This window comes from Bacteroides clarus YIT 12056, assembly GCF_900129655.1.
GTDB classification, from domain to species: domain Bacteria; phylum Bacteroidota; class Bacteroidia; order Bacteroidales; family Bacteroidaceae; genus Bacteroides; species Bacteroides clarus.
The window spans coordinates 403,699-459,531 of sequence record NZ_FQWK01000005.1 but is presented as its reverse complement, the minus strand read 5'-3'; the positions used below and the strand labels follow the sequence as shown (position 1 = coordinate 459,531).

Annotated in this window: 68 protein-coding genes and 4 tRNA genes (2 of these 72 cut by a window edge); 8 read left to right on the top strand and 64 right to left on the bottom strand. The window is 45.2% G+C overall.

Going from position 1 to position 55,833, the window contains the following annotated elements:
* The 5 genes from hutI to BUB52_RS11455 form a co-directional block, all read right to left on the bottom strand.
* Window positions 1-1,054: the 5' portion of an imidazolonepropionase gene (gene hutI, locus BUB52_RS11480; RefSeq protein ID WP_009122278.1), read on the bottom strand. The gene continues 200 nt to the left of window position 1, outside the view; the window shows 1,054 of its 1,254 coding nt (coding positions 1-1,054); it begins with the start codon at window positions 1,052-1,054; its stop codon lies beyond the left edge, outside the window.
* A gap of 29 nt (window positions 1,055-1,083) precedes the next feature.
* Window positions 1,084-1,980, bottom strand: a complete 897-nt coding sequence (gene ftcD, locus BUB52_RS11475; protein WP_009122277.1) for a glutamate formimidoyltransferase — start codon at window positions 1,978-1,980, stop codon at window positions 1,084-1,086.
* 85 nt (window positions 1,981-2,065) lie between these two features.
* Window positions 2,066-4,048: a urocanate hydratase gene (locus BUB52_RS11470; RefSeq protein WP_009122276.1), complete on the bottom strand. Its 1,983-nt coding sequence runs from the start codon at window positions 4,046-4,048 to the stop codon at window positions 2,066-2,068.
* Between the two features lie 201 nt (window positions 4,049-4,249).
* A complete protein-coding gene (locus BUB52_RS11465; RefSeq protein ID WP_009122274.1) occupies window positions 4,250-4,534 on the bottom strand; it encodes a hypothetical protein in 285 nt (94 codons plus the stop codon).
* 283 nt (window positions 4,535-4,817) lie between these two features.
* Window positions 4,818-5,465: a DUF6563 family protein gene (locus BUB52_RS11455; RefSeq protein ID WP_009122271.1), complete on the bottom strand. Its 648-nt coding sequence runs from the start codon at window positions 5,463-5,465 to the stop codon at window positions 4,818-4,820.
* A 339-nt stretch (window positions 5,466-5,804) separates the two neighbouring features.
* Between BUB52_RS11455 and BUB52_RS11450 the strand changes: the two genes are divergently transcribed.
* A complete protein-coding gene (locus tag BUB52_RS11450) occupies window positions 5,805-7,694 on the top strand; it encodes a MutS family DNA mismatch repair protein (protein WP_009122269.1) in 1,890 nt (629 codons plus the stop codon).
* Window positions 7,695-7,749: 55 nt separating this feature from the next.
* Here BUB52_RS11450 and BUB52_RS11445 read toward each other — a convergent pair whose 3' ends face one another.
* The 39 genes from BUB52_RS11445 to BUB52_RS11255 form a co-directional block, all read right to left on the bottom strand.
* Window positions 7,750-8,289 carry a hypothetical protein gene (locus BUB52_RS11445; protein ID WP_022217905.1) on the bottom strand — a complete coding sequence of 180 codons (540 nt, stop codon included), beginning with the start codon at window positions 8,287-8,289 and terminating at the stop codon, window positions 7,750-7,752.
* 110 nt (window positions 8,290-8,399) lie between these two features.
* Complete coding sequence (locus BUB52_RS11440; RefSeq protein ID WP_009122267.1) at window positions 8,400-8,819, bottom strand: hypothetical protein; 420 nt, start codon at window positions 8,817-8,819, stop codon at window positions 8,400-8,402.
* Window positions 8,820-8,963: 144 nt separating this feature from the next.
* Window positions 8,964-9,461, bottom strand: coding sequence for a 50S ribosomal protein L17 (rplQ, locus tag BUB52_RS11435; protein WP_009122266.1), 498 nt, complete (start codon window positions 9,459-9,461; stop codon window positions 8,964-8,966).
* Window positions 9,462-9,464: 3 nt separating this feature from the next.
* On the bottom strand, window positions 9,465-10,457 hold the full coding sequence (locus BUB52_RS11430; RefSeq protein WP_009122265.1) for a DNA-directed RNA polymerase subunit alpha: 993 nt from the start codon (window positions 10,455-10,457) through the stop codon (window positions 9,465-9,467).
* An 11-nt stretch (window positions 10,458-10,468) separates the two neighbouring features.
* Complete coding sequence (gene rpsD, locus BUB52_RS11425) at window positions 10,469-11,074, bottom strand: 30S ribosomal protein S4 (RefSeq protein ID WP_009122264.1); 606 nt, start codon at window positions 11,072-11,074, stop codon at window positions 10,469-10,471.
* A 115-nt stretch (window positions 11,075-11,189) separates the two neighbouring features.
* On the bottom strand, window positions 11,190-11,579 hold the full coding sequence (gene rpsK, locus BUB52_RS11420; protein ID WP_002558049.1) for a 30S ribosomal protein S11: 390 nt from the start codon (window positions 11,577-11,579) through the stop codon (window positions 11,190-11,192).
* 11 nt (window positions 11,580-11,590) lie between these two features.
* Window positions 11,591-11,971, bottom strand: coding sequence for a 30S ribosomal protein S13 (gene rpsM, locus BUB52_RS11415; RefSeq protein WP_009122263.1), 381 nt, complete (start codon window positions 11,969-11,971; stop codon window positions 11,591-11,593).
* Between the two features lie 34 nt (window positions 11,972-12,005).
* The gene (ykgO, locus tag BUB52_RS11410; RefSeq protein WP_002558051.1) at window positions 12,006-12,122 is read right to left on the bottom strand and encodes a type B 50S ribosomal protein L36; all 117 of its coding nucleotides are present in this window, start codon (window positions 12,120-12,122) and stop codon (window positions 12,006-12,008) included.
* 9 nt (window positions 12,123-12,131) lie between these two features.
* Window positions 12,132-12,350: a translation initiation factor IF-1 gene (gene infA, locus BUB52_RS11405; RefSeq protein ID WP_002558052.1), complete on the bottom strand. Its 219-nt coding sequence runs from the start codon at window positions 12,348-12,350 to the stop codon at window positions 12,132-12,134.
* A gap of 9 nt (window positions 12,351-12,359) precedes the next feature.
* Window positions 12,360-13,160, bottom strand: a complete 801-nt coding sequence (gene map, locus BUB52_RS11400) for a type I methionyl aminopeptidase (RefSeq protein ID WP_009122262.1) — start codon at window positions 13,158-13,160, stop codon at window positions 12,360-12,362.
* Window positions 13,161-13,173: 13 nt separating this feature from the next.
* Window positions 13,174-14,517, bottom strand: a complete 1,344-nt coding sequence (gene secY / locus BUB52_RS11395; protein ID WP_005656513.1) for a preprotein translocase subunit SecY — start codon at window positions 14,515-14,517, stop codon at window positions 13,174-13,176.
* A 4-nt stretch (window positions 14,518-14,521) separates the two neighbouring features.
* Window positions 14,522-14,968: a 50S ribosomal protein L15 gene (rplO, locus tag BUB52_RS11390; RefSeq protein WP_009122261.1), complete on the bottom strand. Its 447-nt coding sequence runs from the start codon at window positions 14,966-14,968 to the stop codon at window positions 14,522-14,524.
* 30 nt (window positions 14,969-14,998) lie between these two features.
* Window positions 14,999-15,175 carry a 50S ribosomal protein L30 gene (rpmD, locus tag BUB52_RS11385; protein ID WP_004291222.1) on the bottom strand — a complete coding sequence of 59 codons (177 nt, stop codon included), beginning with the start codon at window positions 15,173-15,175 and terminating at the stop codon, window positions 14,999-15,001.
* Between the two features lie 11 nt (window positions 15,176-15,186).
* The gene (rpsE, locus tag BUB52_RS11380) at window positions 15,187-15,705 is read right to left on the bottom strand and encodes a 30S ribosomal protein S5 (protein ID WP_005656517.1); all 519 of its coding nucleotides are present in this window, start codon (window positions 15,703-15,705) and stop codon (window positions 15,187-15,189) included.
* A 5-nt stretch (window positions 15,706-15,710) separates the two neighbouring features.
* Window positions 15,711-16,055, bottom strand: a complete 345-nt coding sequence (gene rplR / locus BUB52_RS11375; RefSeq protein ID WP_005656518.1) for a 50S ribosomal protein L18 — start codon at window positions 16,053-16,055, stop codon at window positions 15,711-15,713.
* A gap of 20 nt (window positions 16,056-16,075) precedes the next feature.
* Window positions 16,076-16,645: a 50S ribosomal protein L6 gene (rplF, locus tag BUB52_RS11370; protein WP_009122260.1), complete on the bottom strand. Its 570-nt coding sequence runs from the start codon at window positions 16,643-16,645 to the stop codon at window positions 16,076-16,078.
* Window positions 16,646-16,660: 15 nt separating this feature from the next.
* Window positions 16,661-17,056 (bottom strand): 30S ribosomal protein S8, encoded by a 396-nt coding sequence (gene rpsH, locus BUB52_RS11365; RefSeq protein WP_004291226.1) that lies wholly within the window; start codon window positions 17,054-17,056, stop codon window positions 16,661-16,663.
* Window positions 17,057-17,111: 55 nt separating this feature from the next.
* Entirely contained in the window at window positions 17,112-17,411 is a 300-nt protein-coding gene (gene rpsN, locus BUB52_RS11360; RefSeq protein ID WP_005656523.1) for a 30S ribosomal protein S14, read from the bottom strand.
* A 4-nt stretch (window positions 17,412-17,415) separates the two neighbouring features.
* A complete protein-coding gene (gene rplE / locus BUB52_RS11355; RefSeq protein WP_004294559.1) occupies window positions 17,416-17,973 on the bottom strand; it encodes a 50S ribosomal protein L5 in 558 nt (185 codons plus the stop codon).
* On the bottom strand, window positions 17,973-18,293 hold the full coding sequence (rplX, locus tag BUB52_RS11350) for a 50S ribosomal protein L24 (RefSeq protein ID WP_005656526.1): 321 nt from the start codon (window positions 18,291-18,293) through the stop codon (window positions 17,973-17,975). The genes rplE and rplX overlap by 1 nt, the downstream gene beginning before the upstream one ends.
* A 20-nt stretch (window positions 18,294-18,313) precedes the next feature.
* On the bottom strand, window positions 18,314-18,679 hold the full coding sequence (gene rplN, locus BUB52_RS11345) for a 50S ribosomal protein L14 (RefSeq protein ID WP_005825700.1): 366 nt from the start codon (window positions 18,677-18,679) through the stop codon (window positions 18,314-18,316).
* Window positions 18,680-18,681: 2 nt separating this feature from the next.
* Complete coding sequence (gene rpsQ / locus BUB52_RS11340; protein ID WP_005656533.1) at window positions 18,682-18,951, bottom strand: 30S ribosomal protein S17; 270 nt, start codon at window positions 18,949-18,951, stop codon at window positions 18,682-18,684.
* On the bottom strand, window positions 18,948-19,145 hold the full coding sequence (gene rpmC, locus BUB52_RS11335) for a 50S ribosomal protein L29 (RefSeq protein ID WP_005656537.1): 198 nt from the start codon (window positions 19,143-19,145) through the stop codon (window positions 18,948-18,950). The genes rpsQ and rpmC overlap by 4 nt, the downstream gene beginning before the upstream one ends.
* A 5-nt stretch (window positions 19,146-19,150) precedes the next feature.
* Window positions 19,151-19,585 (bottom strand): 50S ribosomal protein L16, encoded by a 435-nt coding sequence (gene rplP, locus BUB52_RS11330; protein ID WP_005656538.1) that lies wholly within the window; start codon window positions 19,583-19,585, stop codon window positions 19,151-19,153.
* Window positions 19,586-19,606: 21 nt separating this feature from the next.
* Window positions 19,607-20,338: a 30S ribosomal protein S3 gene (rpsC, locus tag BUB52_RS11325; protein WP_004291235.1), complete on the bottom strand. Its 732-nt coding sequence runs from the start codon at window positions 20,336-20,338 to the stop codon at window positions 19,607-19,609.
* A 5-nt stretch (window positions 20,339-20,343) separates the two neighbouring features.
* Window positions 20,344-20,754, bottom strand: coding sequence for a 50S ribosomal protein L22 (rplV, locus tag BUB52_RS11320; RefSeq protein ID WP_004291236.1), 411 nt, complete (start codon window positions 20,752-20,754; stop codon window positions 20,344-20,346).
* A gap of 36 nt (window positions 20,755-20,790) precedes the next feature.
* Window positions 20,791-21,060 (bottom strand): 30S ribosomal protein S19, encoded by a 270-nt coding sequence (gene rpsS, locus BUB52_RS11315; RefSeq protein ID WP_002558070.1) that lies wholly within the window; start codon window positions 21,058-21,060, stop codon window positions 20,791-20,793.
* A 20-nt stretch (window positions 21,061-21,080) separates the two neighbouring features.
* A complete protein-coding gene (rplB, locus tag BUB52_RS11310) occupies window positions 21,081-21,905 on the bottom strand; it encodes a 50S ribosomal protein L2 (protein WP_009122259.1) in 825 nt (274 codons plus the stop codon).
* A 5-nt stretch (window positions 21,906-21,910) separates the two neighbouring features.
* Window positions 21,911-22,204 (bottom strand): 50S ribosomal protein L23, encoded by a 294-nt coding sequence (rplW, locus tag BUB52_RS11305; RefSeq protein ID WP_009122258.1) that lies wholly within the window; start codon window positions 22,202-22,204, stop codon window positions 21,911-21,913.
* A gap of 16 nt (window positions 22,205-22,220) precedes the next feature.
* The gene (rplD, locus tag BUB52_RS11300) at window positions 22,221-22,847 is read right to left on the bottom strand and encodes a 50S ribosomal protein L4 (RefSeq protein WP_009122257.1); all 627 of its coding nucleotides are present in this window, start codon (window positions 22,845-22,847) and stop codon (window positions 22,221-22,223) included.
* Window positions 22,847-23,464, bottom strand: coding sequence for a 50S ribosomal protein L3 (rplC, locus tag BUB52_RS11295; protein WP_009122256.1), 618 nt, complete (start codon window positions 23,462-23,464; stop codon window positions 22,847-22,849). Before rplC ends, rplD begins: the two co-directional genes overlap by 1 nt.
* Window positions 23,465-23,483: 19 nt before the next feature.
* Window positions 23,484-23,789: a 30S ribosomal protein S10 gene (gene rpsJ / locus BUB52_RS11290; RefSeq protein ID WP_004291244.1), complete on the bottom strand. Its 306-nt coding sequence runs from the start codon at window positions 23,787-23,789 to the stop codon at window positions 23,484-23,486.
* Between the two features lie 91 nt (window positions 23,790-23,880).
* Window positions 23,881-25,998 carry an elongation factor G gene (gene fusA, locus BUB52_RS11285; protein WP_009122255.1) on the bottom strand — a complete coding sequence of 706 codons (2,118 nt, stop codon included), beginning with the start codon at window positions 25,996-25,998 and terminating at the stop codon, window positions 23,881-23,883.
* Window positions 25,999-26,055: 57 nt separating this feature from the next.
* Window positions 26,056-26,532, bottom strand: a complete 477-nt coding sequence (gene rpsG, locus BUB52_RS11280) for a 30S ribosomal protein S7 (protein ID WP_005656559.1) — start codon at window positions 26,530-26,532, stop codon at window positions 26,056-26,058.
* Between the two features lie 155 nt (window positions 26,533-26,687).
* Window positions 26,688-27,089, bottom strand: a complete 402-nt coding sequence (gene rpsL, locus BUB52_RS11275; RefSeq protein ID WP_004291249.1) for a 30S ribosomal protein S12 — start codon at window positions 27,087-27,089, stop codon at window positions 26,688-26,690.
* A 117-nt stretch (window positions 27,090-27,206) separates the two neighbouring features.
* Window positions 27,207-27,518 carry a DUF3467 domain-containing protein gene (locus tag BUB52_RS11270; protein ID WP_039950870.1) on the bottom strand — a complete coding sequence of 104 codons (312 nt, stop codon included), beginning with the start codon at window positions 27,516-27,518 and terminating at the stop codon, window positions 27,207-27,209.
* Window positions 27,519-27,664: 146 nt separating this feature from the next.
* On the bottom strand, window positions 27,665-27,970 hold the full coding sequence (locus BUB52_RS11265) for a hypothetical protein (protein ID WP_009122253.1): 306 nt from the start codon (window positions 27,968-27,970) through the stop codon (window positions 27,665-27,667).
* Between the two features lie 41 nt (window positions 27,971-28,011).
* The gene (locus BUB52_RS11260; protein WP_009122252.1) at window positions 28,012-28,497 is read right to left on the bottom strand and encodes an HU family DNA-binding protein; all 486 of its coding nucleotides are present in this window, start codon (window positions 28,495-28,497) and stop codon (window positions 28,012-28,014) included.
* Between the two features lie 165 nt (window positions 28,498-28,662).
* Window positions 28,663-28,932, bottom strand: a complete 270-nt coding sequence (locus BUB52_RS11255) for a hypothetical protein (protein ID WP_039950807.1) — start codon at window positions 28,930-28,932, stop codon at window positions 28,663-28,665.
* A gap of 67 nt (window positions 28,933-28,999) precedes the next feature.
* Between BUB52_RS11255 and BUB52_RS15620 the strand changes: the two genes are divergently transcribed.
* The 3 genes from BUB52_RS15620 to BUB52_RS15990 all read left to right on the top strand — a co-directional run bounded on the left by BUB52_RS15620 (window position 29,000) and on the right by BUB52_RS15990 (window position 30,030).
* On the top strand, window positions 29,000-29,179 hold the full coding sequence (locus BUB52_RS15620) for a hypothetical protein (protein ID WP_139259710.1): 180 nt from the start codon (window positions 29,000-29,002) through the stop codon (window positions 29,177-29,179).
* Window positions 29,180-29,256: 77 nt separating this feature from the next.
* A complete protein-coding gene (locus tag BUB52_RS15995; protein ID WP_009122250.1) occupies window positions 29,257-29,562 on the top strand; it encodes a DnaB-like helicase N-terminal domain-containing protein in 306 nt (101 codons plus the stop codon).
* Between the two features lie 165 nt (window positions 29,563-29,727).
* Window positions 29,728-30,030: a DnaB-like helicase C-terminal domain-containing protein gene (locus tag BUB52_RS15990; protein WP_009122249.1), complete on the top strand. Its 303-nt coding sequence runs from the start codon at window positions 29,728-29,730 to the stop codon at window positions 30,028-30,030.
* A 225-nt stretch (window positions 30,031-30,255) separates the two neighbouring features.
* Here the strand turns inward: BUB52_RS15990 and rpoC are convergent, their stop codons facing one another.
* The 16 genes from rpoC to rpsU all read right to left on the bottom strand — a co-directional run bounded on the left by rpoC (window position 30,256) and on the right by rpsU (window position 44,779).
* Window positions 30,256-34,551 (bottom strand): DNA-directed RNA polymerase subunit beta', encoded by a 4,296-nt coding sequence (gene rpoC, locus BUB52_RS11240; protein WP_009122247.1) that lies wholly within the window; start codon window positions 34,549-34,551, stop codon window positions 30,256-30,258.
* Window positions 34,552-34,665: 114 nt separating this feature from the next.
* A complete protein-coding gene (rpoB, locus tag BUB52_RS11235; protein ID WP_009122246.1) occupies window positions 34,666-38,478 on the bottom strand; it encodes a DNA-directed RNA polymerase subunit beta in 3,813 nt (1,270 codons plus the stop codon).
* A gap of 105 nt (window positions 38,479-38,583) precedes the next feature.
* Entirely contained in the window at window positions 38,584-38,961 is a 378-nt protein-coding gene (rplL, locus tag BUB52_RS11230; protein WP_009122245.1) for a 50S ribosomal protein L7/L12, read from the bottom strand.
* A 60-nt stretch (window positions 38,962-39,021) separates the two neighbouring features.
* On the bottom strand, window positions 39,022-39,543 hold the full coding sequence (rplJ, locus tag BUB52_RS11225) for a 50S ribosomal protein L10 (RefSeq protein ID WP_009122244.1): 522 nt from the start codon (window positions 39,541-39,543) through the stop codon (window positions 39,022-39,024).
* A 15-nt stretch (window positions 39,544-39,558) separates the two neighbouring features.
* A complete protein-coding gene (gene rplA / locus BUB52_RS11220; protein ID WP_009122243.1) occupies window positions 39,559-40,257 on the bottom strand; it encodes a 50S ribosomal protein L1 in 699 nt (232 codons plus the stop codon).
* A 15-nt stretch (window positions 40,258-40,272) separates the two neighbouring features.
* Complete coding sequence (rplK, locus tag BUB52_RS11215; RefSeq protein WP_004291286.1) at window positions 40,273-40,716, bottom strand: 50S ribosomal protein L11; 444 nt, start codon at window positions 40,714-40,716, stop codon at window positions 40,273-40,275.
* A gap of 57 nt (window positions 40,717-40,773) precedes the next feature.
* Window positions 40,774-41,316 (bottom strand): transcription termination/antitermination protein NusG, encoded by a 543-nt coding sequence (gene nusG, locus BUB52_RS11210; RefSeq protein ID WP_004291287.1) that lies wholly within the window; start codon window positions 41,314-41,316, stop codon window positions 40,774-40,776.
* A gap of 12 nt (window positions 41,317-41,328) precedes the next feature.
* Complete coding sequence (gene secE, locus BUB52_RS15985; protein ID WP_004291288.1) at window positions 41,329-41,517, bottom strand: preprotein translocase subunit SecE; 189 nt, start codon at window positions 41,515-41,517, stop codon at window positions 41,329-41,331.
* A 14-nt stretch (window positions 41,518-41,531) separates the two neighbouring features.
* Window positions 41,532-41,604, bottom strand: a tRNA-Trp gene (locus BUB52_RS11200).
* A gap of 55 nt (window positions 41,605-41,659) precedes the next feature.
* Complete coding sequence (gene tuf, locus BUB52_RS11195; protein WP_009122242.1) at window positions 41,660-42,844, bottom strand: elongation factor Tu; 1,185 nt, start codon at window positions 42,842-42,844, stop codon at window positions 41,660-41,662.
* A gap of 50 nt (window positions 42,845-42,894) precedes the next feature.
* Window positions 42,895-42,966 (bottom strand) — tRNA-Thr (locus BUB52_RS11190).
* Window positions 42,967-42,982: 16 nt separating this feature from the next.
* Window positions 42,983-43,065: transfer RNA gene (locus BUB52_RS11185), tRNA-Tyr, on the bottom strand.
* Between the two features lie 83 nt (window positions 43,066-43,148).
* Window positions 43,149-43,222, bottom strand: a tRNA-Thr gene (locus tag BUB52_RS11180).
* A 93-nt stretch (window positions 43,223-43,315) separates the two neighbouring features.
* Window positions 43,316-43,615, bottom strand: a complete 300-nt coding sequence (gene hpf / locus BUB52_RS11175) for a ribosome hibernation-promoting factor, HPF/YfiA family (protein WP_009122241.1) — start codon at window positions 43,613-43,615, stop codon at window positions 43,316-43,318.
* Window positions 43,616-43,632: 17 nt separating this feature from the next.
* Entirely contained in the window at window positions 43,633-44,517 is an 885-nt protein-coding gene (gene xerA, locus BUB52_RS11170) for a site-specific tyrosine recombinase/integron integrase (protein WP_009122240.1), read from the bottom strand.
* Between the two features lie 70 nt (window positions 44,518-44,587).
* Window positions 44,588-44,779 carry a 30S ribosomal protein S21 gene (gene rpsU / locus BUB52_RS11165; protein ID WP_002558090.1) on the bottom strand — a complete coding sequence of 64 codons (192 nt, stop codon included), beginning with the start codon at window positions 44,777-44,779 and terminating at the stop codon, window positions 44,588-44,590.
* 266 nt (window positions 44,780-45,045) lie between these two features.
* Between rpsU and BUB52_RS11160 the strand changes: the two genes are divergently transcribed.
* Both BUB52_RS11160 and BUB52_RS11155 read left to right on the top strand, forming a co-directional pair.
* Window positions 45,046-46,836: an aminopeptidase P family protein gene (locus BUB52_RS11160; RefSeq protein WP_009122238.1), complete on the top strand. Its 1,791-nt coding sequence runs from the start codon at window positions 45,046-45,048 to the stop codon at window positions 46,834-46,836.
* Window position 46,837: 1 nt separating this feature from the next.
* Window positions 46,838-47,350 (top strand): gamma carbonic anhydrase family protein, encoded by a 513-nt coding sequence (locus BUB52_RS11155; RefSeq protein ID WP_009122237.1) that lies wholly within the window; start codon window positions 46,838-46,840, stop codon window positions 47,348-47,350.
* A 123-nt stretch (window positions 47,351-47,473) separates the two neighbouring features.
* Here BUB52_RS11155 and BUB52_RS11150 read toward each other — a convergent pair whose 3' ends face one another.
* Window positions 47,474-48,694 carry a 3-deoxy-D-manno-octulosonic acid transferase gene (locus tag BUB52_RS11150; protein ID WP_009122236.1) on the bottom strand — a complete coding sequence of 407 codons (1,221 nt, stop codon included), beginning with the start codon at window positions 48,692-48,694 and terminating at the stop codon, window positions 47,474-47,476.
* A gap of 70 nt (window positions 48,695-48,764) precedes the next feature.
* Window positions 48,765-50,291 carry a glutamate--tRNA ligase gene (gene gltX / locus BUB52_RS11145; protein ID WP_009122235.1) on the bottom strand — a complete coding sequence of 509 codons (1,527 nt, stop codon included), beginning with the start codon at window positions 50,289-50,291 and terminating at the stop codon, window positions 48,765-48,767.
* Between the two features lie 97 nt (window positions 50,292-50,388).
* Here gltX and BUB52_RS11140 point away from each other — a divergent pair, with 97 nt between their 5' ends.
* Both BUB52_RS11140 and BUB52_RS11135 read left to right on the top strand, forming a co-directional pair.
* Entirely contained in the window at window positions 50,389-52,452 is a 2,064-nt protein-coding gene (locus BUB52_RS11140) for an HD family phosphohydrolase (RefSeq protein ID WP_009122234.1), read from the top strand.
* A gap of 5 nt (window positions 52,453-52,457) precedes the next feature.
* Window positions 52,458-53,225, top strand: coding sequence for a hypothetical protein (locus tag BUB52_RS11135; RefSeq protein ID WP_009122233.1), 768 nt, complete (start codon window positions 52,458-52,460; stop codon window positions 53,223-53,225).
* A 36-nt stretch (window positions 53,226-53,261) separates the two neighbouring features.
* Here the strand turns inward: BUB52_RS11135 and BUB52_RS11130 are convergent, their stop codons facing one another.
* Window positions 53,262-53,753: a low molecular weight protein-tyrosine-phosphatase gene (locus tag BUB52_RS11130; RefSeq protein ID WP_039950868.1), complete on the bottom strand. Its 492-nt coding sequence runs from the start codon at window positions 53,751-53,753 to the stop codon at window positions 53,262-53,264.
* A 24-nt stretch (window positions 53,754-53,777) separates the two neighbouring features.
* On the bottom strand, window positions 53,778-55,833 hold the 3' portion of the coding sequence (gene priA, locus BUB52_RS11125) for a replication restart helicase PriA (protein ID WP_009122231.1). The gene runs 407 nt beyond the window's last position; only the last 2,056 of its 2,463 coding nucleotides appear in the window; its start codon lies beyond the right edge, outside the window — the gene reads right to left on this strand; the stop codon is at window positions 53,778-53,780.

Below are 55,833 nucleotides of genomic sequence, written 5' to 3'. Positions count from 1 at the left end.
TACTCATCTTCATATAGATGCACGCCAGCGCAAAGGTCAGCGGGATGGAACCGGAGAAACAGCTGCCGGGATTAAGGTCGGTGGCAAGCGCAACGGCGCACCCCGCATCAATCATTTCACGTCCGCGGGCATACGGTTCTTTCAAGGCAAAGGCGGTAAGAGGCAGCAATGTGGCAACCGTGCCTTTGTCTGCCATGGCACGGATATCGGCATCGGAAGCGTGCAGCAAGTGGTCGGCGGAGACAGCGGAGAGTTCCGCAGCCAGCCCCGCACCGCCCAACGGCACGATTTCGTCGGCATGGAGTTTCAAGGCCAGCCCCATTTCACGGGCAGCGGTCAGCAAGCGGCGGGACTGCTCGATGGAGAACACGCCTTGCTCGCAAAAGACATCGCAAAACTCCGCCAGCCCGTTATGGACGACGGCGGGCATGACTTCACGGATAATGAAATCCACATAATCGTCCGTACGTCCGCCATACTCCTGAGGCACCGCATGCGCACCGAGAAAAGTGGAAACGATGTCCACCCGCTTGTGTTCGTCATTATTCAGGCTGCGCATCACACGAAGCTGCAGCAGCTCGGTTTCTTTGTCCAGCCCGTATCCGCTTTTGCCCTCGACGGTGGTCACTCCCATAGCGCTCATTTGTTTCAAAAATCCTTCCGCCTTACCGCGCAACTGGATAAAATTGCACTCACGGGTAGCTTTCACCGTACTGACAATACCGCCGCCACGCTCCATAATGGACATATAGCTTTCACCCTTCAACCGCCAGGAAAACTCTTCGGCACGCTCCCCGCCAAAGACGAAATGCGTATGCGAATCGACAAACCCTGGCAAAAGACACTTGCCGCGGGCATTGTAATGCCAGTAACGCTGATAATAGCCGTCGCGCTCCTCGCCACGATTGGGGCCTACGTAGGTAATGACGCCGCCGGTGACTTCCACCGTAGCGTTATCCATGATACAAAGTTCTTCCATTTCCCTGCCGCGGCGGGCGGAAAAGCCAACCGGAGTCACGACACGGGCATTGAAGATGATAAGGTTCTCCGTCATATTTTCAGGTTTAAAAAAGAATCGGGAAGTTACTCCATTATTCTGGCTTCCAGCACTTGCCGCATCGAGAAGTTCTCCAGTCCGAGGTAGTAGGAAGCCGTATCAATCAGCGCTTCCATAGGCACAAGGCCGATAATCTCACTGCCCACGATGCAGACGCCGTAGCGGCGCGCTTCGATGCGTACCAACTCGAAAGCACGATAAAGCGCCGTACGAGTATAGTCGGTCATGTTGATGGACACCTGGGTAATCCCCCGGTCTTTCAGTTCCACTCCCATAGCCTTGCAGTAGCGCAGGCCGCCGCCGATGAAGCGTATCTTCTTGGCGATGTCGTGCGCAATTTCCAGACTGGGAGTGCTGAGATTGATGTTATACGCCACCAACGGCATACGTGCGCCGATGGCTACCGTTCCCGCAGTAGGATGGCGTTCCGCCGGACCGAAATCGGGCTGCCATTCGGGAAGCTTTATTTTCTCCGCCATTCCCTCGAATTCTCCTTTACGGACGGCCGCCAGATTTTCCCTGTGAGGCGCCGATGCGGATTTCTCGTAAAGGAAGACAGGCAGATTATAACGTTTTGCCACTTCCGCGCCCACTTCTTTGGAAAGCGCAACGGCTTCTTCCATGGTTACATTCCTGATAGGAATAAAGGGAACCACGTCCACAGCTCCCATACGGGGATGCTGGCCTTGATGCCTGTTCAGGTCGATAAGCTGCACAGCCACGCCGATGGCCTCGAGCACGGCGTCGCGAAGCGGTTCGGGTTCACCCACCACGGTAACAACCAGCCGGTTATGATCTTCGTCATTACTGTAATCCAGCAACTTCACGCCTTGTCTGCCGCGAAACGGAGCCACTATCCGGTCTATCTTCTGCAAATCACGTCCCTCACTGAAATTGGGGACACATTCTACGATTTTATTCATAACCCTTTTAAGTTAAGAATGAAGAATTAGGCTGCGCAATGCAAATGCGCCGCAAGGTAATTCTTCATTCTTCATTCTTAATTCATCATTTATTTATGTATTTGTTTATCAGTTCTTCATCCGCCACGTAAGGTATCGTGATGTGATAACCTTCCGAATGAGTGCGGTTAAATTCTTCACTTGTCTCCATGGCATGCGCATTGCGTGCCCACGAACGGCGTGCCACACCGCCCATAACATCCCAAAGCATGGCGGAACGCAGGATTTCATCCACCCGCTCGGAACCGTCGCACACCATGCCGAAGCCGCCGTTGACGGCTTTGCCGATACCTACCCCGCCGCCGTTGTGCAACGCCACCAGGCTCATGCCCCGTGCGCAGTTACCGGCAAAGCATTGCACCGCCATATCCGCCATTACGTTGCTGCCGTCTTTTATGTTGGACGTCTCGCGGAAAGGAGAGTCCGTGCCGCTGACATCGTGGTGGTCACGTCCCAGCATAATGGGGCCTACCTCGCCACGGCGCACCATCTCATTGAAACGCAGCGCAATTTTCATACGCCCCTCGGCATCCTGATAGAGGATGCGCGCCTGCGTACCTACCACCAGATTGTTTTTCTCGGCATCGCGTATCCAGTTATAATTATCCAAATCCTGTCCGCGGCGGGTAGGGTCGATACACTCCATGGCGGCACGGTCTGTCTTTACCAAATCTTCATGCCTGCCACTGAGGCAAACCCAGCGGAACGGCCCGTAGCCGTAATCAAAAAGTTCCGGTCCCATAATGTCTTCCACGTAGCTGGGGAAGATGAAGCCGTTTTTGTCACTGCCGTCGCGCGCTATCTCGGGAACACCGGCATCGAAGACGGCTTTCATAAAGGAATTGCCATAATCGAAGAAGTATGTGCCCCTGCCCACGAGTTCCTTGATGGCAAGGAAATGACGTTTTAACGTGACATCCACTTTACGGCGGAACTCCGCCGGATTCTCATGCAACATCCGGGTACGCTCCTCAAAGGTCAGTCCCACGGGGCAGTAGCCGCCGTCGTACGCCGCATGACAGGATGTCTGGTCGGAAAGCAAATCGATATGTATCCGTTCTTTTACGGCATATTCCAAAAGGTCTACCACATTGCCGTGATAGGCCACAGAAATCGGAGCATGGTTGTCCATGGCCTCTTTTGCCAATGCGAAAGCCTGCGGCAGCGAATCCGTCACATGCCCCACCCAACCCTGCCGATGACGGGTTTCGATACGTGAGGCGTCCACCTCGGCTATGATAGCGGCAGCTCCCGACATCTCGGCGGCTTTGGGTTGGGCGCCGCTCATGCCGCCCAGACCGGAAGAAACGAAAAGCCGCCCGCGCAGGTCGCCGTCCTGGGGGATACCGAGTTTCAGCCGTCCGGCATTCAAGAGGGTATTGAAAGTGCCGTGCACGATACCCTGCGGGCCGATATACATCCATCCGCCGGCAGTCATCTGACCGTAATTGGCAACGCCCATCTGCATGGCGGTGTGCCAGTCCCGCTGATTATCGTACAGCCCCACCATCATCGCATTCGTAATGATGACGCGCGGCGCTTCGGGCTTCGACTTGAACAGTCCCAGCGGGTGTCCGCTTTCGATAACGAGCGTCTGGTCATCGGTAAGGACTTCGAGATATTGCTTTATCAAGCGGTATTGCATCCAGTTCTGGCATACCTGCCCGGTTTCGCCATAGGTGACAAGCTCGTAGGGATAGAGGGCGATGTCGAAACAGAGGTTGTTGTCTATCATCACCTGAAAGGCTTTGCCCTCGATGCAGCGCCCTTTGTACTCGTCAATGGGTTTCGCCTTGAGGTCGCCTTGCGGACGATAACGGTAACCGTAGATGCGTCCTCGCGTGCGGAGCTCCTCCATAAATTCCGGAGCAAGCGTTTCGTGCAGTTCTTCAGGGATGTAGCGCAGGGCATTCTTCAATGCCGTAGCCGTTTGCGTGGGGTCGAGGGTGTAACCGCGGTCGGGCGCCCGCCGGATACCTTCTACGAAGGTGGGATAAGGGGGCAGTGTTTTGCTTAAAGTAATCTCCATAGTATATTAAGGTGAATAGTTACAAATTGTCAACAGATACGGGCGCGTATCTGCCGCAATATAAAAATAATTCCCGATATTCGCAACAGGATACCGGGAATTTTATCATTTAGTAAAGTAGAAACAGTGCGCAGCTTATTTAGATTACGGATTCTCATTTTAGCGACATCATCGCATAATCCGAAACAGTCCCGCACAAGATTAGGCTTTCCGCTTATTTTTCCGTAAAAGAAATTCGAAAACGAGAGAAAGTACCAAGGCGATAAGAGCAGCCCGCCACCAATCCATGTATTGCTCCAGCAAAAGAAATGGGCAGACAAAATAAGTACCACCTACCCAAAACTCAACCTTCGGGTGGGCATAAAAGTACTGACGTACTCTGTTACTAAAGATTCCGACAACAAGCAGCAATACGAGCAATGCCGAAACAGTCCACAGAAATATTATCCCGCCGGGCTTTATCGCCAAATCCATATTTCCCGTCATAAGCCTATATATTCAGAATTAATTTTCCGGTAAAGGCAGAATACGCCCCTTGAAACTGAAATTCCCTGCCATGTAAACTTTACTTGCCTGCACGAAACATTGGTTGGAATCATGATAGAGCGTCATAGCCCACTCAAATACCCGATTATGCCGGCTGCCCCGCACTCGCAAACTGATATTGACATCTCCGTTCTTCTGCACTTTTATCTGCTTCAGCGTATCTTCGCCGAAAAGTCCGGCATTTTTCTTTCGCTTTTTGGGTCAGCCCGACAAGCGCTTGAGCCTATTCGGTGAAACAAGTCGGTTCAGACTCGAGTTGTCTCAGATACTTTCCGATGACCTCGGACGATTCGCTCGTTTCTTTTTCAAAAGCTTCTTTCAGCTCCGGATAGCCCGCCAGCAATTCCAGCATCTTCTTCCTGCCTACAAACTCCGAGCGTCCCGTCTCCGGATTCAATTCATAGTACACGCGCGCGAATACCAGCCCCGAGGCATTGATGGCATCCCCCACTTCACCGCCCAGCTTCGTCGCGTCAGGCGGAGTGGCAGTGCTCGCGGCAACCTGCCCCACAGGTTGCGCACAGTAATAAATCTTCCCTTTCACCCACATTGCAGGCGCATACCAGCCGCCGAAACGATAGCGTTTATAGCGCATCTTCCTGCAGTTGACATAAAGCGACGTGTCTATCCGCACCGCATAACAACGGGATTTCAAATAACGACACAAACCTGAGTTATCCTCAGCCTCTATACGATAATCCGCTCCCCCCATCAAATAAATCTGGTTCTTGGAACGCTTCTCAACTTTCAATATAGTGACCGTATCTCCGCGGTCTTCCACCAATTCTTTCAAGTTGGAATACATTATCTGCTGCGCCGAGCACGGCAAAGCCAATAACGCCCATATTCCTAACACCCAACTTCTTTTCATATCGCTATCCTTTCTTTTTGGAACTTTGCTTTCTTGAGCGAAAGGTACATTTTTTATCGTTATTCAGCAAACATACAGAAGAAAAAAACGCCGTATCTCCCACAAAGTGATTTCCATATACCGGCATCGGCCTTGCAGAATCCCGCCGCTGCGGGGGAAAATACAAATACCAACCGTTGGCAGTTCGAATACCAAGCAATGGTAGCTTCCGTACCAACGGTTGGTAGGCCTCGTACCAAACCATGGTACTTTGAATACCAACGGTTGGTATTTCATCTATCCTTAGGGGGAAAACCATATATTTACTTATCTTTGCCTACCAATAAAGCATGAAAATAAATGGAAAGCATCGAGAATATAAAATCAACCTACCGCCACATTGCGGACGAAGCGCAACAGCAGTTGAATAAAGTACAGCGACAGATTTACCGCATCGGCACGTTGCGGTTGCTGCTGTTTATCGCGGGAGTGGCAGGACTTATCTGTTTCCGGGCGGAAAGCTGGGCGGTACTGGCAGGGATTGCGCTTGTCACCCTTCTGCCTTTTATCCTGCTGATAAAATACCATAACCGTCTGTTCCACCGCAAAGACTATCTGGAGAAAAAGATAGAGGTCAACCGGCAGGAACTGGCCGCACTGGACTATGACACATCCTGCTTCGACAGCGGCGAGGAGTTTACCGACCCTGCGCATCTGTATGCCTACGACCTGGACGTATTCGGTGCGCATTCGTTGTTTCAGTACGTCAACCGCACTTGCACCGAACCGGGAAAACGTCTGCTGGCCGACTGGCTGGGGCGACATCTCGAAAAGAAAGAAGAGATACAGGAACGGCAGGCAGCCGTACGCGAGCTGGCTCCCGCACTGAAATTCCGCCAGCGTTTCCGCGTCCTCGGCCTGCTGCATAAAGGCAAGGCGGCCGACGAAACCGAGTTGAAAGCATGGGCGGCAAGTCCCGGCGTATTTCGCAGGAACAGGTTCTTGCGCGTTCTGCCGATAATCATTACGGGCATCAATAGTGTATGTTTGCTGTCGGTCGTTGCCGGTTATTTGCCGGCAAGTATATGGGGAATAATCTGGACACTCTTCGTCACCGCCGGATTCGCCTTTACCGGAAAGATTACCAGGATGCAAGCCGTGTACGGCAAGAAACTGCAAATTCTCGGCACGTATGCCGGACTGCTCAAGCTCATGGAAGCCCGCCCCATGCAATGCGGTTTGCTGAAAAGTATCAAAGAAGAAATCGGCGGCGAACAGCGGAAAGCCTCTCTCTCCATCAGCCGGTTGAGCAAACTGATGAATGAGCTGGACCAACGCAACAATGTGTTTATGTACGTCATTCTCAACGGTCTCTTCTTCTGGGAACTGCGGCAGGTGATGCGCATCGAAGCCTGGAAAGAGCAATATGCCGGCGAACTGCCTCACTGGCTCGACGCCCTCGGACAGATGGACGCTCTTAACTCGTTGGCAACTTTTGCTTATAATCATCCCGGCTATTCTTATCCTACCCTGCTCGACAAGGCTGATATGATTGCCGCCAAAGCCGGCATCCCTTCCGGTGCAAAGGGCGCCGATACGGAGAATACCGACGGCAATGCCCATTTCATGCTCCGTGCAAAGGCTTTGGGACATCCTCTGATGCATCGTGACCGCTGTGTGCGCAACGACATCGATATGGAGAAGCGGCCTTTCTTCATCATCATCACCGGCGCCAACATGGCAGGAAAAAGTACTTACCTGCGTACGATAGGTATCAATTATCTGCTCGCCTGTACCGGTATGCCTGTCTGCGCGGAAGAAATGGAAGTGTATCCCGCCCGCCTTATCACCAGTCTGCGCACCAGCGACTCCCTGACCGACAACGAGTCCTACTTTTTTGCCGAACTGAAGCGTCTGAAACTCATTATCGACAAACTGCAATCGGGAGAGGAACTGTTTATCATTCTGGACGAAATTTTGAAAGGAACAAACTCAATGGATAAACAAAAAGGGTCTTTTGCACTCATCAAGCAGTTCATGACTTTGCAGGCAAACGGTATCATCGCTACCCACGACCTGCTGCTGGGCACACTTATCGACCTTTTCCCGAAGAATATCCGCAACTGCCGCTTCGAAGCAGATATCACCGACAACGAGCTGACCTTCTCCTACCGTCTCCGCCCGGGCGTGGCGCAGAACATGAACGCCTGCTTCCTTATGAAAAAAATGGGGATTGCCGTCACCGACTAATCCCCACTTTATACTGAAAAGCTAAATTGATTGTTTTTTATTTACGCGAACTTATTTAGACAGCCTTGCATTTAGACAGGAAAGCCGAAACTGCCGCCGCCTCGCTACCCGTGAAATAGCGTACGGAAGTCACCGGAGTATAGGTGTAAGGCACAAACTGGAACAGCTGCAGCGCAGCAAATTTGTTGTCCTGCGAAATCATAATATCCATACGCACGTTACCGCTTGATTCGCTTTTCACTCCGGCCTCACTGTCCAGATTACCGTTTTCAATCATCTCGGTCAGCTTACCTATGTATTTCAAATCGAAAAACATGCTGCGTTCCTTTGCCACGCTTCCCGTAGGCAGGTACACGATTTCTTTGGATTTCCAGAACAAACGGAATACTCCCAATAAAATCAATGCCGTGCCCAGTACCATCAGCCCCATGCTTATGGTAGAGGATTTATCGTTCATTTCAAAAATAGATACAAAGATAAGAATACCCACTACCATCATTACCAAGGAGATGATGAGTCCGGAAACACTTGTACGTTTTGCGATATCGGGATGTGAAGACGCAAAAAGAGTTGCGTCGATTGTTTGAGTTGCCATAATATAAATAGTTTTATGAATTAATGAATTATTGAAATAAAGAATACAATCTCTCCCCATACGGACACTCAGCGCCCGTACACAAGAAAAAGCCCGAGTACAATAAGACATTAAATCAGGATTCGCCTCAGTGTGAAGATGTAGTACTCACACACAGGCTGGCAACGGTAGTAAGCGGTAGCATCATAGAGTTTCTCTCTATGTAAAGACAGAACCGCTTCGCGCTGGGCAAGCTTATCCACCCAGTCTTTCAGTGAAAAGATATATTCAGTGATATAGGAACGCTGAATACGGGACATGGTAAGCGACTGGACATGTCCGTTGTTACTTGCCAGCTCAGCAACCGGCAGATAGGGCAATTGGGGTGAAGTGAAACATGCCTCGTCCTGATAATGAGCGGCAGTCACTGTCCGGATATTCACAGAATCTTCCGCACTTACCGCACCACTGACAGTAAATGCAGCACCCGACGTCTGCCACAAAGCCAACGCAAGCACCAAAAAACCTATGACTTTTAAGTATTTGCCCATAACTATCTGCAAATATAACAGTTTATTTCATTGATTAGCTTTATACACACATCTTTTAATGTTTGTTCATGTAAATAAAAGTATAAACAAAAAAGCCGCCCCAATCTCTGGGACGGCTTTCTATATATAAAAAGAATAGTTGAATTATTCTGCTTTCGCTTCTTCAGCAGCAGGAGCTTCGGCAACCGGTGCAGTTTCTGCAGCGGGAGCAGCTTCAGCAGCAGCCTTCTTTGAACGACGGGTACGGGTAGCCTTCTTAGCAACCTTTTCCTTAGCCATGTTTTCGTTGTAGTCAACGAGTTCAATGAAGCACATTTCTGCGTTATCACCCAAACGGTTACCGGTTTTGATGATACGAGTGTAACCACCCGGACGATCAGCAATCTTCACAGAGATTTCTTTGAACAACTCAGTTACAGCATACTTGTCTTGCAAATTGCTAAATACTACACGACGAGAATTTGTCGTATCGTCCTTAGCTTTTGTAATCAAAGGCTCAACGAATTTCTTCAAAGCTTTAGCCTTTGCAACGGTCGTAGTGATTCTTTTGTGCTTAATCAAAGAACACGCCATATTAGCCAACATAGCGTTTCTATGAGAGGCAGTACGACCCAAATGGTTGAATTTTTTATTATGTCTCATTTTTTATTCTTTATCTAATTTATATTTAGAAATATCAGTTCCAAACGACAGATTCAGACTTTCCAGCAAATCATCAAGCTCGGTAAGCGATTTCTTTCCGAAATTTCTGAACTTCAGCAAATCGGTCTTGTTGAATTGTACCAAGTCGCCCAAAGTCTCTACATCGGCGGCCTTCAAACAGTTGAGGGCACGAACCGAGAGATCCATATCAACAAGCTTGGTCTTCAGCAACTGACGCATGTGCAATACTTCTTCATCAAACTCTTCATTGCCGTCAACATCGTTGCTTTCCAGCGTAATCTTCTCATCAGAGAAGAGCATGAAGTGATAAATCAGAATTTTCGCAGCTTCTTTCAGAGCTTCTTTCGGGTGAATGGAACCATCCGTAGTAATCTCAAGCACCAGCTTCTCGTAGTCAGTCTTCTGCTCAACGCGGAAGTTTTCTACCTGATACTTAACATTACGTATCGGAGTATAAATAGAATCGATAGGAATTACGTTCACGTCGGTGCAATATTCGCGGTTTTCGTCAGCAGGAACATAACCACGACCTTTGTTGATCGTAATATCTATCTGCATAGTTGATTTTGAATCTAAATGACAAATAACTAATTCAGGATTTAACACTTCAAATCCAGTCAAATACTTACCTATGTCACCTGCTTTAAATTCACTTGAATTCTCGATTGTAATACTTACCTTCTCGCTCTCGAATTCTTCAACTACTTGCTTGAATCTCACTTGTTTCAGATTCAAGATAATGTTAGTAACATCCTCTTTAACTCCCGGAACACTGGAGAATTCATGCTCAACACCTTCTATTTTGATAGTAGTGATGGCAAAACCTTCCAATGAGGAAAGCAGGATGCGGCGCAGTGCATTACCCACGGTAATACCGAAACCGGGCTCCAACGGACGAAATTCGAACTTTCCGAATTTAGAGTCCGCTTCCAACATTAATACTTTATCAGGTTTTTGAAATGCTAATATCGCCATGAAATTAATTATTATTTAGAATACAATTCTACAATCAAATGCTCTTTAATGTTTTCAGGAATGTCCGCTCTTTCAGGTATGTGCAATAACTTACCTACTTTAGCGTTGTCATCCCATTCCAACCAAGGATACTTGCTGTGATTAAAGCCAGCCAATGAGTTAGCGATAACTTCCAAAGATTTAGATCTTTCACGAACGCCAATAACCTGACCCGGTTTTACTGCATATGAAGGAACGTTTACCACTTCACCATCTACAGTAATATGCTTGTGACTAACCAACTGACGAGCAGCTGCACGAGTCGGAGCAATACCCAAACGGAATACTACATTGTCGAGACGACCTTCCAATAATTGAAGAAGTACCTCACCGGTAATACCTTTAGCGGTAGCTGCCTTCTCAAACAGGTTGCGGAATTGTTTTTCCAAAACTCCATAGGTGTATTTGGCTTTCTGTTTCTCACGAAGTTGAACACCATATTCAGAAGTTTTTCTCTTTCTTGAATTACCGTGCTGTCCGGGAGGATAGTTCTTCTTTGACAATACTTTATCTGCTCCAAAGATACCTTCACCGAATTTACGGGCTATTCTTGATTTTGGTCCAGTATATCTAGCCATTTCTTTTTAAATATTTAATTGTTATTCATGAACTTAATTTGTTGCAGCCGCGATTGTAGAGAAGAATTTACAATCCAATAACAATATCAAGTTTCATTTTTATTAAAGGTAAATCTTAAACTCTACGTCTTTTCGGAGGACGACAACCATTATGTGGAAGCGGAGTTACGTCAATGATTTCAGTAACTTCGATACCTGCACCGTGGATAGTTCTAATAGCAGACTCACGTCCGTTACCTGGACCCTTCACATATGCTTTTACCTTTCTCAAGCCAAGATCGTATGCTATCTTAGCACAGTCTTGAGCAGCCATTTGTGCTGCATAAGGAGTGTTCTTCTTAGAACCTCTAAATCCCATCTTTCCGGCAGAAGACCAAGAAATAATCTGACCTTCACTATTAGCCAGAGAAACAATAATGTTGTTGAAAGATGAATGAACATGCAACTGTCCATTAGCATCTACCTTTACATTTCTCTTTTTTGCTGCAACTGTTTTTTTTGCCATATCAACAATTATTATTTAGTAGCTTTTTTCTTATTAGCAACGGTTTTCTTTCTACCCTTACGAGTACGAGCGTTATTCTTTGTACTCTGGCCTCTAACAGGGAGACCGATACGGTGACGTACACCACGGTAACAACCGATATCCATTAAACGCTTGATGTTCAATTGAACTTCAGAGCGAAGATCACCTTCTACTTTATACTCTGCACCAATGATCTCACGAATCTTGGCAGCCTGATCATCCGTCCAGTCTTTTACTTTCAGGTCTTTGTCTACACCTGCTTTGTCCAAAATCTTTGCTGAACTACTACGACCTATTCCATATACATAGGTCAACGCAACTTCACCTCTCTTGTTTTGAGGCAAATCGACACCAACTATTCTTATAGCCATATACTAAATTATTTTTTTTGCAAAAATAATAATATTATCCTTGACGTTGTTTATACTTAGGATTTTTCTTGTTAATAACATACAAACGGCCATTACGTCTAACGATCTTACATTCTGGCGTACGTTTCTTTAAGGATGCTCTTACTTTCATATCTTAATTTTATTTATATCTAAATACAATTCTTCCTTTCGATAAATCGTAAGGAGACATTTCGACTCTTACTTTATCACCCGGCAGGATCTTGATGTAGTGCATCCGCATCTTACCGGAAATATGCGCAGTAATCTCATGTCCGTTTTCTAATTCAACACGAAACATTGCATTAGACAATGCTTCAACTATAACTCCATCTTGTTCTATTGCAGATTGCTTTGCCATATTAACTTCTTAAATTGCTTTATCTCCTAATACTTCTTCAATGAATTTGAACGATGACAATATATCAGCTTCACCACTTCCAACTGCTATGGTATGCTCAAAATGAGCTGCGTATTTACAGTCTTTGGTTCTAACTGTCCAGTCGTCGCGTTCCATTACTATTTGCCGATTACCTAAAGTAATCATCGGCTCGATTGCAATACACAAACCTTTTTTCAACATCGTCCCGTAACCACGCTTACCGTAATTAGGAACCTGAGGATCTTCATGCATCTCCTTGCCAATGCCATGACCGACAAACTCACGCACTACACCATAAGAATTAGACTCACAATGTTGTTGTATAGCATATCCTATATCACCCAACCGCTTGCCCTGAACAGCATTCTGTATTCCTATATATAGCGCTTCCTTAGTAACTTTCAGTAATTTGCGAACTTCTTCATCAACCTCACCTACACAAAACGTATAAGCCGAGTCACCACAAAAGCCGTTCATGTACGTACCGCAATCAACAGAAACAATATCACCTTCTTTAAGTACCACATCATCACTCGGAATACCATGTACTACCTGTTCATTTACAGAAGTACAAATTGAAGCCGGAAACGGATCACCGTATTGATTGGGAAAACCTTTGAAAGTAGGAACAGCACCATTATCTCTAATGAACTCTTCCGCTACTTTATCCAACTCTTTCGTAGTAACTCCGGGCTTTATAACCTTAGCTATCTCAGCCAACGTTTTCCCCACAAGCAAATTACTCTTACGGAGCAGCTCTATTTCATCTTCAGTTTTAAGAAATATCATTCTTCAGATAAGATTAATACGCAGCCACTGTACCGCTACGGCCTTTAATACGTCCTGACTTCAGCAAACCGTCATAGTGTCTCATCAACAAATGACTTTCAACCTGCTGGAGAGTATCAAGAACCACACCTACAAGAATTAACAAAGATGTACCGCCGAAGAATTGAGCAAACTCTGCTTTCACACCGAATATACCGGCAAATGCAGGCATAATAGCAACCAAAGCCAAGAAGAAAGAACCCGGCAAAGTGATACGTGACATAATCACGTCAATGTACTCTGCCGTTTGCTTTCCCGGTTTGATACCCGGAATGAAACCGTTATTCCTCTTCATATCCTCAGCCATCTGAGTCGGGTTAATGGTAATTGCAGTATAGAAATACGTAAACAGTATAATCAATACCGCAAAAATCAAATTATACCAAAAGCTTGTATGATCAGTTAATGCATGTATGAAACCGCTCGCATTATTTACATTCGAAAATCCAACGAGAGTAATAGGAATGAACATGATTGCCTGAGCAAAAATGATAGGCATCACGTTAGCTGCATTTACTTTCAAAGGAATGTACTGTCTTGCACCGCCATATTGTTTATTACCAACAATTTTCTTTGCATATTGAACAGGAATCTTTCTTGTACCTTGCACCAATAGAATGGCAAACGCAATAACAAGCAATAAGACTACAAGCTCAATCAAGAACATCACCAAACCACCGGTCTTATCAGTCATACGGGAAATCAATTCCTGAAATAAAGACTGCGGTAAACGTGCAATGATACCTACCATGATAATCAAAGAAATACCATTACCAATTCCTTTGTCTGTAATTCTCTCACCAAGCCACAAAATAAACATACTTCCAGCCGCCAATATAATGGTAGAAGTAAGCATAAACAGAGTCCAATCTAATGAAGCATTTAAGGAAGGACCAGCCTGCATTTTAAGATTGAGCAAATAAGAAGGAGCCTGAACCAACAGAATGATAATCGTCAGATAACGAGTATACTGATTCATTTTTCTTCTACCACTCTCACCTTCGCGTTGCAATTTCTGGAAATACGGTACCGCAATACCCAGCAACTGAATCACAATGGAAGCGGAGATATAAGGCATGATACCTAATGCAAAGATAGATGCATTAGAGAATGCTCCTCCAGAAAACATGTTTAACAAGGCTAAAAGACCCTCGCTTGTTTGTTGATGCAATTGTGTCAACATTGACGGATTAATACCCGGCAATACAACATACGAACCAAAACGGTAAATTGCCACAAACAATATGGTAATGAGGATCCGTTGTCTCAGATCCTCAATTTTCCATATATTCTTTAATGTTTCAATAGCTTTTCTCATCGAATTAGAGTTTTACTACTTGTCCACCAGCAGCTTCGATGGCAGCAACAGCAGTCTTAGAGAATGCATGTGCTTGTACATCCAACTTAGCAGTCAAAGTTCCGTTACCTAATACTTTTACCAACTGGCTTGCAGAAATGAAACCAGCAGCGATGAAGTCATTGATACCTACAGTCTGCAATTTTTTAGCTTCGGCCAGTTTTTGAATTGTATCCAAATTGATAGCTTTATACTCTACACGGTTGATATTTTTAAAGCCAAACTTAGGAACACGACGTTGAAGAGGCATCTGACCACCTTCAAAACCGATTTTCTTAGAGTATCCAGATCTTGATTTAGCTCCTTTATGACCTCTGGTAGAAGTACCACCCAAGCCAGAACCCGGACCACGTCCGATTCTCTTTCTTGTTTTAGTAGATCCCTCTGCAGGTTTTAAATTACTTAAGTTCATATTGTAATTCGTTTTATATTCAACAAATAATTACTTAACAATGGTAACCAAGTGTTTAACCTTATCCACCATTCCAAGAATTGAAGGAGTGCATTCGTGTTCAACCACACGATTCAACTTATGAAGTCCCAGTGCATCGAGAGTTCTCTTCTGATCAGCAGGAGCACCAATTCTACTTTTAACTTGTTTAATCTTTATAGTCGACATATTCTTCCTCCTTATCCTCTAAATACTTTTTCCATACTAACTCCTCTGTTCTGAGCAACCATACGGGCATCACGCATTTCGCTTAATGCCAAAATAGTAGCTTTCACCAAGTTGTGCGGGTTGGAAGAGCCTTTGGATTTAGCCAAAACGTCCGTTACCCCAACACTCTCAAGCACTGCACGCATCGCACCGCCTGCCACAACACCAGTACCGTGAGAAGCCGGCTTAATGAATACCTCAGCACCACCAAACTTAGCAGACTGTTCGTGAGGAACCGTACCTTTCAGTACAGGCACTTTAGTCAGGTTCTTCTTTGCAGATTCAACACCCTTAGCAATAGCGGCAGTTACTTCGCCAGCTTTACCAAGGCCCCAACCGATGATACCTTCTTCATTTCCTACTACCACAATAGCAGAGAAACTAAAAGTTCTACCACCCTTGGTTACTTTGGTTACACGATTAATAGCAACCAATCTGTCTTTCAGTTCTATATCGTTTGTAATCTTAACTCTATTATTAAGTCCTGCCATAATGATTAAAATTTAAGTCCACCGTTACGAGCAGCATCAGCCACTTCTTTTACTCTCCCATGATACAAGTAACCATTACGGTCGAAAACAACAGTAGTTATACCTGCCTCCTGAGCTTTCTTTGCAATCAGTTCACCTACTTTGGCAGCTTGTTCTTTCTTTGGCATTTTTTCAGTCATACCCAAAGAAGAAGCCGCAGCCAACGTCTTACCGGACAAATCGTCGATAATCTGAACATAGATTTGCTTATTGCTTCTAAACACACTCATACGCGGACATTCAGTTGTACCTGAAATCTTATTGCGTACTCTATATTTAATCTTAATACGTCTTTCTATTTTTGTTGTCATAATACTATCAATTTAAATGATTATTTAGCACCGGCTGATTTACCAGACTTTCTGCGAATTTCTTCGCCAACAAACTTAATACCTTTACCTTTATACGGTTCAGGCTTACGGAAAGAACGTATTTTAGAGCAAACTTGACCAAGCAATTGTTTGTCGCAAGATTCCAAAATGATAAGAGGATTCTTATTTCTTTCAGATTTTGTTTCTACTTTGATCTCAGCAGGCAACTGAATAAAGATACTGTGCGTATAACCTAAGTTCAATTCAATAATATTGCCTTGGTTAGAAGCACGATAACCTACACCGACAAGTTCCAACTCTTTCTTATATCCTTCAGATACACCAACAACCATGTTGTGAACCAATGAACGGTACAAGCCATGGAATGCATGCTTCTGCTTCGGATTATCCAGCATTGCATTTTCATTCTCTGTCAAAACGACATGGCCTTCTTCGATGGCAACATTGATAGCAGGATCTACATATTGGCTCATTTCGCCTTTGGGTCCCTTTACGGCAACCACATTATCCTTCAGAGTAACTGTTACTCCAGCGGGGATACTAATGGGTAATTTTCCTATTCTTGACATTGCTAATTCCTCCTATTAATATACATAACACAAAACTTCACCACCGATCTTCAGTTCAGCGGCTTCTTTGTTGGTCATTACACCTTTGGAAGTAGATATTATAGCAATACCCAAACCATTAATAACTCGCGGCATATCTTTGTAACCGGTATATTGACGCAAACCCGGAGAAGAAATTCTTTCCAGTTTCTTGATAGCGTTAACTTTGTTAACCGGATCATACTTCAAGGCAACTTTAATAGTACCTTGAGGACCATCTTCTACAAACTTGTAATTAAGGATGTAGCCTTTTTCAAAAAGAATCTTAGTGATTTCTTTTTTCAAATTTGAAGCGGGAACTTCAACAACTCTGTGCTTTGCTTGAATAGCGTTCCGCAACCTCGTCAAATAATCTGCTATTGGATCAGTCATATAAAAATAAATTAAATTAATCAGGACTACCCTGACAATATTTAAAAAACAAAAATTACCAGCTTGCTTTCTTTACACCTGGGATAAGACCATTGGATGCCATCTCACGGAACTGAATTCTGGAGATACCGAATTGACGGATATATCCTTTAGGACGACCAGTCAATTTACAACGGTTGTGCATACGAATAGGGTTAGAATTCTTAGGCAGGTCCTGCAATTTCTGTGCAGCTTCAAAAGCTTCAGCAGGATCACCTGTTCTAACGATTTGCTTCAATGCAGCTCTTTTCTCGGCATATTTGGCTACTAATTTGGCACGCTTTACTTCGCGTGCTTTCATTGATTCCTTTGCCATATTATCAATCTTTTTTAGCGTTCTTAAACGGTAAACCGAATTCTTTCAACAAGGCATAACCTTCTTCATCTGTTTGCGCAGAGGTTACAAAGGTAATATTCATTCCGAGAATTCTGGTAATACTATCGATATTAATTTCAGGGAAAATGATTTGTTCCTGAATACCAAGGGTATAGTTACCCTTTCCATCGAACTTACTTTCAATACCCTTGAAGTCACGGATACGCGGCAGAGCTACACGAACCAATTTTTCAAGGAATTCGTACATTCTCTCGCGACGCAAAGTTACCATAACACCAATCGGCATTTTCTTACGCAACTTAAAGTTAGCGATATCTTTACGAGAAATGGTTGCAACGGCTTTCTGGCCAGTGATCGCAGTCATTTCATTAATTGCCACTTCGATAATCTTCTTATCAGCAACGGCCATACCTAAACCCTGATTGATAACAATCTTCTTAAGTACGGGTACCTGCATTGAAGAAGAATACTGGAACTGTGATTTCAATGCAGGCGCAATACGCTCTGCATATTCTTTCTTAAGGCTAGCAGTATTACTCATTACTTAATCTCCTCTCCTGATTTTTTAGAATAACGCACTAAAGTGCCGTCAGCACTTAATTTTCTACCAACACGCGTTGCTTTACCAGTTTTTGGATCAACCGGATTCAAGTTTGAAATGTGGATAGAAGCTTCTTGCTTCACGATACCACCTTGCGGGTTCTTTGCATTCGGTTTTGTGCTCTTAGACACCATGTTGATACCCTCAACGATTGCACGTTTTTTATCAACAAGAACCTTCAATACACGACCAGTCTTACCTTTGTCTTCGCCAGAATTTACGTAAACTGTATCGCCTTTTTTAATATGTAATTTACTCATTACTTAAATCTTTTACAAAATTAAAGTACTTCAGGAGCGAGTGACACAACTTTCATGTTAGTAGCACGAAGTTCACGAGCTACCGGACCGAAAATACGACTACCTCTAATTTCACCTGCATTGTTCAGCAACACGCAAGCATTATCATCAAAACGTATATAAGAACCATCAGCACGACGGATTTCTTTCTTAGTACGTACGATCAAAGCTTTAGACACTGCACCTTTTTTAATATCACTTGAAGGGATAACGCTCTTTACAGAAACAACAATCACGTCCCCTACTGAAGCATAGCGACGACCTGTACCGCCCAAAACGCGAATACAGAGAGCCTCTTTTGCCCCACTATTATCACATACTGTAAGTCTGGATTCTACTTGTATCATAATTACTTAGCTCTTTCAATTATTTCAACCAATCTCCATCTCTTAGTCTTGCTCAAAGGACGAGTTTCCATGATGCGTACAGTATCGCCGATATTGCACTCATTCTTTTCATCATGAGCATGGTACTTCTTCGTCTTACTAACGAACTTACCATATATGGGGTGTTTTTCCTTAAACTTAGCTGCAACGGTGATAGTCTTATCCATCTTATCGCTCAGCACAACCCCTGTTCTTTCTTTTCTTAAATTTCTTGCTTCCATCAAGCTCATCATTTATTGTTAAGTTCTCTCTGGCGTAATTCAGTTTTCATACGCGCAATAGTCCTGCGTAATTGTTTGATCTGAGCAGGATTATCCAAAGGAGAAATAGAATGATTTAAAACCATTTGGCTATAGTTAGCCACTTCTGCTTCTACTCTTTCTACCAAATCATTGGTAGTCATTTCTTTAATTTCTGCAATTTTCATACTTCTTACGCATTTTGATTTTGGATATCATAATCACGTCTAACCACAAACTTGGTTGTGATAGGAAGCTTCTGTGCAGCTAGGCGCAAAGCTTCTTTTGCGATTTCATAAGAAACTCCTTCAGCTTCAATAATAATTCTACCCGGTGTAACAGGAGCAACGAATCCCTCGGGGCTACCTTTACCTTTACCCATACGTACGTCAGCAGGCTTTCTTGTAATAGGTTTATCCGGGAAAATACGAATCCAAATCTGTCCTTGACGTTGCATATATCTTGTCACTGCAATACGCGCAGCTTCAATCTGACGGCCTGTAATCCATTTCGTCTCCAAGGCCTTAATACCAAAAGAACCGAAAGCCAACTGGTTTCCTCTTTGGGCATTACCTTTTTGACGGCCTTTTTGTTGTCTTCTGAATTTTGTCTTTTTCGGTTGTAACATAATTCCTAAAAATCAAATTCGTTAGCGATTATTTTTCTTTCTTTTGAAGTTCTTTCCGCCATTGTTTCCGCTATTGCTTCCACGACCACTTTCTTTGCTTTGCGTAAAGTTCGGAGCCAATTCCTTCTTACCATAAACTTCACCTCTACAAATCCAAACTTTAATACCGAGAAGACCTACCTTAGTCAATGCTTCTGCATGACAATAGTCGATGTCTGCTCTGAAAGTGTGCAACGGAGTTCTTCCTTCCTTATACATTTCAGAACGGGCCATTTCTGCACCATTCAAACGTCCTGAAATCTGAATTTTGATACCTTCCGCACCCATACGCATAGTATTGGCGATAGCCATTTTGATAGCGCGGCGATAGGCGATTTTACCTTCTACCTGGCGAGCGATGTTGTTAGCCACGATAACAGCGTCCAACTCAGGTCTTTTCACTTCGAAGATATTGATCTGGATATCTTTATCAGTGACCTTCTTCAATTCTTCTTTCAGCTTATCAACTTCTTGGCCACCTTTACCGATAATAATACCCGGACGTGCTGTACAAACGGTAATAGTCACGAGTTTCAGTGTACGTTCGATTACAATTCTTGAAACGCTTGCTTTAGCAAGACGAGCGTTCAAATATTTACGAATCTTGCTATCTTCCAGCAAAGAGTCGCCGTAATTCTTTCCACCATACCAATTGGAATCCCATCCTCTGATAATTCCTAAACGGTTGCTTATTGGATTAACTTTTTGTCCCATTTACCTTAATTTTGATCTTCGTTATTACTTTTAGAACCAACGAACAACGTTACGTGGTTTGAACGTTTGCGGATTCTGTAACCTCTACCCTGCGGAGCCGGTCTCATTCTTTTGAGTGTAGCGCCACCATCAACAAAAATCTTGGTTACGAACAGCTCGCCGCTTTCAGCTTTACGTTCGTTTTTCTGCTCCCAGTTAGCAATTGCAGAACGCAGCAACTTTTCCACTCTGGCTGCAGCCTCTTTTGAAGAGAACTTCAAAACGCCGAGTGCTCTGTTCACTTCCATCCCACGAATCATGTCAGCCACGAGACGCATTTTACGGGGGGAAGTAGGAACATTTTGCAATTTCGCAAAATACATGGTCTTAAGGGCTTCTTTTCTTTTTTCAGCCGATATTTTTTTTCTTGCTCCCATTATATTATTACTTTATTATTTCAGATAAATCCTGTTTTATTTTTTCTTGTTACCAGCGTGTCCTCTGAATGTACGAGTTGGAGCGAATTCGCCCAACTTGTGTCCTACCATATTTTCGGTAACATAAACAGGAATAAATTTATTTCCATTGTGAACTGCAACAGTATGGCCTACGAAATCAGGCGAAATCATTGAAGCTCTGGCCCAAGTCTTAACTACCACTTTCTTGCCCGACTCATTCATGGCAAGCACTTTTTTCTCAAGCTTAACGTTAATATACGGACCTTTTTTTAATGAACGACTCATAATTTACTCAATTAATCAGATTACTTCTTTCTTCTCTCAATAATATACTTAGACGATTGTTTCTTCGGAGCTCTTGTTTTAAGACCCTTAGCGTACAATCCCTTGCGAGATCTCGGGTGTCCTCCTGAAGCACGTCCTTCACCACCACCCATCGGGTGATCAACCGGGTTCATAACAACACCACGGTTACGCGGACGACGTCCTAACCAACGAGAACGTCCAGCTTTACCTGAACTTTCCAATCCATGATCTGAGTTACCAACGCTACCGATAGTAGCCTTACATGTGCTGAGGATCTGACGAACCTCACCAGAAGGCAACTTGATAACGCAGTATTTACCTTCTCTTGAAGTCAACTGAGCGAAGTTACCGGCCGAGCGAACCAAAGCAGCGCCTTGACCCGGACGTAATTCGATGTTGTGAATTACGGTACCGACCGGAATATTCTGAAGCGGAAGAGCATTACCGATTTCCGGAGCAGCAGTTTCACCTGACATCAAAGTCGCACCAACTTGCAATCCATTGGGAGCAATAATATATCTTTTTTCACCATCTGCATAAAACAACAAAGCGATACGAGCCGAACGGTTCGGATCGTATTCAATTGTTTTAACCACTGCAGGTACACCGTCCTTATTTCTCTTGAAGTCTACGATACGGATAATCTTCTTACTACCGCCACCGATGTAGCGCATGGTCATTTTACCGGTATTGTTACGACCACCGGTAGATTTCTTACCAAATACAAGAGACTTTTCTGGTACTCGTGCAGTAATCTCTTCGAAAGTACCAATAATTTTATGTCTTTGCCCCGGTGTTGTGGGCTTAAATTTACGTACTGCCATTTCTTTTAAATATTGCTATAAAAATCAATAGTATCTCCTTCTTTCAACGTAACAATAGCTTTCTTATAAGCATTCGTACGTCCGTTGATGATACCTGCACGCGTATAACGGCTCTTGTTTTTGCCGGCATAGCGAATGGTGCTCACATCAACCACGGTAACGTTGTAAAGGGCTTCAACTTCGTTCTTAATTTCCAGTTTATTAGCTTCAGGACGCACGATAAAGCCGAAACGATTGTTCGCCTTATCTGTAATTGCAGTCATTTTTTCTGTCACTAACGGTTTAATAATAATTCCCATTATTTAAGCCTCCTTTTTACATTAAGATATTGTCGATAGCAGAAAGTGCGCTTTCAGCAAACACAACAACACCAGCGTCCAATACTCTGTAAGTATTTAACCCTGAGATAGTCTGCACATTGGCGCCCTTCACGTTACGAGCCGACAAATATACGTTTTTATTTGCTTCCGGTAAAACTACAAGCAGCTTTTTGTCAGAAACTTTAAGATTTTTTGTCATAACAACAAAATCTTTCGTCTTAGGAGCTTCAAAGTTGAAGTCTTCTACTACAACGATAGCATTGTTCTGAGCCTTATATGACAAAGCCGACTTACGTGCCAGAGCCTTTACTTTCTTATTCAGTTTGAAGTAATAATCTCTCGGTTTCGGACCGAATACGCGTCCACCACCAACGAGTACCGGTGAGTTCATGTCACCACGACGTGCACCACCGCCACCTTTCTGGCGACCGATTTTACGAGTGGAACCGCTGATTTCACTTCTTTCTTTTGACTTGTGTGTACCCTGACGCTGGTTAGCCATAAACTGTTTAACGTCCAAGTAGATAGCGTGATCGTTGGGCTCAATTCCGAAGATAGACTCGTTTAACGTAATCTTTCTCCCAGTATCTTCACCTTTAATGTTATATACGTTAACTTCCATTATTTCTCAATTATTACGATTGAACCTTTGCAACCAGGAACAGAACCCTTAATCAAAAGGAGATTATGCTCCGCGATTACTTTTAATACCTGCAGATTTTGAACAGTCACTCTATCTCCACCAAGCTGTCCGCCCATGCGCATTCCTTTGAACACTTTTGCAGGGTAAGAACAAGCACCGATAGAACCCGGCTTACGAGCGCGATTGTGCTGACCGTGAGTAGTCTGACCTACACCGCCGAAACCATGACGTTTCACAACACCCTGGAAACCCTTACCTTTAGAAGTACCTACAACGTCAACGAAGTCAACGCCTTCGAACAATTCTACGGTAACAGTATCACCCAGATTCAATTCTGTCTCAAATTCTTTGAACTCAGCCAAGTGTTTCTTGGGAGTTACTCCGGCTTTCTTGAAGTGGCCCATAAGAGGCTTTGTAGTGTGCTTTTCCTTTTTGTCCTGGAAACCCAACTGAACAGCTTGATAGCCATCCTTTTCTACAGTCTTCACTTGAGTAACAACACAAGGACCTGCTTCGATAACAGTGCATGGTACATTCTTACCCTCGGCACTGAAAACGGATGTCATTCCGATTTTTTTTCCTAATAATCCTGGCATTTCACTAAATTTTTAATACTTACACTTTGATTTCTACTTCCACACCACTCGGTAACTCCAACTTCATCAGAGCATCTACTGTCTTAGCTGTTGAGCTATAGATGTCGATCAATCTCTTGTAAGAAGAGAGTTCGAATTGTTCACGCGACTTCTTGTTAACGAAAGTCGAACGGTTTACGGTAAAGATACGCTTATGCGTAGGAAGAGGAATCGGACCGCTAACGATGGCGCCCGTCGTCTTCACCGTTCTTACAATCTTCTCAGCTGACTTGTCAACCAAGTTGTGGTCGTAAGATTTCAGTTTGATTCTAATTTTTTGACTCATTACTGTCTTAATTATTAATAGTGTTATTATAATAAGATAAAGTTCCGTAGGTTAAGAGTCATTCGCTAACCTACGGACTTTAGTTATTTTTTTAGATTAAGTCTGTACGACCTTTTACTTCTTCCAATACTGCCTTGGCAATAGAGTTAGAAACCTGAGCATGGTGAGAATATACCATTGAAGAAGTTGCACGACCAGAAGTGATAGTACGCAACGCAGTCACGTAACCGAACATTTCTGCCAGCGGAACCATCGCCTTCACGATACGGGCACCCGAACGACTTGATTCCATACCTTCTACCTGACCGCGACGCTTATTCAAGTCACCGATAACATCACCCATGTTTTCTTCCGGAGTAACAACTTCCAGCTTCATGATAGGCTCCATCAATACCGGACCTGCCTTAGCGCAAGCGTTCTTGTATGCCTGAATAGCACATATTTCAAATGACAACTGGTCAGAGTCAACCGGGTGGAAAGAACCGTCGACCAAAGTCACTTTCAGTGAATCCAGCGGATAGCCGGCCAACACACCGTTCTTCATTGCAGTTGTGAAACCCTTCTGTACAGACGGAATGAATTCCTTAGGAATATTACCGCCCTTCACTTCGTCAACAAACTGCAAACCGCCTTGAGTAAAGTCCTCATCAACAGGACCGATATTCACGATGATATCCGCAAACTTACCGCGACCACCCGACTGCTTCTTGTAAACTTCGCGCAAGTTAACAGTCTTCGTGATAGCTTCCTTATAGTTAACCTGAGGTTTACCCTGATTACATTCAACCTTGAACTCACGTTTCAGACGGTCGATGATGATATCCAAGTGGAGCTCACCCATACCGGAGATAACCGTCTGGCCTGTCTGCTCATCAGTCTTGACTGTAAACGTCGGATCTTCTTCGGCCAATTTAGCCAAACCGTTAGACAGCTTATCCATATCCTTCTGAGTCTTAGGTTCGACTGCGATACCGATTACCGGTTCGGGGAAGTCCATAGACTCCAATACGATCGGCGCAGTTTCGTCGCACAGCGTATCACCGGTATGAATATCCTTAAAGCCTACACCTGCACCAATATCACCGGCACCAATCACTTCAACAGGATTCTGCTTATTTGAGTGCATCTGGAACAGACGGGAAACACGTTCCTTCTTGCCAGAGCGAGAATTGTAAATATAAGAACCGGCTTCAATCTTACCTGAGTAAACGCGGAAGAAAGTCAAACGGCCTACATACGGGTCGGTCGCAATCTTGAACGCCAAGGCAGAAGTCTTTTCGTCTTCACTCGGCTTACGGTCTTCTTCAGCACCGGTTTCGGGATTTGTACCGACAACGTTTTCTGTATCCAACGGAGAAGGCAAGAATGCGCAAACGTAGTCAAGCAAAGTCTGTACACCCTTGTTTTTGAATGAAGAACCGCACAACATAGGAACAACAGCCATTTGTACTGTAGCGTTACGGAGAGCTCTCAAGACTTCTTCTTCTGTGATAGTAGAAGGATCATCGAAATATTTCTCCATCAAAGCATCGTCAAACTCAGCTACTTTTTCGAGCATTTTATCTCTCCATTCGTTAGCTTCGTCTATCAGGTTGGCCGGGATTTCCTCTACCGTATAGTCAGCACCCATCGTTTCATCATGCCAGTAGATAGCTTTCATCTTGATAAGGTCTACCAGACCTTTGAAAGACTCTTCAGCACCGATAGGCACAACGATAGGACAAGGATTAGCACCCAAAACGTCCTTCATCTGGCGAACAACTTCGAAGAAATCGGCACCCGAACGGTCCATTTTATTAACGTATGCGATACGCGGCACGTTATATTTATCAGCCTGACGCCAAACGGTTTCGGATTGCGGTTCAACGCCACCTACTGCACAGTAAGCAGCAACGGCGCCATCAAGAATACGCAAAGAACGCTCTACCTCAGCGGTAAAGTCAACGTGTCCCGGGGTATCAATCAAATTGATTTTATAAGTATCACCGGCATATTTCCAACGAGTGGTAGTAGCGGCGGAAGTGATAGTGATACCACGTTCCTGCTCTTGCTCCATCCAGTCCATTGTAGCGGCACCATCGTGTACCTCACCGATTTTGTGGGTCAAACCCGTATAAAACAAAATACGTTCAGAGGTTGTTGTCTTTCCGGCATCGATGTGGGCCATGATACCGATATTACGTGTCAAATGTAAATCATTCTTTGCCATTTTCTAATTCCTTTTACTTTAAGTTTTTAATCTTCGATTGGTTAGTTTCTTATAGTATTAGAATCTGAAATGAGCAAATGCACGGTTAGCTTCAGCCATTCTGTGCATATCTTCTTTACGTTTGAAAGCACCGCCTTGTTCGTTGAAAGCATCCATAATTTCAGCAGCCAGTTTGTCAGCCATAGACTTACCGCCACGCTTGCGCGCAAAAATAATCAGGTTTTTCATTGAGATTGACTCCTTGCGGTCGGGACGGATTTCAGTAGGAACTTGGAAAGTAGCGCCACCTACACGGCGAGACTTCACTTCCACTTGAGGAGTTACGTTGTCCAAAGCTTTTTTCCAGATTTCAAGAGCTGATTTCTCTTCATTCTGCATTTTGTTCTTCACTGTTTCCAAAGCGGCGTAGAAGATTTCATAAGAGGTATTCTTCTTTCCGTCGTACATCAAGTGGTTAACGAACTTGGAAACTTTCACATCATTAAAAACGGGATCCGGAAGGATGATACGTTTTTTAGGTTTTGCTTTTCTCATTTGTCTGAAAGAATAATGTTTTTCGTTCTTGGTTGTTTACTTCTGTTTTCTTCAACTCTCCCACCGGAGTGTTTACTCAACCTTTAGCATTTCCAACAAACTAAAACGTAAGTTATTACTTTTAATTTTACTGTTTATCAGCTTCGGCCGCTTGATTATTTCTTCTTAGCGGGAGCGGCCTGCCCCGGTTTCGGACGCTTAGCACCGTATTTGGAACGTCTTTGAGTACGGTTGGCAACGCCTGCTGTATCCAAAGTACCACGAACGATGTGATAACGTACACCCGGAAGGTCTTTTACACGACCGCCGCGTACCAATACGATTGAGTGTTCCTGCAAGTTGTGACCTTCTCCCGGAATGTAAGAGTTCACCTCTTTACCGTTGGTCAAACGCACACGAGCTACTTTACGCATAGCTGAATTCGGTTTCTTCGGAGTGGTAGTGTACACTCTCACGCAAACGCCACGTCTTTGAGGACAAGAATCCAAGGCGGGAGACTTACTTTTCTCTACCAAAACCTCGCGTCCTTTTCTTACTAATTGCTGAATTGTAGGCATTTTAATTGTTTTTAGTTATATATTATTGTTTATATTAATTCAAAACTATACACTTTTGGGCTGCAAAGATACTAATAAGTTTTGAATAATCAATGCACTACAAGTTTTTTTTTGATTTTATGCTTCCCCCTTAATGTTGGGCAGCGGCGGAAGAGGTTGCTCGTCCGGCATACGGATAGAACCGAAAGCGCGTTCGTATTTACCTATATTTTCTTCAAGCGCGCGCAGCAGGCGTTTGGCGTGCTCGGGCGCCAGCACAATGCGCGACTGCACTCCGGCCTTGGGCATCCCCGGCATCACCCGTATAAAATCCATGATAAACTCCGAGCTGGAGTGAGTGATGATGGCAAGATTGGCATAAGTGCCTTGCGCCACCTCTTCTTTCAGCTCTATCTGCAACTGTCCGTTATTATTCTCTTGATTTTCCATATTATCCATACATTATTATAATTAAGAGGCAAATATACTTCTTTCGTTCAGAACATACAAAATACTTCGAAGCAAAAGCAGCCGCCTGCCGGAAAGAATAAAGAAGTCCGCCCCTGCAAGCCTGTCAACCTGCAAGGGCGAAACCTCTATATTGCCGTTACGCTATTTTCCGATTGTCTTTTATCACAACTCTCACGCATGCACCGGCGGGGCAGTTCTTTTACCAGCTTCGTTTTCAACGAGAATATTTCGGTATGCATTTCTTTGACCCGCGTATTCAGCCCGAAATAATCCTGTAGCACTTTCTCCAACTGCCCGACCAGGAACGCATACTGTTCTCTGACCAATTCGCTGAACTCTTTCATTTTCTCCATTTTCTTCTTGCCTCGTTTGGACAGGAACGGAAGGAATGCCATCAGACATTCCAACACCTTTTCAATAATCGCTTTCATCTTTCATTCCATTATTTTCGTTCATACCACACAGATACGGTTCATCCCAACGAATTCTCTTCTTCCCCGTCATTACCGGCGGCGGCGCCATTCCCGCCGTTACCCTTCTGGGAATCCAGATAAGTCTGCAAGTCTACAAACTCCATGGCATCTTCCGCACGTGTGGAAGCGGGGTCGGGACGTACGCCGATAGAGGGGCGGAAATTGATACGTACCGTCCGAATCTTCTTCGCCGTACAATCCTTTTCCGCTTCCGCACCTTCGGTACGCGCCGAGAGGCTGAACACTCCAAAGTCGCGGATATTTACCGAATGTCCGTTATATAGATTCGTACGCATACACTCCACGAAATTGGCAATCACACTGAAGATATCTCCTTTGGAAAGTGAACTGTTCTCTTTCATCTGATAAACCATGCGGTCGATGCCTACGTTCTGCCCTAAAGTAAGCAACTGCAGATGATACTTTGCCACCGCCGACTTATCCGCCACATTCTTACACAATGCCTTTTTAAATACAATAGCCATACTTTTGTCTCCTTTTTGATTTTAAATGAATACTATCTTTATGTTCACTTCGCCGGCTTGGTAAAACAAAGATACTGCAAAGAGGAAGTAAGGCCGACCGGCGAACGTTGCCGACGGTTGCCCGGGTATGCGGATGTATCCAGAACCGGAGCCTTGCACACTCGCTCATTCGCTCCCCATCCTTTTCACCACTTCTCTCCCGCCAGCGAAACGGAAGCCTACTGCATCCTTATCACCAACGTCAACTACCGCGAAGGCAGCATGACGCTCTATGGCCGGACGATAACCTGCCCGTGCGGCGACTCCATTAAGAGCCTCGACACCTGGGCACGCCTTTTCCGCTGGAGCAAAACCCGCGTTCTCCGATTCTTCCTGAATTTGCAAAAACTGCAACTGATAAAGTACAGCATAGACCATAGCCTTGCCCACATCCATGTAGTGGATTTTCTGCCGGGACGAACAGTTCGACCGCTTCTGGCAGGCATATCACGACCTCACCCTCTTGCCCAAGCGGAGCATAGGGCGCACCCGCCGAGAATGGCTGCGCCTCTCCTCCGAAGAACGCAACATGGCGATAGAGCAGATACCCTACTACGAAGGGCTGGCCAATATACGCTATTACAAACAGGCGATAAGCTATCTGGCTGACAAATGTTCTTTGGACGAGGAAGACGGGTACTGACAAAAGCGAGAGGAAAGGCAAAGCATAATGGGTGAAATATGAGATAGCAGGGGAAAAACATAAAAAAACAAAACAGAGTGGATACTACGAATTTTCAAATAACGGAGATAGAAAAGGCAGTGCTTGGAGCACTGATGATAGAGAAAAAAGCTTTCCCGCTGGTGGCACAGACGCTGCGCCCGGAGATGTTCTATCACGAAAAGGAACAAACGTTGTATGCGGTGCTTGAAAACATGCACCGCAACAACGAACCGATAGACATACTGACAGTGAAAGAGGCTTTACAAAAGCGAGGTAAATTGGATGAAGCAGGCGGTGCATACGGCATCGTCCGTCTATCATCGAAAGTGACGAGTTCGGCACACATCGAACTGCACGCCTAGCTTATCAAAGACCGCTACCTGAGACGTGAACTGATTGTAGGTATCAACAGCCTGACTTCCCGGTCCGAGGACCCTACCTACGACATCGAAGATATACTGAACGTCCGGCACCTGCTGACAGACCGTATCGAAAACAAATGTAGCTGGACGTAACAGTTGCGCCCTATGCAGCAGCTTATGGAAGAGACCATAGCCAAAGCGGAGCAGCGCATCGGAAACACCAAGAACGGCGTAACGGGCATACCCACCGGACTGGCCGGATTAGACCGCCTGACGTCCGGTTGGCAAGCGTGCGACCTGAACATCATCGCCGCCCGTCCCTCGGTGGGCAAGACTGCCATAGCCCTGCATCTGGCAAAAGCCGCTGCAAGCGCCGGACGGCATGTGGTGTTTTACAGTATAGAGATGCAGGGAGAGCGGCTATCCGTCCGACGGACTGGGTGTAATCATGGTGGCGAAATACCGTAACGGTGAAACAGGGAACGTTTACTTCGGACACAACAAGAGCATAACCGCCATCGGAGACTATGTGCCGCCAATGGAGTATATGCTGAAGCATTGCAAGTAAACTCTCCATCTTCCCCATATCCATCCAAAAGTTTCTTGTCTCCATGTGATAAAAGAAAAAAGAGAACCTCTTGCAAGGCTCTCTTTTTTCATTATAAAAATCACTGATTGTATTAGCGTAGTATATTACTCTTCTACTTTATCATCCACAGCATAGTCGAGCACCGTTTTCTTATTGGCAAGCATACGGTCGTACTCTTCTTTTGAACCGACAATGACCTTGTCGAACTCACGCTGGCCTGTACCGGCAGGAATCAAGTGACCGCAGATAACATTCTCCTTCATACCTTCCAAACGGTCTACCTTACCGTTGATAGCGGCTTCATTGAGCACCTTCGTCGTTTCCTGGAAGGAAGCGGCCGACATGAAGCTCGAAGTCTGCAAAGCGGCACGGGTAATACCCTGAAGAATCTGTGTAGAAGTAGCGGGCACTGCATCACGTACCGAAACGGGGTTCAAGTCGCGACGTTTCAGCATGGAGTTCTCGTCACGCAGCTTGCGGGCAGTGACAATCTGTCCCGGTTGCAGGTTCTGAGAATCTCCGGCGTCTACTACTACCTTCTTACCCCAGATACGGTCGTTTTCTTCCATGAACTCGAGCTTGTCCACTACCTGTTGTTCCAGGAAGCGGGTATCGCCCGGCTCGTCGATTTCAACCTTACGCATCATCTGGCGAACGATGATTTCAAAGTGCTTGTCGTTAATCTTCACACCTTGCAGACGGTAAACGTCTTGTACTTCGTTCACGATATATTCCTGTACAGCCGTAGGACCTTTAATGGCAAGGATATCGGCAGGCGTAATGGCACCGTCGGACAACGGAGTACCGGCACGCACGTAGTCGTTCTCCTGTACCAGAATCTGCTTAGACAGCGGCACAAGGTACTTTTTGACTTCTCCGGTCTTAGAGGTAACGATGATTTCACGGTTACCGCGTTTCACTTTACCCATTGTAACCTCACCGTCGATTTCGGAAACCACGGCAGGGTTAGACGGATTACGGGCCTCGAACAATTCAGTGACACGAGGAAGACCACCCGTGATATCACCCGCCTTACCAACGGCACGCGGAATCTTCACGATTACTTCACCGGCTTTTACTTTCTGTCCGTCTTCTACTACCACGTGGCCGCCCACAGGAAGGTTGTAAGTACGGATAAGCTCGCCGGCCTCGGTCATGATATGCGCAGTAGGAACCTTCGTCTTGTCCTTAGACTCGATGATGATGATTTCGCGCAAACCGGTAGATTCATCGGATTCCACCTTATAGGTAACGTTCTCGATAACGCCTTCAAACTCAATCTTACCGGTAGCTTCAGTAATGATAACCGCGTTGAACGGGTCCCAACGGGCAATCAACTTGCCTTTCTCTACCACTTCGCCGTCGGCTGCGTAGAGCGTAGAACCGTAGGGTACGTTGTGTGTGGAAAGCACGATACCAGTATTGACATCTACGAAGCGCACTTCGGCCAAACGACCTACCACTACTTTTGCGGGTTCGCCTGCTTCGTCAATGATATCTACCGTACGGAGCTCTTCGAATTCCAGACGGGAAGGATTTTTGGCAACGATACTTGCGTTGGCAGCGATGTTGGCCGCCGTACCACCGGCGTGGAACGTACGCAACGTCAACTGCGTACCCGGCTCACCGATGGACTGTGCGGCTATTACGCCGACAGCTTCACCCTTCTGAACCATGCGGCTGGTAGCCAGGTTACGTCCGTAACACTTGGCGCAAACACCTTTCTTGGATTCACAAGTCAATACAGAACGGATTTCAACGCTCTCAATCGGAGAGTCCTCAATCTTCTGCGCAATGGCTTCGGTAATTTCCTCACCGCCTGCAACAAGCAATTCGCCGGTTGTAGGGTGAACGATATCATGTACGGATACACGTCCCAGGATACGTTCGTACAGCGTGGCGATTGTTTCATCGTTGTTCTTCAAAGCCGTACAAACCAGTCCGCGAAGCGTACCGCAGTCTTCTTCATTGATAATCACATCGTGAGACACGTCGACCAGACGACGGGTCAGGTATCCGGCATCGGCTGTCTTCAAAGCGGTATCGGCAAGACCCTTACGGGCACCGTGGGTAGAGATAAAGTACTCCAACACGGAAAGACCTTCCTTAAAGTTAGAAAGAATCGGATTCTCGATAATCTGACCACCTTCGGCACCTGCCTTCTGAGGCTTCGCCATCAAACCACGCATACCGGAAAGCTGACGAATCTGTTCCTTAGAACCACGGGCTCCCGAATCCAACATCATGTATACGGAGTTGAATCCCTGGTCGTCGCTTGAAATGGTTTTCATCAGGATGTTTGACAACTCGGAGTTTACGTGTGTCCAGATGTCGATTACCTGGTTGTAACGCTCGTTGTTGGTGATGAAACCCATGTTATAGTTGTTGATTACCTGCTCTACTTCTTCGTAACCTTTCTGTACCAGCGCTTCCTTCTCTTCGGGAATGATGATATCGCCCAAGTTGAACGAAAGACCGCCCTTGAAGGCCATCTGATAACCGAGGTTCTTAATTCCGTCGAGGAATTCGGCCGCTTCTGCCACACCACAAACCTTGATTACGTGGCTGATGATGTCACGAAGTGACTTCTTGGAAATAATCGTATTGATGTAACCCGCTTTGGCAGGTACGATTTCGTTTACAATAACACGGCCTACCGAAGTGTCGTGCATCATCTTATCCACTACATTGCCGTTTTCGTCAATGTCCTTAACGATAACGCTGATAGGCGCGTGGATATCGCACTTGCCTTCGTTGTAGGCAATAAGCGCTTCTTCGGGGCCGTAGAAAGTAAGGCCTTCACCCTTAGCTCCCTTACGCAACTTGGTGATATAGTACAAACCGAGTACCATATCCTGTGCAGGCACTGTGATAGGCGCACCGTTGGCAGGGTTCAGGATATTATGTGACTGGAGCATCAGCATCTGCGCTTCCAGAATAGCTTCGTTGCTCAAAGGCAAGTGAACGGCCATTTGGTCACCGTCAAAGTCGGCGTTGAATGCCGTACATGCCAACGGATGCAACTGGATTGCCTTACCTTCAATCATCTTAGGCTGGAATGCCTGAATACCCAGACGGTGAAGTGTCGGGGCACGGTTCAGCAATACCGGATGTCCTTTCATTACGTGTTCCAGTATGTCCCAGATAACGGGTTCCTTGCGATCTACAATCTTCTTGGCACTCTTCACCGTCTTTACGATACCGCGCTCGATGAGCTTGCGGATGATAAACGGCTTGTAGAGTTCGGCTGCCATGAGTTTAGGAATACCGCACTCGCCCATCTTCAATTCCGGACCTACAACGATTACGGAACGTGCGGAATAGTCGACGCGCTTACCCAGCAGGTTCTGACGGAAACGTCCCTGCTTACCTTTCAAACTGTCGGAAAGGGACTTCAAAGGACGGTTGGCATCGGTCTTCACCGCACTCGACTTACGGGAGTTATCGAACAATGAGTCGACAGCCTCCTGCAACATGCGCTTCTCATTACGCAAAATCACTTCGGGAGCCTTGATTTCAATCAATCTCTTCAAGCGGTTGTTACGGATGATAACGCGACGGTAAAGGTCGTTCAGGTCGGAAGTGGCGAAACGTCCGCCATCTAACGGTACCAACGGACGGAGTTCGGGTGGGATAACCGGCACGATACGTACAATCATCCACTCGGGCTTGTTACGTCCGCGTGATGCACGGAAAGACTCGACTACTTGCAGACGCTTCAAAGCTTCACTCTTGCGCTGTTGCGAAGCATCGCTGCCCGCACGGTTACGCAGGTCGTAAGACAATGAGTCGAGGTCGATGCGTGACAGCAGGTCGTAAATAGCTTCCGCACCCATCTTAGCAACAAACTTATTGGGGTCTGAATCTTCAAGGTACTGGTTGTCGCTTGGCAACTTGTCCAACAGATCCAGGTATTCTCCTTCTTCGAGCAAATCGAACTGTGCTACCTCGCCTTCCAATACACCCGGCTGGATAACCACATAACGCTCGTAGTAGATAATGGCATCGAGTTTCTTGGTAGGCAAGCCCAACAAGTAACCGATTTTATTAGGAAGTGAACGGAAATACCAGATGTGAGCTACCGGCACAACCAACTGGATGTGTCCCATACGCTCGCGACGTACTTTCTTTTCTGTCACTTCCACACCGCAACGGTCGCAGACAATGCCTTTGTAACGGATGCGTTTGTACTTACCGCAATGGCACTCATAGTCCTTGATAGGACCAAAAATGCGCTCGCAGAACAAACCGTCGCGCTCTGGCTTATACGTACGATAGTTGATGGTTTCAGGCTTTAAAACTTCACCACTCGAATTCTCCAGGATTTCTTCGGGAGAAGCCAAACCGATAGAGATTTTCGAGAAATTACTCTTTATCTTGTTATCTTTTCTAAAAGCCATACTTTTATATATAATTGATAATTGAGAATTAAAAATTGAAAAATAAATGTTGATAAGTCGGGAACTGAGGGTTGAGAGGTATCATCTCCCAATCCTCAATTCTCAAATTTCAATTTATTCTAAGTTGATGCTCAAGCCCAAACCTCTCAACTCGTGCAGCAATACATTCAGTGATTCGGGGATACCCGGAGCAGGCATCGGCTCACCCTTAACGATTGCTTCGTAAGCCTTGGAGCGTCCGACAACATCATCAGACTTAATAGTCAAAATCTCTTGCAGGATGTGTGCCGCACCGAATGCCTCGAGCGCCCAAACTTCCATTTCTCCAAAACGCTGACCACCGAACTGCGCCTTACCTCCCAACGGCTGTTGCGTAATAAGTGAGTACGGACCGATAGAACGTGCGTGCATCTTGTCTTCAACCATGTGGCCGAGTTTCAACATGTATGTCACACCTACCGTAGCCTGTTGCTCGAACGCCTCACCTGTACCACCGTCGAACAAAGTAGTCTTGCCATAGCGAGGCAGACCTGCCTTGTCGGTCCATTCGTTCAAGTCGTCCAGCGTGGCACCGTCGAAGATAGGCGTAGCGAACTTAACGCCCAAATTCTTTCCGGCACGTCCCAAAACCGCCTCGAATATCTGGCCGATGTTCATACGTGAAGGCACACCCAGCGGGTTCAATACGATATCTACCGGAGTACCGTCCGCCAAGAACGGCATATCCTCCTGACGTACCACGCGCGAAACAATACCCTTGTTACCGTGGCGACCGGCCATCTTATCACCAACACCGATTTTACGTTTCTTGGCGATGTAAACCTTAGCCATCTGAATGATACCCGCAGGTAACTCGTCACCAATGGTAATAGCGAATTTCTTACGCTTCAACTCTGCATCGAGCTCTTTATATTTCTTGATGAAGTTCATCACCAGTGCACGAATCAATCCGTTGGTGTGCTCATCTTTTGTCCAGTTACTCAATTGAATGGCAGTGAAGTCCATATCGCTGAAATCGGAAGCTGAGAACTTAGCGCCCTTACTAATTACTTCGGCTCCCATATAGTCCTTCACACCCTCGGATGTGTAGTTTTCTGTGAGCTTCAAGAGCTTGTTCACCAATATCTTCTTCAAGTCGGCTACCTTACCGTCGAACTCATCGTCGATCTTCGGCAGCAACGCTTTATCCGCCAATTTGGAACTACGAGTCTTGATGACGCGGGAGAACAGACGCTTACCGATAATAACACCCTTCAAAGACGGAGATGCCTTCAAAGAAGCGTCTTTCACATCGCCAGCCTTATCACCGAAGATGGCGCGAAGCAACTTTTCTTCCGGAGAAGGGTCTGATTCTCCCTTCGGAGTAATTTTACCAATTAGGATGTCGCCCGGCTCGATACGGGCACCCACGCGAACGATACCGTTCTCGTCGAGGTCCTTTGTAGCTTCTTCGCTTACGTTAGGAATATCGGAAGTCAACTCTTCCATACCGCGCTTCGTTTCACGAACTTCCAAAGAGTACTCTTCTACGTGTACGGAAGTCAAAAGGTCTTCGCGAACCACACGTTCGTTCAATACAATAGCATCCTCATAGTTATATCCCTTCCAAGGCATGTAGGCAACCAACAGGTTCTTACCCAAAGCAAGCTCGCCCTGTTCGGTGGAGTAACCCTCGGTAAGGATTTGCCCTTTCGTCACGCGCTGACCTTTCTCACAAATAGGTCGAAGGTCAATCGTCATGTTCTGGTTGGTACGACGCCATTTAGGAATCGTATATTCTTTCAGTGCAGATTCGAAGCTTACGAACTCTTCGTCTTCCGTACGGTCATACAGAATGCGGATAGTCGTAGCATCCACGAAATCAACAACACCCTCGCCCTCGGCGGTAATCTGCGTACGAGAGTCGCGTGCGAGCTGACGTTCGATGCCTGTACCTACAATCGGAGCTTCGCTCTTCAACAAAGGAACTGCCTGGCGCATCATGTTAGACCCCATCAACGCACGGTTGGCATCGTCATGCTCCAAGAACGGAATCAAAGAGGCCGCAATAGAAGCAATCTGCTGGGGAGATACGTCCATCAATTCCACTTCATCAGGCGCTACAACCGGATAGTCGGCGTCCTGACGTGATTTTACTCTGTCGCGTACGAAAGTTCCGTCATCGTTCAAAGGCGCATTGCCCTGAGCGATAATCTTTTCTTCTTCTTCTTCGGCTGTGAGGTAAACCAGACCTTCATCCGAAAGGTCTACTTTTCCGTTAGCCACCTTACGGTACGGAGTCTCGATGAAACCCAGCTCATTAATCTTGGCGAACACACAGAGTGAAGAAATCAAACCGATGTTAGGACCTTCAGGCGTTTCAATCGGACACAGACGTCCGTAGTGAGTATAGTGTACGTCACGCACCTCGAAACCGGCACGCTCACGCGACAAACCACCGGGACCCAGAGCAGACATACGACGCTTGTGAGTGATTTCGGCAAGCGGGTTGGTCTGGTCCATGAACTGTGACAAGGCGTTCGTTCCGAAGAATGAATTGATAACGGAAGAAATAGTCTTGGCGTTAATCAAGTCAATCGGAGTGAAGACTTCATTGTCACGAACATTCATACGCTCGCGGATGGTACGTGACATACGTGCCAAACCGATAGCAAACTGGTTGGACAATTGTTCGCCTACTGTACGTACACGACGGTTACTCAAGTGGTCGATATCATCAACATCCGCTTTTGAGTTAATCAACTCGATCAGATACTTGATAATCTCGATAATATCTTCCTTGGTGAGGACACGCACGTCCATATCTGTCGTTAAGTTCAACTTTCTGTTGATACGGTAACGACCTACATCACCCAAGTCATATCTCTTTTCTGAGAAGAACAGGTTGTTGATAACCTCGCGTGCACTGGCATCATCGGCCGGGTCTGCATTTCGCAACTGACGGTAGATGTAAAGCACTGCCTCTTTTTCCGAGTTACTGGGGTCCTTCTGCAGAGTATTATATATAATAGAGTAGTCAGACTGGTTCGGCTCTTCCTTGTGTACAAGGATGTTCTGAACGCCCGACTCTAATATAATGTCAACATGTTCCGGCTCGATTATGGTTTCACGGTCGATAACAACTTCGTTACGCTCGATAGAAACAACTTCACCGGTATCTTCGTCTACAAAATCCTCAATCCATGTTTTCAATACACGTGCCGCCAACTTACGACCTACAATCTTCTTGAGGTTCGTCTTGTTCACCTTCACGTCTTCTGCCAAGTTGAAGATTTCAAGAATATCCTTATCATTCTCAAAACCGATAGCTCTCAGCAATGTGGTTACCGGCAACTTCTTCTTACGGTCGATATAAGCATACATGACATTGTTGATGTCGGTAGCAAACTCAATCCAAGAACCCTTGAACGGGATAATACGGGCTGAGTATAACTTAGTACCGTTGGCATGCACGCTCTGACCGAAGAATACGCCCGGAGAACGGTGAAGCTGTGACACAACAACACGTTCCGCACCGTTGATGACGAACGTAGCTTTATCCGTCATGTAAGGAATCGGACCCAGGAATACATCCTGAATAACCGTATCAAAATCTTCGTGGTCGGGGTCGGTACAATATAATTTTAATTTTGCCTTTAAGGGTACACTATAGGTAAGCCCTCGCTCTATACATTCGTCTATAGTATAACGCGGCGGATCAATATAGTAGTCCAAAAACTCAAGAACAAAATTATTTCTTGTATCGGCAATGGGGAAGTTTTCAGCAAATACTTTATACAGTCCCTCGTTCTTACGTTTCTCGGGTGGGGTATCCAGTTGTAAAAAGTCTTTGAATGACTTCAATTGTACTTCCAGGAAATCCGGATATTCCAGCGGATTCTTAGTCGAAGCAAAATTAACTCTTTGATTTACAGTATTTGAAGACATCTGTTAATGGATTTGTAGAACTTAATTTTAAATATATACACAAAAAGGTAAAGAACCCTTTTCACGAAGGGTTCCTTACCGAATTACCTGATTGACAGGCTAATGTTATTTAAGTTCAACTTCAGCTCCAGCTTCTTCCAATGTTTTCTTCAACGATTCTGCTTCGTCTTTAGCCAAACCTTCTTTTACTACGCTAGGAGCACCGTCTACCATGTCCTTAGCTTCCTTCAAACCAAGACCGCAAGCTTCCTTAACGGCTTTAACTACTTGAAGTTTAGCTGAGCCAGCGCTCTTCAATACTACATCGAAAGAAGATTTTTCTTCAGCGGCAGCAGCAGCACCAGCTGCAGGACCAGCAGCAACAGCAACAGCTGCAGCAGCAGGTTCAATACCGTATTCTTCTTTCAGGATAGTTGCAAGTTCATTAACTTCTTTTACTGTCAAGTTAACTAATTGTTCTGCAAAAGCTTTCAAATCTGCCATTTTTGTATGATTTTAATTGTTTAATTACTAAAATAAATTGATGTTTTTTTGTTTCCGAAGTTACGCTTCGGGACGTTCACCGAGAGTCTTGAGAACTCCGTGAATGGTGTTACCACCTGATTGTAGAGCAGAAATAACGTTCTTGGCCGGTGATTGCAGCAAAGCAACGATTTCAGCAATAACTTCATTCTTACTCTTGATACTTACGAGAGCATCCAACTGGTCAGCACCAACATAGAAGCTTTCTTCTGCATACGCAGCTTTCAATCCGGGAATACCGTTCTTAGCTTTATCTTTCAGCAGTTTAGCAGGTGCATTCGCTGTGTTGCAAAACATTACAGCTGTCGTACCCTTCATGCAGTCGTAAAGCGGAGAATAATCTTCTTCCAGGCTTTCCAATGCTTTGTGAAGCAATGTGTTCTTAACTACCATCAGTTTGATGTCAGCCTTGAAACATAAAGCTCTCAACGCGCTTGTATCAGCAGCGTTCATAGCAGTAGTGTCTACCAAATAGAAGTGACCGTATTCCTTAACTGTAGCAGCAATCTGCTCAATAATCGTACTTTTATCTTCCTTTCTCATTATTACTCCGTTTTATTAGATTTCTTCTACTGATTTCGGGTCAATCTTGATACCCGCACTCATCGTGCTAGAAAGATAAATACTCTTGATATATGTACCCTTGGCTGCGGTCGGTTTCAATTTATTCAAAGTAGAGATGAATTCTTTCGCATTGTCGCGAATTTGATCAGCACTAAATGAAACTTTACCAATAGAAGTGTGAACAATACCGCTCTTATCAACCTTGAAGTCAATTTTACCTTGTTTTACTTCTTTTACAGCTTTAGCAACATCCATAGTTACAGTGCCACTCTTCGGGTTCGGCATCAATCCACGAGGACCGAGTACACGACCGAGTGCACCAATCTTACCCATGATAGACGGCATAGTGATGATTACATCAATATCAGTCCATCCACTTTTGATCTTTTCAATATATTCGTCAAGACCAACATAGTCAGCTCCGGCTTCTTTTGCAGCAGCTTCAGCATCCGGTGTACAAAGCACCAAAACGCGTGTAACTTTACCAGTACCGTGAGGAAGTGATACAACACCTCTCACCATCTGGTTAGCCTTACGCGGGTCAACGCCCAAACGTACGTCGATATCCAGAGAAGCGTCAAACTTAGTAAAAGTGATCTCTTTTACCAATTGAGCAGCTTCTTTGAGAGAGTATGCTTTCCCTGCTTCAATTTTTTCTGCAGCCAACTTTTGATTTTTTGTCAGTTTACTCATTCTAATTGAAGTTTATTAGTTATTAACCGGGAACTCCCCTTTTACAGCGATACCCATACTACGAGCTGTACCGGCAACCATCTTCATGGCAGCTTCTACAGTGAAACAGTTTAAGTCAACCATCTTGTCCTGAGCAATCGTACGAACCTGTTCCCAAGTAATCTCGGCAACTTTCTTACGGTTAGGCTCAGCAGAACCACTCTTTACCTTAGCCACTTCAAGTAATTGAATAGCAACGGGAGGAGTCTTGATTACAAAATCGAAAGACTTATCTGCGTAGTAAGTGATAATCACAGGAAGAATCTTTCCTGCTTTGTCTTGGGTTCTGGCGTTGAATTGCTTGCAAAACTCCATGATATTGATTCCCTTAGAACCCAGAGCAGGTCCAACGGGAGGTGATGGATTTGCCGCGCCTCCTTTAATCTGTAATTTGATTAGTCCAGCAACTTCTTTAGCCATTTTTTAATTGATTTATATATAAACATTAATGAAGAATATTACAGCGTAACACCTGTACTATTCTTTTTCTACTTGCATAAAGCCCAATTCGAGCGGAGTCTTCCGTCCGAATATCTTTACCATGACCTTCAGTTTCTTCTTCTCGGTATTCACTTCTTCAATGATTCCACTAAATCCACTGAACGGACCGTAATTCACCTTTACAGTCTCGCCGACTACATACGGGATATTCAGTTCTTCACCGGCATCCTGTAATTCGTCAACTGTGCCAAGTATACGATTCACTTCCGACTGTCTCAGAGGAACGGGTTTTTCCGATCCACCCAAGAACCCTATCACATTAGGAGTATTTCTCAGATGGTGAGCGACCTCACCTACCAGAGCAGCCTCCACCAAAACGTAACCAGGGAGATAACTTCTCTCTTTCACAATTTTCTTACCATTGCGAACCTGATATACCTTTTCGGTAGGAATCAATACCTGAGATACATAATCACCAAGGTCGCTGTTTTTAATGTCAGCTTCAAGGTATTCCTTTACCTTAGCTTCTTTTCCGCTAATAGCACGCAGAACGTACCATTTCTTTTCAATCTCAGACATTTCTCCTTCTTTTTAATGTGGATAAACAAATTCCATTAAATGCTGGAAACAGAAGTCCATCGCAAATACTACCAATGCAATAAGCAGGGAAGCATATAAAACAACTACTGCACTGTTAGTAAGTTCAGAATACGTAGGCCACGACACTTTATGAACAAGTTCGTCGTAAGTTTCTTTAAAATAAGCTACTATCTTCTTCATTTCAAAAATATTAGCACGGGAGGAGAGGCTCGAACTCCCGACACCCGGTTTTGGAGACCGGTGCTCTACCAACTGAGCTACTCCCGTGTGAACATAATCAGTTCCCGACAGAATACCGGGAACTGATTAAGATATTTGGTTATTAGTCGAGAATTTCAGTAATCTGACCAGAACCTACTGTACGACCACCTTCACGGATAGCAAAACGCAAACCTACGTTCAATGCTACCGGGTAGATCAATTCTACAGTGATTTCTACGTTATCACCAGGCATTACCATTTCAGTTCCTTCCGGAAGAGTGATTTCACCTGTACAGTCCATAGTACGCAGATAGAACTGAGGACGGTATTTGTTATGGAACGGAGTGTGACGACCACCTTCTTCTTTCTTCAAAACGTAGATAGAAGCTTTGAACTTAGAGTGAGGCTTAATCTGACCTGGCTTACAAAGAACCATACCACGTTTGATTTCGTTCTTGTCGATACCACGGAGCAACAGACCTACGTTGTCACCAGCTTCACCTTGATCCAACAGTTTGCGGAACATTTCAACACCAGTTACAACTGATTTCTTGTCTTCACCCAAACCAAGGATTTCTACTTCGTCACCTACGTGAATAACGCCGGCTTCGATACGACCAGTAGCTACAGTACCACGACCAGTAATTGAGAATACATCTTCAACTGGCATCAAGAACGGTTTATCAACATCACGCGGAGGCAATGGAATCCAATTATCGCAGGCATCCATCAATTCCATAACTTTTTCTTCCCACTTTTCAACACCGTTCAATGCGCCAAGAGCAGAACCTTGAATGAAAGGAGTGTTGTCGCCATCGAATTCGTAAGCTGAAAGCAGTTCACGCATTTCCATTTCAACGAGTTCCAACATTTCAGCGTCATCTACCATGTCGCACTTGTTCATGAATACAACCAGTCTAGGAACGTTTACCTGACGAGCCAACAGGATGTGTTCGCGAGTCTGAGGCATCGGACCATCGGTTGCAGCAACTACGATGATAGCACCGTCCATCTGAGCAGCACCAGTTACCATGTTCTTAACGTAGTCAGCGTGACCCGGACAGTCTACGTGAGCGTAGTGACGGTTAGCGGTTTCATACTCAACGTGTGAAGTATTGATAGTAATACCTCTTTCCTTTTCTTCAGGAGCGTTGTCGATCTGATCAAATGATTTTACTTCAGAAAAACCTTTTTTGCCCAACACAGTAGTGATAGCAGCAGTCAACGTGGTTTTACCGTGGTCTACGTGACCAATTGTACCAATGTTTACGTGCGGTTTGGTACGTTCGAATTTCTCTTTAGCCATAGCTTTACTTGTTATTTATTTGATTAATAATCAGCTTTTACATCTTTATGAGCTGTTACCGGGACTTGAACCCGGGACCTCTTCCTTACCAAGGAAGTGCTCTACCGCTGAGCTATAACAGCAGGAAAACCGGAGTTGTGGGCAAAGATGGATTCGAACCACCGAAGGCGTAAGCCAGCAGATTTACAGTCTGCCCCATTTGGCCACTCTGGTATTTGCCCAATACTATAGAACTCTTTTTTCCCTCTACCGGAATCCTCGTATGATATATTTCAATTCTCCGACGACAATCCACTTTCTTTTGAGCCTCTTGTCGGATTCGAACCAACGACCCCGAGATTACAAATCACGTGCTCTGGCCAACTGAGCTAAAGAGGCAGGCTTAAAAAATGCAACCGTAACGTTCTAGTGTGAGCGAAACGGCTGCAAATTTAGACATTTATTTTTTACCCGCAAAATTTTAGCGGAATTTTATTTGCTCCGTTGTTTTTCCTTGTACTTAACCAGCTGTTTTTCCAAAGCTTCCAAACAAAGATCGACTGCTTCTTCAAACGTATCACAAACCTTATTTGCATAAAGTTCGCCATTGGGAACCAATACTTTCACTCCGACTTCTTTATTTTCGGCTGTTTCCGGTTTAACTACCTTTAATGACACCTCTACTTTCTCTATATCATCGTAATATTTCTCCAATTTGGCAGCTTTCTTTTGAATAAAAGACTGCAACTGCTCTGACGCATCAAAGTGAATCGATTGAATTCTAACTATCATACTTACCTCCTTTTTCTTTAGGCCCGAGGATGAGCCTGATTATACACTTTTTTAAGTTCTTCAAAAGTAGCATGCGTATAAACTTCGGTAGTCGCCAAACTTTCGTGCCCAAGCAACTCTTTTATCGAGCCTAAATCAGCACCGTTATTGAGCATAGCCGTTGCAAAGGTATGCCTCAACACATGGGGACTTCTTTTTTTTACAGTTACTACCTTCGACAGGTTCCGTTTCACAATATATGCTACGATACTACGAGTAATCCGCCCTCCGTTCTTTCGAATAAAAAAAGCATCCGAACGAACCGGAAACGATTTATTTCGCTCATTGACATATTCCTGCATAGAACATCTTAACTCTTCATCAAAAGGTATCAGACGTTGTTTATTCCGTTTTCCCACCACTTTAATCAGGGAAGCCAAGAAATCAACATCTTTATCATCCAACCCTACCAATTCCGAAAGTCGCATGCCGGTCGCATAAAACATTTCGACAATCATACGGTCGCGACACCCTTCAAATCCTTCTCCAAAGTCGATATCATCCAACAGCCTATTCATTTCGCTTTCTCTCAGAAAAACCGGAAGCGGCTTCTTTTTCCTCGGCCTCGTTATCTTCTGTAATGGATCCGACTCAACCACCCCTTTTCGCAAAAGGTATTTATAATAAGTACGGATAGAACTCAACTTTCGATTTATCGAATTAAAAGCATAACCTCTATCCATCAAGGAAGCAATCCATTCACGAACAAGTTCCACATCTACATCCGATGGAGTTAAATTGCCCAACAGTTCCTCGCCAAACTTCTGCAGTTCAAGAATATCCGTCCGGTAGAATTCTACGGTATATTTGGAATAATTCCGCTCATACAGAAGATAGTCAAGAAAAGAATCTGTCAACAACATATCGTTACATCTAAATCATGCAACGAATGTATAAAAAAGAATCCAATAATTCAAAGGAAATTACGAATTATTAATCTTCTACTTGTTGAAGTTGCTGAACGTAAACTGCACGTTCTTTCTTAAGTCTTTTAGTCACAGACGGTTTATCAAACTGCTGTCTGCTTCTCAACTCTTTAACAATACCAGTCTTTTCAAATTTTCTTTTAAATTTCTTCAGCGCTTTTTCAATGTTTTCGCCTTCTTTTACAGGTACTACAATCATTTTTTGTTTTTAAAATTTAATGGTTTATAAAATCTCACGATCAAATTGAGCGGCAAAATTACACATACTTTCTTTATTCACAAAACTTTCGGCAAAAAAAAACGATAATCCCGATATAAAATACCTGCCTTTATTACTGGCAGTTATCAAAATCATCCGTACAAGAAGTTGCACTTGCGGCAGCGACCATAATAAAATAACCGGATCTCGTCCATAATTGAAGTAAAGTGAGTATCTTTGAAAGCACTTACCAATACCTTTATAGTATGAATTCAATAATAAACGAACGCATTGCTGCCCTACGGGCACACATCGCCAAAGAAAACATACAAGCATTCATCATTCCAAGTACAGACCCTCACCTCAGTGAGTATGTAGCGCCGCACTGGCAGTCGAGAGAATGGATTTCAGGCTTTACCGGCTCTGCGGGTACGGTAGTTGTCACAGCAAAAGAGGCCGGGTTGTGGACAGACTCCCGCTATTTCCTGCAAGCCGACCGGCAAATAGAAGGAACCGGTATCGCATTATACAAAGAGATGTTACCCGAAACGCCAAGTATTCCCGCATTTTTGAGTTCGCTATTACAGAAGGGCGACACAGTGGGCATAGACGGAAAAATGTTTTCTGCCGACGAAGTGCAACATCTGCAACGGGAACTGAGGCAAAGCGGCATTCATGTAAAAAGCATCGCCGACCCCATGCAACTGTTATGGAGCGACCGACCGGCAATGCCGTTGGCTCCGGCATTTGTTTACGACACGAAGTATGCAGGTAAGAGTTTTACGGAAAAGCTGTCGGCCGTCCGAAAAAAAATGAAAGCGGCGAGTGCAGAGTCTTTATTGCTGTCGGCACTGGACGAGATAGCATGGCTGCTCAACATCCGGGGAAGTGACGTGCATTGTAATCCGGTTGTTGTAAGTTATCTGCTGATTGAGAGATACGAAATACACTGTTTCATCCAGCCGCAAAAGGTCACAGCCGAATTGGCTTCATATTTCAAAGCAAACGGTATTTCCATACACGGATACAAAGAAATAGAAGATTACCTTAGCAATACTCATGCGGAAAGCATACTGGTAAATCCAGTAAAAACAAATTATGCCATCTATTCGGCGATTTGTCCCGCATGCCGGATAATCAACGGTACATCTCCCATTGCTTTGCTGAAAGCGGTTCGCAATGAGCAAGAAATAATCGGAATCCACGCAGCGATGCAAAGAGACGGAATAGCATTAGTCAGGTTTTTGAAATGGCTGGAAGAGGCCGTTCCTGCAGGCAGAGAAACGGAAATCAGCGTAGACAGAAAGCTGCATGAATTCCGGGCAGCCCAGCCGCTCTACATGGGAGAAAGTTTTGACACGATTGCCGGCTACAAAGAACACGGAGCCATCATTCATTATGAAGCCACTCCAGAAACGGACGTAGCGCTAAAACCGGAAGGTTTTCTACTACTGGATTCCGGAGCACAATATCTGGACGGAACAACAGATATAACCCGCACTATCGCGCTCGGCAACCTGACGGAAGAAGAAAAGCTTGACTATACCTTAATATTAAAAGGACATATCGCATTGGCAATGGCCGTATTTCCCGAAGGTACCCGCGGAGCGCAACTGGATGTGTTGGCACGCATGCCGATATGGCAGCAGCACATGAACTACCTGCATGGAACCGGACATGGAGTAGGACATTTCCTCAATGTACACGAAGGACCGCAAAGCATACGGATGAACGAGAATCCCATCCCTTTACAACCGGGTATGATTACTTCCAACGAACCGGGTGTGTACAAAGCCGGGAGTCATGGTATCCGTACCGAAAACCTTGTATTGACCGTTCCTGCGGGCAAAGGCATGTTCGGCAATTACCTGAAATTTGAAACAATCACCCTATGTCCCATCTGCCGGAAAGGTATTATCAAAGAGCTGCTGACAGCAGAAGAAATCAAGTGGCTGAACAAGTACCACCAGACTGTATACGAAAAATTGGCGCCGGACTTGAACAATGATGAAAGGGAATGGTTGAAAGAAGCATGTAAAGCAATAATCACTAAATAAAATGGCACTAATAAAATCAGTAAGAGGCTTTACTCCGGAAATCGGAGAGAACTGTTTTTTAGCAGATAACGCTGCTATCATCGGAGATGTAAAAATGGGACGTGATTGCAGTATCTGGTTCAGTACCGTACTGCGTGGCGACGTCAACTCCATTCGTATCGGCAACGGTGTAAACATCCAAGACGGAAGCGTACTGCACACCCTGTATGAGAAATCTACAATTGAGATAGGAGACCATGTTTCTGTGGGACACAATGTCACCATTCACGGAGCCACAATCAAGGATTACGCACTCGTAGGCATGGGTTCCACTATCTTAGACAATGCCGTAGTAGGCGAAGGTGCTATTGTAGCCGCCGGTTCATTGGTACTTAGCAATACCATAATAGAGCCGGGGAGCATCTGGGGAGGCGTACCTGCCAAATTCATCAAAAAGGTAGACCCTGAACAGGCTAAAGAATTAAATCAGAAGATTGCACACAACTACCTGATGTATTCCGATTGGTATAAATAAGGCTACCTGTCATTCAGAGCGAAGCGAAGAAGCTACTCTCCTCTATATGTAGAAGGAGCAGCTTCTTCGCTTCGCTCTGAATGACAGGTAGTATAGGTTGTTCGATTGATAACAATCAATCTGCTAAAAGTTTATCATACCCAGAACCTTATCCGTAGTCCCGGCATTATCGGTTACGTAAGCTCCGGCATTTTTACCGGCTTCACGAAGGAAATCTTCATCTCCCAGCATACGGTCAAGCAATATTTTCAACTCCTCATAGCTCTTGATAGAGAACCCGCCCTTCGCTTCCAACAGATGGATGGCTTCTTGGAACTTCTGATACTTCGGGCCGAAGATTACCGGAATACCGTACACAGCAGCTTCCAGCGTATTATGAATGCCCACTCCGAAACCACCGCCGATATAAGCAATCTCCCCATAACGGTAGATGGAAGAGAGCAACCCGAAACAGTCTATTATCAGACAATCCGCCTTACGGACATTCTTCTCATCCGCACGGGTATAACGTACATACGGACGTTTCAGTTTGCGGATTATCTCCACCAAATGGTTTTCATCAATTACGTGCGGAGCAATAATCAGCTTCACTTCCGGATGCCGATTAAAATATTCGATGAACAAATCCTCATCGGGTTGCCAGGAGCTTCCGGCAACAAAAGTCATTGTATTATTTTTAAACAGCTCAACCAGTGGCAAATCCTTGGCTTCATCCCGAATTTGAAGTACACGGTCGAAACGGGTATCACCCACTACAGTCACCTTATTGATGCCGATTTTCGACAGATAACGCTTGGAACGTTCATTCTGCACAAATATATGGTCGAAGTTACGCAGCACGTTTCTGTACGTTCCGCCGTACCATTTAAAGAAAATCTGCCCGCGACGGAAGATGGAAGACACGCTATAAACAGGTGTGCGACGCTTGTGCAACTCATCCAGATAGTTTTTCCAAAACTCATACTTGATGAAGAATGCCATGCAGGGATTCACCAAATCGAGGAACTTCTTCACATTGCGTGGCTTGTCGAAAGGCAGGTAACAAACAATATCCGCCCCCCGGTAATTCTTACGCACTTCGTAACCCGACGGCGAAAAGAATGTCAGCAAAATACGATAATTGGGATATTTGGCACGTATCTTCTCTATCAACGGACGCCCCTGCTCAAACTCGCCCAAAGAAGCCGCGTGGAACCAGATATAGCGCGCATCCTTCTCCAACTGTTGCCGAAGAAGCTCATACACCACCCAATGTCCCTTCATCATCTTCCGTGGTTTACGGCTGAAAGGAGCAGCCAGATGTACCACAATATCATAGATTATTATTGCCAAATTATAAAGCATACTATCTCAGTTAAGAATGAATAATGAAGAATGCAAACGGTATGACAAGAAATCCCTCATTCCTGATTATTTATTTCAATGTTTCGATAGCACGCTGAATACGGGAAAGCGTTTCTTCCTTACCCAGCAACGCGGTAATATCAAACATATGCGGTCCCTTGCACTCGCCCACCACTGCCAGACGGAAAGCATTCATCACATTACCCATGTGATATTCCTTTTCCGTAATCCAACCGATTACAATATCTTCTGATGGTTTTGACGAGAAATCCGCAATGCCGCGAAGCACTTCCATAAGCTCCGTCATGATGCGCGGAGTATCTTCCGACCAGCGCTTCTTCACATCCTTCTCGGCGTATTGCCGGGGAGCGACAAAGAAGAAACGGGTTTGATCCCACAACTCTTTTACAAAATTGACGCGTCCCTTTACCAAAGAAACTACCGTAGTAAGGAATGTATTGCTATATGCATCGGGATTTACACCATTATCTTTCAGCACCGGTTTGAAAAGTTCCGCAAGTTCTTCATCCGATTTTTGAAGAATATATTCATGGTTGAACCAGATACCTTTCTTATAGTCGAACTTGGCACCCGATTTGCTGCAATGGCTCAGATTGAACAGTTTCACAAGTTCGTCCATCGACATCAGTTCCTGGTCATTGCCCGGATTCCAGCCCAATAAGGCAAGGAAGTTGATAACGGCCTCAGGCAGATAACCCGATTCGCGATAGCCCGAAGACACCTCACCCGACTTAGGATCGTGCCATTCCAACGGGAACACCGGGAAACCGAGGCGGTCACCGTCACGCTTGCTGAGCTTGCCGTTACCTTCGGGCTTCAGCAACAACGGCAGATGCGCGAAAGCCGGCATCGTATCTTCCCAGCCGAAAGCACGATACAACAGCACGTGCAACGGAGCGGAAGGCAACCATTCCTCACCGCGGATAACGTGAGAGACTTTCATCAAATGGTCGTCCACAATATTCGCCAAGTGGTAGGTAGGCAGTTCGTCTGCCGATTTATAAAGAACTTTATCGTCAAGGACAGACGAGTTTATCACTACTTCGCCACGAATCAAGTCGTTCACATGCACATCTTCATTCGGTTCTATCTTGAAACGTACTACATACTGCTTGCCCTCTGCAATCAGCGTATCCACTTCCTCTTTGGAGAGCGTCAACGAATTGCGCATCTGCATACGCGTAGAAGCATCATACTGGAAATTGGCTATTTCCGCACGCTTGGCATCCAATTCTTCCGGAGTATCAAAAGCGATGTAAGCCTTACCAGCATCCAACAGCACCTGCACGTACTTCTTGTATATTTCACGACGCTCGGACTGACGGTACGGACCATGTTCTCCGCCGAAGCTGACACCTTCATCAAAAAGAATACCCAGCCACTTGAAAGACTCCAATATATATTCTTCCGCTCCTGGTACAAACCGGTTAGAATCAGTATCTTCAACACGGAAAATTAAATCTCCTCCATGCTGACGCGCAAAGAGATAATTATATAACGCAGTACGCACACCGCCGATGTGCAACGCCCCCGTAGGACTTGGGGCAAAACGGACTCTGACCTTTCTTTCTGTCATAATCTATCTTACTTATAAATAAATTAGACGGCAAAATTAAACCTTTTTTTCCATACTATTGTTTTTTTTTGTACTTTTCGCAAAAATTTCAACCGATATGAGTTATTTCAAAGGCAAAAACAAAGAGTTATCGTTCAGAGATTTGATATACAGGGCACTTATTTTTATAGGCACCGTCGGAGTTATCGTGTACTTCCTGCCAAGGGACGGCAAGTTCAATTACCAGTTTGATATTGACAAACCCTGGAAGTACGGACAGCTGATGGCCACTTTCGATTTCCCTATCTACAAAGACGACCAAGTAGTAAAAAGAGAGCAAGACAGCATCCTGGCTTCTTTCCAACCCTATTTTCAGTTGAATAAAAGTACGGAGAGACAGGCGCTCAAAAAATTGAAAGACGATTATCAAATGCACCTGCGCGACGTCCTGCCTTCTGCCGATTACATCCGCCATATAGAAAGGATACTTTCCGAAATATATCAGGCTGGAATACTTTCTACCGAAGAACTTGCCCAATTGCACAAAGACAGTACATCCGCCATCATGGTGATAGACGACAAGCTTGCCAACCAACGGAATATCGATAAACTCTATTCCGTAAAACAGGCATACGCCTATCTCCTTACTGCCGATACCACTCACTATCATCCGAACATACTCCGGCAATGTTCTCTCAACGAGTACTTGTCGCCCAACCTCACTTACGATGCCCAGCGGACGGAAACCGCCAAGAAAGAAATCCTCGACAACTACTCATGGGCAAACGGTATCGTACTGAGCGGACAGAAAATCATCGACCGCGGCGAGATAGTGAACCAAGAAACCTACAACATCCTCGAAAGCCTGCGCAAAGAGTCCATCCAGCGTAGCGAATCCATCGGGCAGAAACGGTTGATGCTGGCAGGACAAGTATTATACGTCAGTATCTTCATGCTTTGTTTCATGCTCTATCTCGACCTTTTTCGTAAGGACTATTATAACCGCAAGGGCAGTCTCTCGCTGCTCTTCGCCCTTATCATGTTTTACTGTGTGGTAACGGCCGTTATGGTGGCAAACAACATATTCAATGTATATGTCATTCCTTATGCCATGCTGCCTATCATTATCCGCGTGTTCCTCGACTCCCGGACGGCTTTCCTCACGCAGGTCGTCACGATACTGATATGTTCCATCTGCCTGCGCTATCCGCATGAGTTTATACTGTTGCAGCTTACGGCCGGACTGGTTGCCATTTTCAGTTTGAGAGAGTTATCACAACGCTCGCAGCTATTCCGCACCGCCATTCTGGTAATTCTGACCTATGCAGCCGTTTACTTCGCCTTCGAACTGATAACGGAAAACGATTTATCGAAGCTGAACGGCAGCATGTACACTTATTTTGTCATAAACGGCGTATTGCTGCTCTTTACTTATCCGTTGCTTTTCCTGGTAGAAAAAACTTTTGGCTTTACATCGAACGTTACTTTAGTGGAATTGTCCAATATCAATAACAGCTTACTGCGACGTATGTCGGAAACCGTACCGGGTACATTCCAACATTCCATGCAGGTAGCCAACCTCGCCGCCGAAGCCGCCAACCGTATCAGTGCAAAGAGCCAGCTGGTACGTACAGGCGCTCTATATCATGACATTGGCAAGATGGAGAATCCGGTATTCTTCACCGAGAACCAGTCGGGCGGTGTCAACCCACACAAGAACCTCAGCTACGAACAAAGCGCGCAAGTCGTTATCAGCCACGTAACGGACGGACTGAAACTGGCAGAGAAAAACAACCTGCCTAAAGTCATCAAAGACTTCATCACCACACATCACGGTCGTGGAAAAACAAAATATTTCTACATTTCTTGGAAAAACGAACATCCCGGTGAGGAGCCTAACGACGAACTGTTCACTTATCCCGGTCCCAATCCGTTCACCAAGGAGCAGGCTATCCTGATGATGGCCGACTCCGTAGAAGCAGCATCACGCAGCCTGTCCGAATATACGGAAGAAAGCATCAGCAATCTGGTAGACAAAATCATCGATTCTCAGGTAGAGGAAGGTTATTTCAAAGAATGCCCTATCACCTTCAAGGATATAGCGACGGTGAAAGCCGTTTTCAAAGAGAAGTTGAAAACAATCTATCACACCCGTATCAGTTACCCGGAACTTAAAAAGTAAAATCTATGGAAGTAAGCGCCAAAGAACGACAAAGAGCGGAACAGCTGTTGCAAAGCCAACGGATTCAGCTGCACCGGATTAAAAGTTTCAGTTTCATGAAACGGTATCATCAGGCATCGCACAAGGATGTCCCGACAGGAAAAGATAAATATGGTCCGGGAATATTCGTTTTTCATCTGAAAGACAAACAGGATAAAGTATTATATCTGCCGCCTTTCAAGCATCCTTCATCCCTCGTCCGTTTTTTGGTATCTCAAGGAATACCTTTTACCAACTACACCCCGCATGAACGAAGTACGGACTTTCTTCCCGCAACAACCTACCAGCGTCCCTCGCTGTATATGTTCTGGTTCTTTATATTATTCCTTATGTTTTTAATATTGGGGTACTACTCCATCAGCGGTGACGTATGGTGGGGATTCATTCCGGCCATACTGTCTTTCGGATTGAGCCTTTTCTTCATCTGTATGCTAATGACCCGTTTTTGCTATTTGTCATTGGACAATGAAGCCCTTACCGTACACAGCGTAGGAAGGACAATCCGCTACCCCTATGCGGAATTGCGGAAAGTAAACTTCGATTTTGCCCGAGAGCAGACATTTACCCATATCATGGAACTGCTTGATAAAGATTACCGTTACCGCCTTTTTTACATCGGCAGGGTTTCAAGAAAGAAACTGAATGAAATAGCCGAACGGTTACAACAAGTCGGAGTGGATGCAACGTGCAGCCTCAACGACAACAAACGCTTTTATCAGGATGAGAGACATTGATTGGCTATCGGATGATTAGTGATTGACAACCGGTGATTATCCATTGCTCCCAACCATCTCGAGTAGTCCCGCACAAGCATCTTCCAATACATCAAGCACATATTCAAAACCCTCGGCCCCACCATAATAAGGGTCGGGAACGTGGTCAGCATGAGTAAACTTCGTGCAATATTCCGTCATGCGATGTATCTTTTTCCACGCTTCGACAGAAGGGGCACGGTCTTTCAAATCATCAATATTGCGGTCATCCATTCCGATGATTAAATCGAAATCATAGAAATCATCCGTACATACCGGACGGGAGCGATGCGTTAGGTCGTAACCGCGGCGAGCGGCATGAGCACGCATCCTACTGTCGGGCAGTTCTCCCTGATGATAGGAAAGAATACCCGCCGAATCGATAATAAACTCATCTTCACGTCCGGCCTGTTCAATCAGTTGTTTCATTACACCTTCCGCCGAAGAAGAACGGCAGATATTACCCAAACACACAAACAATATCTTAGTTTTTCCTTTGGTTTGCAACATATTACATATATCAATCATTACTCCCTACATCGGGTCTACGTCATAATACACTATCAGCGACTTGAAGCGGTCTTCCATAACCATCTCTTTCTGCACCTGTATCAGTAACTCCCGAACATGCGCCATAGGAGCTTTCGTTTCAATCTTCACAACGATTTTACGAATAAACAAGGTTTGCACACGTGCCACAGGCGGTTTGTCCGGTCCCAACACCCGATTGCCGAAAATGGCACGCAACTTACCCGCCATCGTCTGCGCCATTAAGTCAAGCAAAGTCTCATTGCGATTCTTCAAATACACATACACAAGACGATAATAAGGGGGATAATGGAACATTTGTCGTTCGGCAAGCTGTCCGTCCACCATACCTTCGTAATCATTGGCTATTACTTGGGGAATGATAAGATGGTCGATGCTTTTGGTTTGCAGCACTACCCTACCCCGTTTGTTCTTCCGTCCTGCACGTCCCGCCACTTGAGCCATAAGCTGGAAAGCACGCTCATAGGCACGAAAATCCGGATAATTCAACATAGTATCGGCATTCAGAATGCCCACTACATTTACATGGTCGAAGTCCAATCCCTTGGAAACCATCTGCGTACCGATAAGAATATCTGTCTTTCCTTGTTCAAAGTCTGCAATAATACGCTCATAAGCAGCACGCGTGCGGGTTGTATCCAAATCCATACGGGCAACGGTAGCTTCGGGAAACAGAAGTTTGATGTCACCCTCTATCTTTTCCGTACCAAAACCTCGGTTACGCAAATCCGCACCCTCACAGGCTGGGCAGATGCGAGGCAGTTGATAGGTATATCCACAATAATGACAGGTCAACTGGTTTAGTCCTTTATGATATGTCAGGCTGACATCGCAATTCTTACATTTGGGAACCCAGCCGCACGTATGACATTCTATCATCGGGGCAAACCCTCTGCGATTCTGAAACAGGATAATCTGTTCTTTCTGTTCCAACGCTTCACGGATATATTGCAACAACAAAGGAGAGAACGGGCCGTTCATCCGCTTATTGCGTTGCAGTTCCTTTATATCCACCGAAATAATCTCCGGCAACTGTATTTCCTTATACCTTTCTTTCAGTTCCACCAATCCATACTTACCGGACATAGCGTTATACCAGGTTTCGATGGACGGGGTTGCCGTACCCAATAAAGTCTTGGCACCATACAGCGCAGCCAGCACAATAGCGGCATTACGCGCATGGTAGCGGGGTGCAGGGTCTTGCTGTTTATAAGTGTTTTCATGCTCCTCGTCCACAATAATCAGACCCAGATTGCGGAAAGGCAAAAATACGGAAGAGCGTACTCCCAGGATAATGTCATACCCGCCGTCCGAGAGTTGCTTCTGCCAAATCTCCACCCGCTCGGCATCAGGAAACTTAGAATGATAGATACCGAGACGGGCTCCGAATACCCGTTGCAGACGTTCGGTGATTTGTGTCGTCAGGGCTATCTCCGGCAACAGATACAACACTTGCTTTCCCTGACGGATAGTTTCTTCTATCAGATGAATATAAATTTCCGTTTTTCCGCTGGATGTAACCCCATGCAGCAGGCAGACATTCTTAGTCTGAAAACTCTCCGCAATATCATCGTGAGCCCGTTGCTGATGCTCGTTCAAAGGATTTAAAGGGAATGTCGCTTTGGTTAAAGTGGTATTCAGTCTGCCAACCTCCTGCTGATAAACCTCAAAAACTCCGCGCTCCACCAATCCGTTGAACACAGCGGGAGTAGCGGAAGCCCGCTGTAAAAGCTCTTTCTTGGTGACTTCTTTCGGTGTTTTGCCCAAACAACCGGAGAGCTCTATATATTTCATCAGCAAATCCAACTGTTTGGGAGCACGGCGCTGCAATTCATCAAAGAAAAAGTGCAGACGTCGTTCGTTGCTTGCCGCTTCAGTCAAGCGCACGCGAGTTTCTGTCTTGGGCTTATAGGTACGCTTCAACTCTTCCTTTACAAAAATAGCTTCCTTGTCCAGCAAGGCCTTTATCACAGACAGGATATTCTTGATACCGCTCTCCTTTTCCAATTTCGTAACGCACTGTTCGGGTTCTGCAGAAAGC

Coding starts and splice junctions, on each gene's coding strand:
- ftcD (WP_009122277.1), bottom strand. CDS start 1,980: ATGAATAAAATCGTAGAATGTGTCCCCAATTTCAGTGAGGGACGTGAT.
- BUB52_RS11470 (WP_009122276.1), bottom strand. CDS start 4,048: ATGGAGATTACTTTAAGCAAAACACTGCCCCCTTATCCCACCTTCGTA.
- BUB52_RS11465 (WP_009122274.1), bottom strand. CDS start 4,534: ATGACGGGAAATATGGATTTGGCGATAAAGCCCGGCGGGATAATATTT.
- BUB52_RS11455 (WP_009122271.1), bottom strand. CDS start 5,465: ATGAAAAGAAGTTGGGTGTTAGGAATATGGGCGTTATTGGCTTTGCCG.
- BUB52_RS11450 (WP_009122269.1), top strand. CDS start 5,805: ATGGAAAGCATCGAGAATATAAAATCAACCTACCGCCACATTGCGGAC.
- BUB52_RS11445 (WP_022217905.1), bottom strand. CDS start 8,289: ATGGCAACTCAAACAATCGACGCAACTCTTTTTGCGTCTTCACATCCC.
- BUB52_RS11440 (WP_009122267.1), bottom strand. CDS start 8,819: ATGGGCAAATACTTAAAAGTCATAGGTTTTTTGGTGCTTGCGTTGGCT.
- rplQ (WP_009122266.1), bottom strand. CDS start 9,461: ATGAGACATAATAAAAAATTCAACCATTTGGGTCGTACTGCCTCTCAT.
- BUB52_RS11430 (WP_009122265.1), bottom strand. CDS start 10,457: ATGGCGATATTAGCATTTCAAAAACCTGATAAAGTATTAATGTTGGAA.
- rpsD (WP_009122264.1), bottom strand. CDS start 11,074: ATGGCTAGATATACTGGACCAAAATCAAGAATAGCCCGTAAATTCGGT.
- rpsK (WP_002558049.1), bottom strand. CDS start 11,579: ATGGCAAAAAAAACAGTTGCAGCAAAAAAGAGAAATGTAAAGGTAGAT.
- rpsM (WP_009122263.1), bottom strand. CDS start 11,971: ATGGCTATAAGAATAGTTGGTGTCGATTTGCCTCAAAACAAGAGAGGT.
- ykgO (WP_002558051.1), bottom strand. CDS start 12,122: ATGAAAGTAAGAGCATCCTTAAAGAAACGTACGCCAGAATGTAAGATC.
- infA (WP_002558052.1), bottom strand. CDS start 12,350: ATGGCAAAGCAATCTGCAATAGAACAAGATGGAGTTATAGTTGAAGCA.
- map (WP_009122262.1), bottom strand. CDS start 13,160: ATGATATTTCTTAAAACTGAAGATGAAATAGAGCTGCTCCGTAAGAGT.
- secY (WP_005656513.1), bottom strand. CDS start 14,517: ATGAGAAAAGCTATTGAAACATTAAAGAATATATGGAAAATTGAGGAT.
- rplO (WP_009122261.1), bottom strand. CDS start 14,968: ATGAACTTAAGTAATTTAAAACCTGCAGAGGGATCTACTAAAACAAGA.
- rpmD (WP_004291222.1), bottom strand. CDS start 15,175: ATGTCGACTATAAAGATTAAACAAGTTAAAAGTAGAATTGGTGCTCCT.
- rpsE (WP_005656517.1), bottom strand. CDS start 15,705: ATGGCAGGACTTAATAATAGAGTTAAGATTACAAACGATATAGAACTG.
- rplR (WP_005656518.1), bottom strand. CDS start 16,055: ATGACAACAAAAATAGAAAGACGTATTAAGATTAAATATAGAGTACGC.
- rplF (WP_009122260.1), bottom strand. CDS start 16,645: ATGTCAAGAATAGGAAAATTACCCATTAGTATCCCCGCTGGAGTAACA.
- rpsH (WP_004291226.1), bottom strand. CDS start 17,056: ATGACTGATCCAATAGCAGATTATTTGACGAGGTTGCGGAACGCTATT.
- rpsN (WP_005656523.1), bottom strand. CDS start 17,411: ATGGCAAAGGAATCAATGAAAGCACGCGAAGTAAAGCGTGCCAAATTA.
- rplE (WP_004294559.1), bottom strand. CDS start 17,973: ATGAGTAATACTGCTAGCCTTAAGAAAGAATATGCAGAGCGTATTGCG.
- rplX (WP_005656526.1), bottom strand. CDS start 18,293: ATGAGTAAATTACATATTAAAAAAGGCGATACAGTTTACGTAAATTCT.
- rplN (WP_005825700.1), bottom strand. CDS start 18,679: ATGATACAAGTAGAATCCAGACTTACAGTATGTGATAATAGTGGGGCA.
- rpsQ (WP_005656533.1), bottom strand. CDS start 18,951: ATGATGAGCTTGATGGAAGCAAGAAATTTAAGAAAAGAAAGAACAGGG.
- rpmC (WP_005656537.1), bottom strand. CDS start 19,145: ATGAAAATTGCAGAAATTAAAGAAATGACTACCAATGATTTGGTAGAA.
- rplP (WP_005656538.1), bottom strand. CDS start 19,585: ATGTTACAACCGAAAAAGACAAAATTCAGAAGACAACAAAAAGGCCGT.
- rpsC (WP_004291235.1), bottom strand. CDS start 20,338: ATGGGACAAAAAGTTAATCCAATAAGCAACCGTTTAGGAATTATCAGA.
- rplV (WP_004291236.1), bottom strand. CDS start 20,754: ATGGGAGCAAGAAAAAAAATATCGGCTGAAAAAAGAAAAGAAGCCCTT.
- rpsS (WP_002558070.1), bottom strand. CDS start 21,060: ATGAGTCGTTCATTAAAAAAAGGTCCGTATATTAACGTTAAGCTTGAG.
- rplB (WP_009122259.1), bottom strand. CDS start 21,905: ATGGCAGTACGTAAATTTAAGCCCACAACACCGGGGCAAAGACATAAA.
- rplW (WP_009122258.1), bottom strand. CDS start 22,204: ATGGGAATTATTATTAAACCGTTAGTGACAGAAAAAATGACTGCAATT.
- rplD (WP_009122257.1), bottom strand. CDS start 22,847: ATGGAAGTTAACGTATATAACATTAAAGGTGAAGATACTGGGAGAAAG.
- rplC (WP_009122256.1), bottom strand. CDS start 23,464: ATGCCAGGATTATTAGGAAAAAAAATCGGAATGACATCCGTTTTCAGT.
- rpsJ (WP_004291244.1), bottom strand. CDS start 23,789: ATGAGTCAAAAAATTAGAATCAAACTGAAATCTTACGACCACAACTTG.
- fusA (WP_009122255.1), bottom strand. CDS start 25,998: ATGGCAAAGAATGATTTACATTTGACACGTAATATCGGTATCATGGCC.
- rpsG (WP_005656559.1), bottom strand. CDS start 26,532: ATGAGAAAAGCAAAACCTAAAAAACGTATCATCCTTCCGGATCCCGTT.
- rpsL (WP_004291249.1), bottom strand. CDS start 27,089: ATGCCTACAATTCAGCAATTAGTAAGAAAAGGACGCGAGGTTTTGGTA.
- BUB52_RS11270 (WP_039950870.1), bottom strand. CDS start 27,518: ATGGAAAATCAAGAGAATAATAACGGACAGTTGCAGATAGAGCTGAAA.
- BUB52_RS11265 (WP_009122253.1), bottom strand. CDS start 27,970: ATGAAAGCGATTATTGAAAAGGTGTTGGAATGTCTGATGGCATTCCTT.
- BUB52_RS11260 (WP_009122252.1), bottom strand. CDS start 28,497: ATGGCTATTGTATTTAAAAAGGCATTGTGTAAGAATGTGGCGGATAAG.
- BUB52_RS11255 (WP_039950807.1), bottom strand. CDS start 28,932: ATGGATGTGGGCAAGGCTATGGTCTATGCTGTACTTTATCAGTTGCAG.
- BUB52_RS15990 (WP_009122249.1), top strand. CDS start 29,728: ATGCAGCAGCTTATGGAAGAGACCATAGCCAAAGCGGAGCAGCGCATC.
- rpoC (WP_009122247.1), bottom strand. CDS start 34,551: ATGGCTTTTAGAAAAGATAACAAGATAAAGAGTAATTTCTCGAAAATC.
- rpoB (WP_009122246.1), bottom strand. CDS start 38,478: ATGTCTTCAAATACTGTAAATCAAAGAGTTAATTTTGCTTCGACTAAG.
- rplL (WP_009122245.1), bottom strand. CDS start 38,961: ATGGCAGATTTGAAAGCTTTTGCAGAACAATTAGTTAACTTGACAGTA.
- rplJ (WP_009122244.1), bottom strand. CDS start 39,543: ATGAGAAAGGAAGATAAAAGTACGATTATTGAGCAGATTGCTGCTACA.
- rplA (WP_009122243.1), bottom strand. CDS start 40,257: ATGAGTAAACTGACAAAAAATCAAAAGTTGGCTGCAGAAAAAATTGAA.
- rplK (WP_004291286.1), bottom strand. CDS start 40,716: ATGGCTAAAGAAGTTGCTGGACTAATCAAATTACAGATTAAAGGAGGC.
- nusG (WP_004291287.1), bottom strand. CDS start 41,316: ATGTCTGAGATTGAAAAGAAATGGTACGTTCTGCGTGCTATTAGCGGA.
- secE (WP_004291288.1), bottom strand. CDS start 41,517: ATGAAGAAGATAGTAGCTTATTTTAAAGAAACTTACGACGAACTTGTT.
- tuf (WP_009122242.1), bottom strand. CDS start 42,844: ATGGCTAAAGAGAAATTCGAACGTACCAAACCGCACGTAAACATTGGT.
- hpf (WP_009122241.1), bottom strand. CDS start 43,615: ATGATAGTTAGAATTCAATCGATTCACTTTGATGCGTCAGAGCAGTTG.
- xerA (WP_009122240.1), bottom strand. CDS start 44,517: ATGTTGTTGACAGATTCTTTTCTTGACTATCTTCTGTATGAGCGGAAT.
- rpsU (WP_002558090.1), bottom strand. CDS start 44,779: ATGATTGTAGTACCTGTAAAAGAAGGCGAAAACATTGAAAAAGCGCTG.
- BUB52_RS11160 (WP_009122238.1), top strand. CDS start 45,046: ATGAATTCAATAATAAACGAACGCATTGCTGCCCTACGGGCACACATC.
- BUB52_RS11155 (WP_009122237.1), top strand. CDS start 46,838: ATGGCACTAATAAAATCAGTAAGAGGCTTTACTCCGGAAATCGGAGAG.
- BUB52_RS11150 (WP_009122236.1), bottom strand. CDS start 48,694: ATGCTTTATAATTTGGCAATAATAATCTATGATATTGTGGTACATCTG.
- gltX (WP_009122235.1), bottom strand. CDS start 50,291: ATGACAGAAAGAAAGGTCAGAGTCCGTTTTGCCCCAAGTCCTACGGGG.
- BUB52_RS11140 (WP_009122234.1), top strand. CDS start 50,389: ATGAGTTATTTCAAAGGCAAAAACAAAGAGTTATCGTTCAGAGATTTG.
- BUB52_RS11135 (WP_009122233.1), top strand. CDS start 52,458: ATGGAAGTAAGCGCCAAAGAACGACAAAGAGCGGAACAGCTGTTGCAA.
- BUB52_RS11130 (WP_039950868.1), bottom strand. CDS start 53,753: ATGTTGCAAACCAAAGGAAAAACTAAGATATTGTTTGTGTGTTTGGGT.